Source organism: Bacillus sp. LJBS06 (assembly GCF_016924995.1).
In the GTDB taxonomy this organism is placed as follows: Bacteria; Bacillota; Bacilli; order Bacillales; family Bacillaceae; genus Bacillus; species Bacillus stercoris.
The window spans coordinates 2389069-2445451 of sequence record NZ_CP070483.1 but is presented as its reverse complement, the minus strand read 5'-3'; the positions used below and the strand labels follow the sequence as shown (position 1 = coordinate 2445451).

Annotated in this window: 63 protein-coding genes (2 of these 63 running past the window's edge); 45 read left to right on the top strand and 18 right to left on the bottom strand. The window is 44.8% G+C overall.

The annotated features are described in order from the left end of the window. The 6 genes in view from bcd to bfmBB are tightly spaced (at most 22 nt apart) and all read left to right on the top strand, a layout consistent with a single transcriptional unit that may run on beyond the window. A protein-coding gene (bcd, locus tag JQX68_RS12335; protein ID WP_003230309.1) for a branched-chain amino acid dehydrogenase crosses the window boundary here: on the top strand, positions 1–1030 show its 3' portion. 65 nt of this gene lie to the left of the window's left edge; the window shows 1030 of its 1095 coding nt (coding positions 66–1095); its start codon lies beyond the left edge, outside the window; its stop codon occupies positions 1028–1030. 18 nt (positions 1031–1048) lie between these two features. Next, a complete protein-coding gene (gene buk, locus JQX68_RS12330) occupies positions 1049–2140 on the top strand; it encodes a butyrate kinase (RefSeq protein ID WP_003230311.1) in 1092 nt (363 codons plus the stop codon). A 20-nt stretch (positions 2141–2160) separates the two neighbouring features. Beyond that, positions 2161–3585, top strand: coding sequence for a dihydrolipoyl dehydrogenase (gene lpdA, locus JQX68_RS12325; RefSeq protein ID WP_147772216.1), 1425 nt, complete (start codon positions 2161–2163; stop codon positions 3583–3585). A gap of 21 nt (positions 3586–3606) precedes the next feature. Continuing rightward, a complete protein-coding gene (gene bfmBAA, locus JQX68_RS12320) occupies positions 3607–4599 on the top strand; it encodes a 3-methyl-2-oxobutanoate dehydrogenase subunit alpha (RefSeq protein ID WP_004398565.1) in 993 nt (330 codons plus the stop codon). A gap of 13 nt (positions 4600–4612) precedes the next feature. After that, on the top strand, positions 4613–5596 hold the full coding sequence (bfmBAB, locus tag JQX68_RS12315; protein WP_004398638.1) for a 3-methyl-2-oxobutanoate dehydrogenase subunit beta: 984 nt from the start codon (positions 4613–4615) through the stop codon (positions 5594–5596). 22 nt (positions 5597–5618) lie between these two features. Next, positions 5619–6893, top strand: a complete 1275-nt coding sequence (bfmBB, locus tag JQX68_RS12310) for a branched-chain alpha-keto dehydrogenase complex dihydrolipoyllysine-residue (2-methylpropanoyl)transferase (RefSeq protein WP_014480211.1) — start codon at positions 5619–5621, stop codon at positions 6891–6893. Positions 6894–6954: 61 nt separating this feature from the next. Here the strand turns inward: bfmBB and bmrR are convergent, their stop codons facing one another. From bmrR to JQX68_RS12295, 3 genes are all read right to left on the bottom strand, one after another. Further along, positions 6955–7791 (bottom strand): multidrug efflux transcriptional regulator BmrR, encoded by an 837-nt coding sequence (gene bmrR / locus JQX68_RS12305; RefSeq protein ID WP_003230325.1) that lies wholly within the window; start codon positions 7789–7791, stop codon positions 6955–6957. Between the two features lie 72 nt (positions 7792–7863). Then, on the bottom strand, positions 7864–9033 hold the full coding sequence (gene bmr, locus JQX68_RS12300) for a multidrug efflux MFS transporter Bmr (protein ID WP_088326437.1): 1170 nt from the start codon (positions 9031–9033) through the stop codon (positions 7864–7866). Between the two features lie 99 nt (positions 9034–9132). Next, positions 9133–10026: a diacylglycerol kinase family lipid kinase gene (locus JQX68_RS12295; protein ID WP_205440313.1), complete on the bottom strand. Its 894-nt coding sequence runs from the start codon at positions 10024–10026 to the stop codon at positions 9133–9135. 159 nt (positions 10027–10185) lie between these two features. Between JQX68_RS12295 and brxB the strand changes: the two genes are divergently transcribed. From brxB to JQX68_RS12265, 6 genes are all read left to right on the top strand, one after another. Further along, positions 10186–10623 carry a bacilliredoxin BrxB gene (brxB, locus tag JQX68_RS12290; protein WP_014664530.1) on the top strand — a complete coding sequence of 146 codons (438 nt, stop codon included), beginning with the start codon at positions 10186–10188 and terminating at the stop codon, positions 10621–10623. A 268-nt stretch (positions 10624–10891) separates the two neighbouring features. Further along, a complete protein-coding gene (artP, locus tag JQX68_RS12285) occupies positions 10892–11659 on the top strand; it encodes an arginine ABC transporter substrate-binding protein ArtP (protein WP_147772214.1) in 768 nt (255 codons plus the stop codon). A gap of 80 nt (positions 11660–11739) precedes the next feature. Beyond that, positions 11740–12399 carry an arginine ABC transporter permease ArtQ gene (gene artQ, locus JQX68_RS12280; RefSeq protein ID WP_003230340.1) on the top strand — a complete coding sequence of 220 codons (660 nt, stop codon included), beginning with the start codon at positions 11740–11742 and terminating at the stop codon, positions 12397–12399. Beyond that, the gene (gene artM / locus JQX68_RS12275) at positions 12392–13114 is read left to right on the top strand and encodes an arginine ABC transporter ATP-binding protein ArtM (protein WP_147772213.1); all 723 of its coding nucleotides are present in this window, start codon (positions 12392–12394) and stop codon (positions 13112–13114) included. Before artQ ends, artM begins: the two co-directional genes overlap by 8 nt. Positions 13115–13184: 70 nt before the next feature. Then, positions 13185–14153, top strand: coding sequence for an aromatic acid exporter family protein (locus JQX68_RS12270; RefSeq protein WP_147772212.1), 969 nt, complete (start codon positions 13185–13187; stop codon positions 14151–14153). A gap of 51 nt (positions 14154–14204) precedes the next feature. Next, a complete protein-coding gene (locus JQX68_RS12265) occupies positions 14205–14735 on the top strand; it encodes a L,D-transpeptidase (protein WP_014664525.1) in 531 nt (176 codons plus the stop codon). Between the two features lie 21 nt (positions 14736–14756). On the opposite strand, the gene prli42 is transcribed toward JQX68_RS12265, so the two are convergent. Next, entirely contained in the window at positions 14757–14849 is a 93-nt protein-coding gene (prli42, locus tag JQX68_RS12260) for a stressosome-associated protein Prli42 (RefSeq protein ID WP_041521370.1), read from the bottom strand. 89 nt (positions 14850–14938) lie between these two features. On the opposite strand from prli42, the gene mce reads away from it, so the two are divergent. Genes mce through JQX68_RS12245 form a run of 3 tightly spaced genes read left to right on the top strand, consistent with a single transcriptional unit; the run spans position 14939 to position 18010 of the window. Next, the gene (mce, locus tag JQX68_RS12255) at positions 14939–15361 is read left to right on the top strand and encodes a methylmalonyl-CoA epimerase (RefSeq protein WP_040082691.1); all 423 of its coding nucleotides are present in this window, start codon (positions 14939–14941) and stop codon (positions 15359–15361) included. Then, positions 15354–16877: an acyl-CoA carboxylase subunit beta gene (locus JQX68_RS12250; protein ID WP_080478338.1), complete on the top strand. Its 1524-nt coding sequence runs from the start codon at positions 15354–15356 to the stop codon at positions 16875–16877. The genes mce and JQX68_RS12250 overlap by 8 nt, the downstream gene beginning before the upstream one ends. Positions 16878–16894: 17 nt before the next feature. Beyond that, on the top strand, positions 16895–18010 hold the full coding sequence (locus JQX68_RS12245; protein ID WP_003230352.1) for a tripeptidase T: 1116 nt from the start codon (positions 16895–16897) through the stop codon (positions 18008–18010). Between the two features lie 40 nt (positions 18011–18050). Here the strand turns inward: JQX68_RS12245 and JQX68_RS12240 are convergent, their stop codons facing one another. The 3 genes from JQX68_RS12240 to mifM form a co-directional block, all read right to left on the bottom strand. Continuing rightward, complete coding sequence (locus JQX68_RS12240; protein ID WP_069149831.1) at positions 18051–18779, bottom strand: YqjF family protein; 729 nt, start codon at positions 18777–18779, stop codon at positions 18051–18053. A gap of 184 nt (positions 18780–18963) precedes the next feature. Next, positions 18964–19791 carry a membrane protein insertase YidC gene (locus JQX68_RS12235; protein WP_147772211.1) on the bottom strand — a complete coding sequence of 276 codons (828 nt, stop codon included), beginning with the start codon at positions 19789–19791 and terminating at the stop codon, positions 18964–18966. 30 nt (positions 19792–19821) lie between these two features. After that, a complete protein-coding gene (mifM, locus tag JQX68_RS12230) occupies positions 19822–20109 on the bottom strand; it encodes a membrane protein insertion/folding monitor MifM (protein WP_080478337.1) in 288 nt (95 codons plus the stop codon). 72 nt (positions 20110–20181) lie between these two features. Between mifM and JQX68_RS12225 the strand changes: the two genes are divergently transcribed. Next, positions 20182–21426: a DNA polymerase IV gene (locus JQX68_RS12225; protein WP_147772210.1), complete on the top strand. Its 1245-nt coding sequence runs from the start codon at positions 20182–20184 to the stop codon at positions 21424–21426. 109 nt (positions 21427–21535) lie between these two features. After that, positions 21536–22945 (top strand): NADP-dependent phosphogluconate dehydrogenase, encoded by a 1410-nt coding sequence (gene gndA / locus JQX68_RS12220; protein WP_014664518.1) that lies wholly within the window; start codon positions 21536–21538, stop codon positions 22943–22945. A 125-nt stretch (positions 22946–23070) separates the two neighbouring features. Here the strand turns inward: gndA and zwf are convergent, their stop codons facing one another. Then, complete coding sequence (gene zwf, locus JQX68_RS12215) at positions 23071–24540, bottom strand: glucose-6-phosphate dehydrogenase (protein ID WP_014664517.1); 1470 nt, start codon at positions 24538–24540, stop codon at positions 23071–23073. A gap of 226 nt (positions 24541–24766) precedes the next feature. Between zwf and rnz the strand changes: the two genes are divergently transcribed. Together rnz and rpmG are read left to right on the top strand one after the other, a co-directional pair. Further along, positions 24767–25690 (top strand): ribonuclease Z, encoded by a 924-nt coding sequence (gene rnz / locus JQX68_RS12210; RefSeq protein ID WP_147772209.1) that lies wholly within the window; start codon positions 24767–24769, stop codon positions 25688–25690. 78 nt (positions 25691–25768) lie between these two features. Next, entirely contained in the window at positions 25769–25918 is a 150-nt protein-coding gene (gene rpmG, locus JQX68_RS12205; RefSeq protein ID WP_003226511.1) for a 50S ribosomal protein L33, read from the top strand. Positions 25919–25961: 43 nt separating this feature from the next. On the opposite strand, the gene JQX68_RS12200 is transcribed toward rpmG, so the two are convergent. After that, complete coding sequence (locus JQX68_RS12200) at positions 25962–26723, bottom strand: alpha/beta fold hydrolase (protein WP_147772208.1); 762 nt, start codon at positions 26721–26723, stop codon at positions 25962–25964. Between the two features lie 109 nt (positions 26724–26832). Continuing rightward, positions 26833–27849, bottom strand: coding sequence for an NADPH dehydrogenase NamA (gene namA / locus JQX68_RS12195; RefSeq protein WP_040082699.1), 1017 nt, complete (start codon positions 27847–27849; stop codon positions 26833–26835). A gap of 172 nt (positions 27850–28021) precedes the next feature. On the opposite strand from namA, the gene JQX68_RS12190 reads away from it, so the two are divergent. Then, the gene (locus JQX68_RS12190) at positions 28022–29656 is read left to right on the top strand and encodes a M20/M25/M40 family metallo-hydrolase (RefSeq protein WP_147772207.1); all 1635 of its coding nucleotides are present in this window, start codon (positions 28022–28024) and stop codon (positions 29654–29656) included. Between the two features lie 32 nt (positions 29657–29688). Here JQX68_RS12190 and proC read toward each other — a convergent pair whose 3' ends face one another. Further along, positions 29689–30522 carry a pyrroline-5-carboxylate reductase gene (proC, locus tag JQX68_RS12185; RefSeq protein ID WP_147772206.1) on the bottom strand — a complete coding sequence of 278 codons (834 nt, stop codon included), beginning with the start codon at positions 30520–30522 and terminating at the stop codon, positions 29689–29691. Between the two features lie 402 nt (positions 30523–30924). Here proC and JQX68_RS12180 point away from each other — a divergent pair, with 402 nt between their 5' ends. From JQX68_RS12180 to JQX68_RS12160, 5 genes are all read left to right on the top strand, one after another. Next, a complete protein-coding gene (locus tag JQX68_RS12180; RefSeq protein ID WP_069149826.1) occupies positions 30925–31884 on the top strand; it encodes an MBL fold metallo-hydrolase in 960 nt (319 codons plus the stop codon). Between the two features lie 5 nt (positions 31885–31889). After that, the gene (locus tag JQX68_RS12175; protein WP_040082706.1) at positions 31890–32669 is read left to right on the top strand and encodes an SDR family NAD(P)-dependent oxidoreductase; all 780 of its coding nucleotides are present in this window, start codon (positions 31890–31892) and stop codon (positions 32667–32669) included. Positions 32670–32743: 74 nt separating this feature from the next. Beyond that, positions 32744–34093, top strand: coding sequence for a D-serine ammonia-lyase (dsdA, locus tag JQX68_RS12170; protein WP_095431482.1), 1350 nt, complete (start codon positions 32744–32746; stop codon positions 34091–34093). A 71-nt stretch (positions 34094–34164) separates the two neighbouring features. Beyond that, positions 34165–35124 carry a type I pantothenate kinase gene (gene coaA / locus JQX68_RS12165; protein ID WP_147772205.1) on the top strand — a complete coding sequence of 320 codons (960 nt, stop codon included), beginning with the start codon at positions 34165–34167 and terminating at the stop codon, positions 35122–35124. Positions 35125–35128: 4 nt separating this feature from the next. Next, positions 35129–35515 carry a VOC family protein gene (locus JQX68_RS12160; protein ID WP_147772204.1) on the top strand — a complete coding sequence of 129 codons (387 nt, stop codon included), beginning with the start codon at positions 35129–35131 and terminating at the stop codon, positions 35513–35515. On the opposite strand, the gene JQX68_RS12155 is transcribed toward JQX68_RS12160, so the two are convergent. The 3 genes from JQX68_RS12155 to JQX68_RS12145 all read right to left on the bottom strand — a co-directional run bounded on the left by JQX68_RS12155 (position 35512) and on the right by JQX68_RS12145 (position 37678). Continuing rightward, complete coding sequence (locus tag JQX68_RS12155; RefSeq protein ID WP_041521369.1) at positions 35512–35670, bottom strand: hypothetical protein; 159 nt, start codon at positions 35668–35670, stop codon at positions 35512–35514. The genes JQX68_RS12160 and JQX68_RS12155 overlap by 4 nt on opposite strands. A gap of 50 nt (positions 35671–35720) precedes the next feature. Then, positions 35721–36953, bottom strand: a complete 1233-nt coding sequence (locus JQX68_RS12150; RefSeq protein WP_147772203.1) for an MDR family MFS transporter — start codon at positions 36951–36953, stop codon at positions 35721–35723. Between the two features lie 518 nt (positions 36954–37471). Beyond that, entirely contained in the window at positions 37472–37678 is a 207-nt protein-coding gene (locus tag JQX68_RS12145) for a YqzH family protein (protein ID WP_003226541.1), read from the bottom strand. 166 nt (positions 37679–37844) lie between these two features. Between JQX68_RS12145 and JQX68_RS12140 the strand changes: the two genes are divergently transcribed. The 7 genes from JQX68_RS12140 to JQX68_RS12110 all read left to right on the top strand — a co-directional run bounded on the left by JQX68_RS12140 (position 37845) and on the right by JQX68_RS12110 (position 42022). Then, positions 37845–39083 carry a DNA polymerase IV gene (locus JQX68_RS12140; protein WP_147772202.1) on the top strand — a complete coding sequence of 413 codons (1239 nt, stop codon included), beginning with the start codon at positions 37845–37847 and terminating at the stop codon, positions 39081–39083. Then, positions 39080–39418, top strand: a complete 339-nt coding sequence (locus JQX68_RS12135) for a YolD-like family protein (protein ID WP_014664503.1) — start codon at positions 39080–39082, stop codon at positions 39416–39418. Before JQX68_RS12140 ends, JQX68_RS12135 begins: the two co-directional genes overlap by 4 nt. Before the next feature lie 183 nt (positions 39419–39601). Beyond that, complete coding sequence (locus tag JQX68_RS12130; protein ID WP_014664502.1) at positions 39602–40072, top strand: GNAT family N-acetyltransferase; 471 nt, start codon at positions 39602–39604, stop codon at positions 40070–40072. Positions 40073–40081: 9 nt separating this feature from the next. Beyond that, positions 40082–40426, top strand: a complete 345-nt coding sequence (locus JQX68_RS12125) for an antibiotic biosynthesis monooxygenase family protein (protein WP_014664501.1) — start codon at positions 40082–40084, stop codon at positions 40424–40426. After that, complete coding sequence (locus tag JQX68_RS12120; protein WP_014664500.1) at positions 40419–41450, top strand: bifunctional GNAT family N-acetyltransferase/GrpB family protein; 1032 nt, start codon at positions 40419–40421, stop codon at positions 41448–41450. Before JQX68_RS12125 ends, JQX68_RS12120 begins: the two co-directional genes overlap by 8 nt. Next, entirely contained in the window at positions 41447–41770 is a 324-nt protein-coding gene (locus JQX68_RS12115) for an iron-sulfur cluster biosynthesis family protein (protein ID WP_014664499.1), read from the top strand. Before JQX68_RS12120 ends, JQX68_RS12115 begins: the two co-directional genes overlap by 4 nt. Positions 41771–41782: 12 nt before the next feature. Then, positions 41783–42022 (top strand): YqkC family protein, encoded by a 240-nt coding sequence (locus JQX68_RS12110; protein WP_014664498.1) that lies wholly within the window; start codon positions 41783–41785, stop codon positions 42020–42022. Between the two features lie 42 nt (positions 42023–42064). Here JQX68_RS12110 and JQX68_RS12105 read toward each other — a convergent pair whose 3' ends face one another. Continuing rightward, positions 42065–42979 (bottom strand): alpha/beta hydrolase, encoded by a 915-nt coding sequence (locus JQX68_RS12105; protein ID WP_014664497.1) that lies wholly within the window; start codon positions 42977–42979, stop codon positions 42065–42067. 161 nt (positions 42980–43140) lie between these two features. Here JQX68_RS12105 and JQX68_RS12100 point away from each other — a divergent pair, with 161 nt between their 5' ends. Beyond that, positions 43141–43365: a YqkE family protein gene (locus JQX68_RS12100; protein WP_014664496.1), complete on the top strand. Its 225-nt coding sequence runs from the start codon at positions 43141–43143 to the stop codon at positions 43363–43365. Between the two features lie 166 nt (positions 43366–43531). Here the strand turns inward: JQX68_RS12100 and JQX68_RS12095 are convergent, their stop codons facing one another. Both JQX68_RS12095 and mciZ read right to left on the bottom strand, forming a co-directional pair. Beyond that, positions 43532–44452, bottom strand: a complete 921-nt coding sequence (locus JQX68_RS12095; RefSeq protein ID WP_014664495.1) for an aldo/keto reductase — start codon at positions 44450–44452, stop codon at positions 43532–43534. Between the two features lie 63 nt (positions 44453–44515). Beyond that, positions 44516–44638, bottom strand: a complete 123-nt coding sequence (gene mciZ / locus JQX68_RS12090) for a Z-ring formation inhibitor MciZ (RefSeq protein WP_147772201.1) — start codon at positions 44636–44638, stop codon at positions 44516–44518. 73 nt (positions 44639–44711) lie between these two features. Between mciZ and nudF the strand changes: the two genes are divergently transcribed. Next, positions 44712–45269, top strand: a complete 558-nt coding sequence (gene nudF, locus JQX68_RS12085) for an ADP-ribose pyrophosphatase (protein ID WP_014664493.1) — start codon at positions 44712–44714, stop codon at positions 45267–45269. Beyond that, entirely contained in the window at positions 45266–46429 is a 1164-nt protein-coding gene (locus JQX68_RS12080; protein WP_014664492.1) for a TIGR00375 family protein, read from the top strand. The genes nudF and JQX68_RS12080 overlap by 4 nt, the downstream gene beginning before the upstream one ends. 8 nt (positions 46430–46437) lie before the next feature. On the opposite strand, the gene ansR is transcribed toward JQX68_RS12080, so the two are convergent. Beyond that, complete coding sequence (gene ansR, locus JQX68_RS12075) at positions 46438–46788, bottom strand: HTH-type transcriptional regulator AnsR (RefSeq protein WP_014664491.1); 351 nt, start codon at positions 46786–46788, stop codon at positions 46438–46440. Positions 46789–46969: 181 nt separating this feature from the next. Here ansR and ansA point away from each other — a divergent pair, with 181 nt between their 5' ends. From ansA to deoB, 10 genes are all read left to right on the top strand, one after another. After that, a complete protein-coding gene (gene ansA / locus JQX68_RS12070; protein ID WP_014664490.1) occupies positions 46970–47959 on the top strand; it encodes an asparaginase in 990 nt (329 codons plus the stop codon). 44 nt (positions 47960–48003) lie between these two features. Further along, complete coding sequence (gene aspA / locus JQX68_RS12065; protein ID WP_014664489.1) at positions 48004–49431, top strand: aspartate ammonia-lyase; 1428 nt, start codon at positions 48004–48006, stop codon at positions 49429–49431. 141 nt (positions 49432–49572) lie between these two features. After that, complete coding sequence (gene mleN, locus JQX68_RS12060) at positions 49573–50979, top strand: malate-H+/Na+-lactate antiporter MleN (RefSeq protein ID WP_014664488.1); 1407 nt, start codon at positions 49573–49575, stop codon at positions 50977–50979. A gap of 16 nt (positions 50980–50995) precedes the next feature. Further along, a complete protein-coding gene (locus JQX68_RS12055; RefSeq protein ID WP_040082725.1) occupies positions 50996–52315 on the top strand; it encodes a malic enzyme-like NAD(P)-binding protein in 1320 nt (439 codons plus the stop codon). 87 nt (positions 52316–52402) lie between these two features. Then, positions 52403–52618 carry a hypothetical protein gene (locus JQX68_RS12050; RefSeq protein WP_147772200.1) on the top strand — a complete coding sequence of 72 codons (216 nt, stop codon included), beginning with the start codon at positions 52403–52405 and terminating at the stop codon, positions 52616–52618. Positions 52619–52718: 100 nt separating this feature from the next. Further along, positions 52719–53363 carry a stage II sporulation protein M gene (gene spoIIM / locus JQX68_RS12045; RefSeq protein WP_014664485.1) on the top strand — a complete coding sequence of 215 codons (645 nt, stop codon included), beginning with the start codon at positions 52719–52721 and terminating at the stop codon, positions 53361–53363. 112 nt (positions 53364–53475) lie between these two features. After that, positions 53476–53925, top strand: a complete 450-nt coding sequence (fur, locus tag JQX68_RS12040) for a ferric iron uptake transcriptional regulator (protein WP_003223972.1) — start codon at positions 53476–53478, stop codon at positions 53923–53925. Between the two features lie 124 nt (positions 53926–54049). After that, on the top strand, positions 54050–54277 hold the full coding sequence (locus tag JQX68_RS12035) for a YqzK family protein (protein ID WP_014664484.1): 228 nt from the start codon (positions 54050–54052) through the stop codon (positions 54275–54277). Positions 54278–54284: 7 nt separating this feature from the next. After that, positions 54285–55175, top strand: a complete 891-nt coding sequence (xerD, locus tag JQX68_RS12030) for a site-specific tyrosine recombinase XerD (RefSeq protein ID WP_014664483.1) — start codon at positions 54285–54287, stop codon at positions 55173–55175. A 159-nt stretch (positions 55176–55334) separates the two neighbouring features. Then, positions 55335–56383 carry the 5' portion of a phosphopentomutase gene (deoB, locus tag JQX68_RS12025; protein ID WP_014664482.1) on the top strand. It continues 136 nt past the right edge of the window, so only the first 1049 of its 1185 coding nucleotides appear in the window; the start codon lies at positions 55335–55337; its stop codon lies off the right edge, out of view.

Sequence of the window (56383 nt, the reverse complement as noted above, 5' to 3'; positions counted from 1 at the left end):
ATCTGGATTAAAAGCGATTATCGCGATTCATGATACAACGCTTGGTCCGGCGCTTGGCGGAACGAGAATGTGGACATATGAAAATGAAGAAGCGGCAATTGAAGATGCGCTCAGATTGGCTAGAGGCATGACCTATAAGAACGCGGCGGCAGGCTTAAACCTTGGCGGCGGAAAAACAGTCATTATCGGCGATCCGCGCAAAGACAAAAATGAAGAAATGTTCCGCGCGTTTGGCCGCTATATTCAAGGGCTGAACGGCAGATACATCACGGCTGAAGATGTGGGCACAACGGTCGAGGATATGGATATCATTCATGATGAAACAGACTACGTTACAGGGATTTCTCCTGCTTTCGGCTCTTCTGGAAATCCGTCCCCAGTCACAGCGTACGGGGTGTACAGAGGAATGAAGGCAGCAGCTAAAGCTGCTTTCGGAACCGACTCTCTTGAAGGAAAAACCATTGCTGTACAGGGTGTTGGGAACGTAGCCTATAACCTTTGTCGCCACCTGCATGAAGAAGGAGCAAACTTAATCGTTACGGATATCAACAAACAATCTGTACAGCGTGCAGTTGAAGATTTTGGCGCCCGTGCGGTAGATCCTGATGACATTTATTCACAAGACTGCGATATTTATGCGCCGTGTGCCCTTGGTGCGACTATTAACGACGACACCATTAAACAGCTGAAGGCGAAAGTGATCGCAGGTGCGGCTAACAACCAATTAAAAGAGACACGCCATGGTGATCAAATTCACGAAATGGGCATTGTTTATGCACCGGATTACGTGATTAACGCGGGCGGTGTTATCAACGTGGCAGATGAGCTTTACGGCTATAATGCAGAACGTGCATTGAAAAAAGTCGAAGGCATTTACGGCAATATCGAGCGTGTACTAGAGATTTCTCAGCGTGACGGCATTCCTGCATATTTAGCGGCTGACCGCTTGGCAGAGGAACGGATTGAACGCATGCGCCGCTCAAGAAGCCAGTTTTTGCAAAACGGCCACAGTGTATTAAGCAGACGTTAAGAAATTGATCTGGAGGTTATGAAAGTGCTACATGACGAAAAACGCATTCTCACAATTAATCCAGGCTCAACTTCAACGAAAATCGGTGTTTTTCATAACGAAAGAAGCATTTTTGAAAAAACATTGAGACACAACATAGAAGAGCTGCAGCGATTTGACCGAATTATTGATCAGTATGAATTTCGTAAAAACCATATTCTCGAAACGCTTCATGAACAGGGAATCAATATCTCAAAGTTTGATGCAGTCTGCGCAAGAGGCGGCCTTCTCCGGCCAATTGAAGGCGGGACCTACGTAGTGAATGATGAAATGATTGAGGATTTGAAAAGCGGTTACGCCGGTCAGCATGCTTCTAATCTCGGGGGCATTATCGCGCGGGAAATCGCTGATGGCCTGAATATCCCTTCGTATATCGTCGACCCTGTTGTCGTAGACGAAATGTCAGTGCTTGCGAAAGTTTCAGGCATGCCTGAAATTGAACGGAAAAGCATTTTCCATGCGTTAAACCAAAAAGCTGTCGCTCGTAAAGCGGCAGCCTCCCTTGGCAAACGATATGAGAACATGAAAATGATTATTACCCATATGGGCGGAGGTATTACAATTGGCGTTCATGACCGCGGGCGAGTGGTAGATGTCAATAACGGCCTGCACGGCGAGGGACCATTCAGTCCTGAACGAGCAGGAACAGTGCCTGCGGGAGATCTTGTTGATCTATGTTTTTCAGGGGAATATACAAAAGAAGAAATCATGAAAAAGCTTGTTGGCACCGGCGGACTTTTAGGCTATCTCGGTACAAATGATGCAGTAAAAGTGGAACAGATGATTCAGGGGGGCGATGAAAAAGCCCGCTTCATTTATGATGCCATGGCATATCAGGTAGCAAAGGAAATCGGGGCAGCCAGCGCGGCGTTAAAAGGCGAAGTTGAAGCGATTGTGCTGACGGGAGGCCTTGCGTACGGCAAAAGCTTTGTTTCTGCTATCAGATCATACATAGATTGGATTTCAGACGTTTTAGTCTATCCGGGTGAAAATGAACTGCAGTCTCTTGCCCAAGGGGCGCTCAGAGTATTGCAGGGCGAAGAGCAATCCAAACAATATCGTATTGAATAGACAGACAGGAGTGAGTCACCATGGCAACTGAGTATGACGTAGTCATTCTGGGCGGCGGTACCGGCGGTTATGTTGCGGCCATTAGAGCCGCTCAGCTCGGCTTAAAAACAGCCGTTGTGGAAAAGGAAAAACTCGGAGGAACATGTCTGCATAAAGGCTGTATCCCGAGTAAAGCGCTGCTTAGAAGCGCAGAGGTATACCGGACAGCTCGTGAAGCCGATCAATTCGGGGTGGAAACGGCTGGCGTGTCACTCAACTTTGAAAAAGTGCAGCAGCGTAAGCAATCCGTTGTTGATAAGCTTGCAGCGGGTGTAAATCATTTAATGAAAAAAGGAAAAATTGACGTGTACACCGGATATGGACGTATCCTTGGACCGTCAATCTTCTCTCCGCTGCCGGGAACAATTTCTGTTGAGCGGGGAAATGGTGAAGAAAATGACATGCTGATACCGAAACAAGTGATCATTGCAACAGGATCAAGACCGAGAATGCTTCCGGGCCTTGAAGCGGACGGTAAGTCTGTACTGACTTCAGATGAGGCGCTCCAAATGGAGGAGCTGCCACAATCAATCATCATCGTCGGCGGAGGGGTTATCGGTATCGAATGGGCGTCTATGCTCCATGATTTTGGCGTGAAGGTAACAGTTATTGAATACGCGGATCGCATATTGCCGACTGAAGATCCAGAGATTTCAAAAGAAATGGAAAGTCTTCTTAAGAAAAAAGGCATCCAGTTCATAACAGGGGCAAAAGTGCTGCCTGACACAATGACAAAAACATCAGATGATATCAGCATACAAGCGGAAAAAGACGGAGAAACCGTTACCTACTCTGCTGAGAAAATGCTTGTTTCCATCGGCAGACAGGCAAATATCGAAGGCATCGGCCTAGAGAACACCGATATTGTTACTGAAAATGGCATGATTTCAGTCAATGAAAGCTGCCAAACGAAGGAATCTCATATTTATGCAATCGGAGACGTAATCGGTGGCCTGCAGTTAGCTCACGTTGCTTCACATGAGGGAATTATTGCTGTTGAGCATTTTGCAGGTCTCGATCCGCATCCGCTTGATCCGACGCTTGTGCCGAAGTGCATTTACTCAAGCCCTGAAGCTGCCAGTGTCGGCTTAACCGAAGACGAAGCAAAGGCGAACGGGCATAATGTCAAAATCGGCAAGTTCCCATTTATGGCGATTGGAAAAGCGCTTGTATACGGTGAAAGCGACGGTTTTGTCAAAATCGTGGCGGACCGAGATACAGATGATATTCTCGGCGTTCATATGATCGGCCCGCATGTCACCGACATGATTTCTGAAGCGGGTCTTGCCAAAGTGCTGGACGCAACGCCGTGGGAGGTCGGGCAAACGATTCACCCGCATCCAACGCTTTCTGAAGCAATTGGAGAAGCAGCGCTTGCCGCAGATGGCAAAGCCATTCATTTTTAAAAGCATAAAGGAGGGGCTTGAATGAGTACAAACCGACATCAAGCACTAGGGCTGACTGATCAGGAAGCCGTTGATATGTATAGAACCATGCTGTTAGCAAGAAAAATCGATGAAAGAATGTGGCTGTTAAACCGTTCTGGCAAAATTCCATTTGTAATCTCTTGTCAAGGACAGGAAGCAGCACAGGTAGGAGCGGCTTTCGCACTTGACCGTGAAATGGATTATGTATTGCCGTACTACAGAGACATGGGTGTCGTGCTCGCGTTTGGCATGACAGCAAAGGACTTAATGATGTCCGGGTTTGCAAAAGCAGCAGATCCGAACTCAGGAGGCCGCCAGATGCCGGGACATTTCGGACAAAAGAAAAACCGCATTGTGACGGGATCATCTCCGGTTACAACGCAAGTGCCGCACGCAGTCGGTATTGCGCTTGCGGGACGTATGGAGAAAAAGGATATCGCAGCCTTTGTTACATTTGGGGAAGGGTCTTCAAACCAAGGCGATTTCCATGAAGGGGCGAACTTTGCCGCTGTCCATAAGCTGCCGGTTATTTTCATGTGTGAAAACAACAAATACGCAATCTCAGTGCCTTACGATAAGCAAGTCGCATGTGAGAACATTTCCGACCGTGCCATAGGCTATGGGATGCCTGGCGTAACTGTGAATGGAAATGACCCGCTGGAAGTTTATCAAGCGGTTAAAGAAGCACGCGAAAGGGCACGCAGAGGAGAAGGCCCGACATTAATTGAAACGATTTCTTACCGCCTTACACCACATTCCAGTGATGACGATGACAGCAGCTACAGAGGGCGTGAAGAAGTAGAGGAAGCGAAAAAAAGTGATCCCCTGCTTACTTATCAAGCTTACTTAAAGGAAACAGGCCTGCTGTCCGATGAGATAGAACAAACCATGCTGGATGAAATTATGGCAATCGTAAATGAAGCGACGGATGAAGCGGAGAACGCCCCTTATGCAGCTCCTGAGTCAGCGCTTGATTATGTGTATGCGAAGTAGGGAGGAAGAACAAATGTCAGTAATGTCATATATTGATGCAATCAATTTGGCGATGAAAGAAGAAATGGAACGAGATTCTCGCGTCTTCGTCCTTGGGGAAGATGTAGGAAGAAAAGGCGGTGTGTTTAAAGCGACAGCCGGACTCTATGAACAATTTGGGGAAGAGCGCGTTATGGATACGCCGCTTGCTGAATCTGCGATCGCAGGAGTCGGTATCGGAGCGGCAATGTACGGAATGAGACCGATTGCTGAAATGCAGTTTGCTGATTTCATTATGCCGGCAGTCAACCAAATTATTTCTGAAGCAGCTAAAATTCGCTACCGCAGCAACAATGACTGGAGTTGTCCGATTGTCGTCAGAGCGCCATACGGCGGAGGCGTGCACGGAGCCTTGTATCATTCTCAATCAGTCGAAGCAATTTTCGCCAACCAGCCCGGACTGAAAATTGTCATGCCATCAACACCATATGACGCGAAAGGGCTCTTAAAAGCCGCAGTTCGTGACGAAGACCCCGTGCTGTTTTTTGAGCACAAGCGGGCGTACCGTCTGATAAAGGGAGAGGTTCCGGCTGATGATTATGTCCTGCCAATCGGCAAGGCTGACGTAAAACGGGAAGGCGACGACATTACGGTGATCACATACGGTCTGTGTGTCCACTTCGCCTTACAAGCTGCAGAACGTCTCGAAAAAGATGGCATTTCAGCGCATGTGGTGGATTTAAGAACAGTTTACCCGCTTGATAAAGAAGCCATCATCGAAGCTGCGTCCAAAACTGGAAAGGTTCTTTTGGTCACAGAAGATACAAAAGAAGGCAGCATCATGAGCGAAGTAGCCGCAATTATATCCGAGCATTGTCTGTTCGACTTAGACGCGCCGATCAAACGGCTTGCAGGTCCTGATATTCCGGCTATGCCTTATGCGCCGACAATGGAAAAATACTTTATGGTCAACCCTGATAAAGTGGAAGCGGCGATGAGAGAATTAGCGGAGTTTTAAAGACGTAAGGGAGGATAAAATCATGGCAATTGAACAAATGACGATGCCGCAGCTTGGAGAAAGCGTAACAGAGGGGACGATCAGCAAATGGCTTGTCGCCCCCGGTGATAAAGTGAACAAATACGATCCAATCGCGGAAGTCATGACAGATAAGGTAAATGCAGAGGTTCCGTCTTCTTTTACTGGTACGATAACAGAGCTTGTGGGAGAAGAAGGCCAAACCCTGCAAGTCGGAGAAGTGATTTGCAAAATTGAAACAGAAGGCGCGAATCCGGCTGAACAAAAACAAGAACAGCCAGCTGCTTCAAAAGCCGCTGAGACGCCTGCTGCAAAAAGTGCCGAAGCAGCTGATCAGCCCAATAAAAAGCGCTACTCGCCAGCTGTACTCCGTTTGGCCGGAGAGCACGGCATTGACCTCGATCAAGTAACAGGAACAGGTGCCGGCGGGCGCATCACACGAAAAGATATTCAGCGCTTAATTGAAACAGGCGGCGTACAAGAACAGAAGGCTGAGGAGCCGAAAACAGCAGCTCCTGCACCGAAGTCTGCATCAAAACCTGAGCCAAAAGAAGAGACGTCATATCCTGCGTCTGCAGCCGGTGATAAAGAAATCCCTGTCACAGGTGTAAGAAAAGCAATTGCTTCCAATATGAAGCGAAGCAAAACAGAAATTCCGCATGCTTGGACGATGATGGAAGTCGACGTCACAAATATGGTTGCATATCGCAACAGTATAAAAGATTCCTTTAAGAAGACAGAAGGCTTTAATTTAACGTTCTTCGCCTTTTTTGTAAAAGCGGTCGCTCAGGCGTTAAAAGAATTCCCGCAAATGAATAGCATGTGGGCGGGGGACAAAATTATTCAGAAGAAGGATATCAATATTTCAATTGCAGTTGCCACAGAGGATTCTTTATTTGTTCCGGTGATTAAAAACGCTGATGAAAAAACAATTAAAGGCATTGCGAAAGACATTACCGGCCTAGCTAAAAAAGTAAGAGACGGAAAACTCACTGCAGATGACATGCAGGGAGGCACGTTTACCGTCAACAACACAGGTTCGTTCGGCTCTGTTCAGTCGATGGGCATTATCAACTACCCTCAGGCTGCGATTCTTCAAGTAGAATCCATCGTCAAACGCCCGGTTGTCATGGACAATGGCATGATTGCTGTCAGAGACATGGTTAATCTGTGCCTGTCCTTAGATCACAGAGTGCTTGACGGTCTCGTGTGCGGACGATTCCTGGGACGTGTGAAACAAATTTTAGAATCGATTGACGAGAAGACATCTGTTTACTAAATAAGCAAAAAGAGCATTTTTTGAAGTTTTGTTTCAAAAAATGCTCTTTTTCTATGCTGTATTATTCAGCGATCCGTATTTTCATTTCGACCCGATATTCTTCTTGTTTTTTCGGGGAGTAATGAATCGGTATGATTAACTCGTATACATCACTGACAACTGTTAATTGGCGGTCTGCGATATACTTGATAAGCTTCTGTAAGTTGAGAAAATAATGTTCAGGCGAAAAATTATACGCGATACACGCATACCTCCCTTTAGGGATTGTTGTGATTTCCATATCCGGCGTAATTGATGAAATCTGTTTATTCGTCAATACAGGCGTGAAAATATGACGGTAAGTCATTTCATCAATGCTGGTGTAGGGCTGAAAAGAGAAAGTAGCACCGTAGCTATTGTTCGTAAATCCATCTGCTGACTCGATAAATTTTTTTAATTTGCTGTAGGAGGCATTGAGCACGTTTTCAGGCCCGATACCTTCTGCCTCTGTCTGAATGATCCGTATTTCTTCTTCATCTAAAACAAACACCTCACCGAGCGCGGGATATTCCATCTGCCGTTTCATCCGCTTTTTCACCAATGAAATGGTTTGCTCCAGTGCTGATAAAAAGTCTAATTTCTCCCTGATTTGCCTCTCCTGCTCTGTATAAAAAGCAAACAGTTCTTCCATCTCTAAGTCCTGTGCTTTTTTCATCTCCTCTAAAGGTGTGCCGATATATTTCAATGATTTGATCAAATCCAGATGAATGAGCTGAGAATCTGTATAATAGCGGTAGCTGGTATCCGGGTCGACGTAGGCGGGTTTAAATAAATCAATTTTATCGTAATAACGGAGCGCTTTAATCGACACGTTTGCCAGTTTTGAAACTTCCCCAATTGAGTAATATGATTCCTTCATGCCATCACTCCTTCTGTCATCAGTATAAAGAAGAAGCGCATTCTTTGCAGTACACAAAGAATACGCTTTTGATCATGTGCTGGCTTTAAGGTGTGCAGGCGCTTTCCAAGCAATCGTCAGTGCAATGCCTATAGCTAAGGTAACCGTTGCAAAGTAGAAAGGATAGTTTACATCAATATCGAACAGCATTCCGCCGATAATTGGCCCGAATACATTGCCGATACTTGTAAACATTGAATTCATACCGCCGGCAAATCCTTGTTCATTTCCCGCAATCTTTGACAGGTAAGTCGTTACCGCAGGCCGCATGAGATCAAATCCGACAAATACGGTGACTGTCACCAACAGAATCGCAACATATGAATGTACTGTTGTCAGCAAGAATACCAGACTCGTAGAGATAATTAAGCTGTACCGAATTAAATGGATTTCGCCAAACCATCTTGTGAAGCGGTCGAATAAGACGACTTGCGTAATGGCGCCAACAATCGCTCCTCCTGTAATCATAATGGCAATGTCGCTGGCCGTAAAACCGAATTTATGATCCACGAATAATGCAAATAAAGATTCAAATGATGCTAAACCAAAAGACGAAATTAAGATAATGAGAAAAGCTATGAAATACATGGGGGCAAAAATCCGTTTAAAGCCTGTCTTCTGCCCTTTTATTTCCTGATTTTCAGGGTTTCGTTCCGGCTCGCGCAGCGTGAGGATTGATAAAATGGCTGCTAACAGTGCAAAAGCTGCCGCAAAGAAAAAAGGCAGCCGGGAATGGACTTCTGCTAAAAATCCCCCGATGCCGGGACCGATAATAAATCCTGTTGAAATAGCGGCTGACATATAACCGAGCGCTTTCGGCCGTGTTTTAATGGTCGTGATATCTGCGATAAAAGCCGTGACCCCAGGCATAATGAAGGCTGCGCTGATACCGCCCAGCATACGGGAGATAAATAACATCTCCACTGTTTTTCCAATGCCGAATAAAAACTCCGACACACTAAAGAACAACAGGCCGATCACAATCATGATCTTGCGCCCGAAGCGATCAACCCATCGTCCGGCTATTGGTGAGACAATGAGCTGTGTAATAGCGAAGCAGGCAACCATATAGCCGACCGCAGTCCCTGATAAATGCAATTCATTCATAATGGTCGGCGTTACTGGAATCACAAGCCCGATCCCCAAAAAAGCAATAAATAAATTGGTTAATAATATAGTTAAGGTAATATTTTTCTTCTCCATATGACTTCCCCTTTTCAAGTGTGTATCCCTTATACTGTAAGACCTCCTCCTAGGGGAGAGTCAACGGATTTGCAAAATCTTTCTAAAGCCTTATGACAGTTATTCATTTGCGGGAACAAGCATGTCGATATGCTGCGGCAGGACCTGAATGACTGCGGGTGTATGTGTATAAACTTCTCCATCCATATCCGCCTTTTTGGCAGTGTCTGTTTCAATCTCGATACGGGAGGCCTGGACATAGGACAGCTCTCCGGTAAAACGATCAATTGAGCCCTGTTCCATGCTCATCAGCTCCCGCAGCGCGGTGAGGTTGGTGTTGCGACATATGAGAACATCAAGTAAGCCGTCTTCAATACTGGCATCGGGCAGAGGAATTCGATTCGTTCCAATGTATTGGCCATTCATCACAAGCAGCATAACGGCTTCTTCTTTTATTTCTTCTCCATCAATTTTTAATCTCATCGGAAACGATGCAGCGGATGAGACGGTTCGCAACGCACTTGTAAAATAGCTGATTTTTCCCAATAATGCTTTTTCCGTTTCATTAATTTGATTCGACGTTTCTGCAATTAAGCCGATCCCCCAGAAATTTAAAAAATAACGGTCATTCATCTGACATACGTCTACGCTGGTTTTATTTCCTGCCATAAGTGCTTCCGCGGCCTTTGCAAGATTTTGAGGGATGCCAAGCACTCTTGAAAAGTCATTGCACGTGCCGCCGGGCAAAATTCCGACCGCGGGTTTTCTTTCTAGAGCGCTGATAGCATTTATGCATTGATGGATCGTGCCGTCGCCGCCGAGAATGAAGACGGTGTCGACAGAATCATCAATGGATTGGCAAAAATGATACGCATCATCCTTTTTCTTTGTCTGCTTAATAATCACCTCATCTAAATGGTGAGATAAAACCGGCACGACAGCACCAAGTGCTTTTTCTATATTTTTGTTGCCGGCATTTCCGTTATGAATCAGTAATGCTTTCCGTTGGCTCATATACAACTGCTCCTTTTTTTACTTCTGGTTATATAATCCCCTTTTTCTGTAAGCAGTAAACGAAAAGCAAAAAAAGTGCACGGCGAAGCAAAGTCATTTGCCGATTTGGACGTTTCCTTGCTATCATAAGAACAGATGATGAAAAAGGAGAGGTCTTCATTGAACATGGACTTTAATTTATTTATGAATGATATTGTACGCCAAGCGAGACAAGAAATAACAGCTGCCGGATACACCGAGCTGAAAACAGCCGAAGAGGTAGACGCGGCACTTACGAAAAAAGGCACGACGCTCGTCATGGTAAACTCTGTTTGCGGATGCGCCGGAGGAATTGCAAGACCGGCAGCATACCACTCCGTTCACTATGATAAAAGACCTGATCAGCTCGTGACCGTTTTTGCCGGACAGGACAAAGAAGCGACAGCGCGTGCCCGCGACTATTTTGAAGGATATCCGCCATCTTCTCCGTCCTTTGCGATTTTGAAAGACGGAAAGATCATGAAAATGGTAGAGCGCCATGAAATTGAAGGCCATGAGCCGATGGCCGTAGTGGCAAAGCTGCAGGGAGCCTTTGAAGAATATTGTGAAGAAGTATAAGACAAAAAACCCGGATACTCAAAGTAGCCCGGGTTTTTTTGTGCATAAATTTCCAAGGGTATATGAATAAATATTAAGGTATTATTCATTCAGATTGTATAGTGAATCTATTTTTATCTTGTAATATCAAAAAGAGATCACTGGAAAGATAAGCTTGAAGATAATTTTTAAAAATAGTATTGCATAAAAATAAGAAACTGTTTAAAATACAAATTAACGAATAAATATTCAAATACACCAAAAGTAATGAATACGGGGGAAATGGATCATGAAAAAAATACTCTTATTACTTGTAGCTGCCTGTATCACCTTTGCATTAACTGCATGCGGCTCAAGCAATTCAGGTTCAGAAAGCGGAAAGAAAAAAATAATTATGGGTACTTCGGCGGATTACAAACCGTTTGAATATAAAGAAGGCGATGATATTGTCGGCTTTGATGTGGAGTTGGCAAAAGCTCTGGCGAAGAAGGCTGGCTATGAAATTGAAGTGCAGGATATGGACTTCAACAGCTTAATTACAGCGCTTAAATCAAAACAGGTGGATCTCGTTCTGTCAGGAATGACACCAACGCCTGAGCGTAAAAAACAAGTTGATTTTTCCGATGTGTATTACACAGCGAACCATATGATTGTCAGCAAAAAAGACAGCGGCATTCAATCTTTGAAAGACCTGAAAGGAAAAACAGTTGGCGTTCAGCTTGGCTCTATTCAGGAAGAGAAGGGGAAAGAGCTTTCTCCGGAATATGGTTTTAAAACAGAAGACCGCAACAGAATTTCTGATTTGGTGCAGGAAATCAAATCTGACCGTTTCGATGCCGCGATTATTGAAGACATTGTTGCAGAAGGGTATTTCAAATCAAATGATGACCTGCAAGGCTTTGTGATTCCTGATGCGAAAGCGGAAGAAGCCGGTTCAGCAATTGCTTTCAGAAAGGACAGTGAACTGACAGACAAATTCAATAAAGCGCTCAAGGAAATGGAAGATAACGGAGAGCTTGAGAAATTGAAGAAAAAATGGTTCACTGGCGAGAAGTAAAAAAAAGCGGCTCAACTTTTTCGTTGAGCCTTTTTATTGAATAGGAAACTTTTTTCCTGTAAGAAAAGGAGACAAAGGCTATGAATTTGGATTTTTCAGCAACGATCCCCCAAATTCCTTTTATATTAGAAGGCTTGGCAATTACATTAAAAATTGTTGTTGTATCTGCTATTATCGGACTTATACTCGGTATTGTGCTAAGCTTATGCAAGATCAGCACATTCCGCCCGTTTATCTGGATCGCTGATTTTTATACATCAGTGTTCCGAGGCACGCCTTTAGTGCTGCAGCTTATGATTGTCTATTTTGGCCTTCCTCAGCTGCTCGGATTTCAAATTGACCAGTTTTGGGCTGCGGTTGTCGCATTGTCTTTGAATTCCGCCGCTTATGTATCGGAAATTATCAGAGCCGGAATCAATGCCATTGATAAAGGGCAAAAAGAAGCTGCTGTTGCACTCGGTGTCCCGTATGGAAAAATGATGAAGGATCTGCTGCTGCCGCAGGCCTTCAAAAATATATCACCTGCAATTGTGAATGAATTAATTACGTTAACAAAAGAATCGGCGATCGTTACCGTCATCGGGCTTGGTGATGTCATGAGACGCGCATATCAAGCTGGCGCCGCCACTTACAATTACCTTGAGCCGCTCATTATCGCGGGATTGATTTATTATGTGCTTGTCCTGATTTTAACGTTTATCGGCAAGGCTGTAGAAAGGAAGCTGAAATCCAATGATTAAGGTTGAAAAGCTGTCAAAATCATTTGGGAAACACGAAGTATTAAAAAACATTTCAACAACAATCGCTGAGGGTGAGGTTGTTGCCGTGATCGGTCCTTCAGGCTCAGGCAAATCAACGTTCTTACGCTGTTTAAACCTGTTGGAAAAGCCTAACGGCGGAACCATTACAATAAAAGACACAGAGATTACGAAGCCAAAAACCAACACATTAAAGGTCCGGGAAAACATCGGGATGGTTTTTCAGCATTTTCATCTCTTTCCGCACAAAACGGTTCTCGAAAACATCATGTACGCGCCTATCAATGTGAAAAAAGAAACAAAACAGGCTGCACAGGAGAAAGCTGAGGACCTGCTCCGCAAAGTCGGTTTGTTTGAAAAGCGAAATGACTATCCAAACCGTTTGTCTGGCGGACAAAAACAGCGTGTCGCGATTGCCAGGGCTCTTGCGATGAATCCAGACATCATGCTGTTTGACGAGCCGACCTCCGCCCTTGATCCAGAGATGGTTAAAGAAGTGCTACAGGTGATGAAAGAGCTGGTCGAAACCGGCATGACCATGGTGATTGTCACACATGAAATGGGCTTCGCAAAAGAAGTGGCAGACCGTGTGCTATTTATGGACCAAGGAATGATTGTCGAAGACGGCAATCCGAAGGAATTTTTTATGTCGCCAAAATCCAAAAGAGCGCAGGACTTTTTAGAGAAAATATTATAGAATATAAAAAAGAAGAAGGCTGGCCGCCTCTTCTTTTTTATTGAAGAAACAAATAGAAATGGAGTCCGACATGTTTAAAATTGGTTACCGCACAATAAAGACCGCGCTTGGAACAGCTTTGGCTATTTATATAAGCCAGTTATTGCATTTGCAAAACTTCGCATCAGCAGGAATCATCACCATTTTGTGCATACAAATCACACAAAAACGGTCGCTTCAGGCGTCATGGGCCCGCTTTGCGGCATGCTGTCTGGCAATTGTTTTTTCTTATCTCTTTTTCGAGCTCATTGGCTACCACCCGTTTGTGATCGGAGCGCTTCTTCTGATATTCATTCCGATAACGGTTCTGTTAAAAATTAACGAAGGTATCGTCACCAGTTCTGTTATTATCCTTCATTTATATATGTCCGGCGGCATTACGCCTGCTTTCATCTGGAATGAAGTTCAGCTGATTACAGTCGGCATCGGCGTCGCTCTATTGATGAACTTGTATATGCCAAGTCTTGACCGGAAGCTGATTGCTTACCGCAAAAAGATAGAGGATAACTTTGCTGTCATTTTCGCAGAAATCGAACGGTATTTGTTAACTGGTGAGCAAGATTGGTCAGGAAAAGAAATTCCGGAAACGCACCAGCTCATTACGGAGGCCAAAAACCTGGCATATCGAGATGTGCAAAACCACATTTTGCGATACGAAAATCTGCATTATCATTATTTTAAAATGAGAGAAAAGCAATTTGAAATTATTGAACGCCTTCTCCCTAAAGTGACATCGATCTCCATCACGGTAGATCAGGGAAAAATGATCGCTGAATTTATTCACGATTTGCGGGAGGCGATACACCCTGGGAACACGGCGTATAAATTTCTGAAAAGACTTGCTGACATGAGAAAAGAATTTGAGGCGATGCCGCTTCCAGCGACTAGAGAGGAATTTGAAGCGAGAGCCGCTCTCTTCCATCTTCTCGGCGAAATGGAACAATATTTAGTGATTAAAAGTTATTTTAAAGGAATAAAAGCGCAAAAATCACTCGGATGATTCGCATGAGCTCTTCCTTCATTGGTCAACCTAATGAAAAAGGAGGAGCTTATGCGTTTTTTCTTATGTTCGATTTTAATGATGATTTCACCGATTTGGCCGCTCGGCGAAAATCCGCTGCCGGGTGATCCGTATGTTATTGTCAACAAGCGAACAAATGAACTTGCTGTTATCCTCGACAACAAAGTAGAAGGCGTGTACAGTGTGGCCACTGGAAAAACAGATGATTTGACGCCTGAAGGAGAGTTTTCGGTAACGGTAAAAGCGGAAAATCCTTACTACAGAAAGAAAAATATTGAAGGAGGATCTCCTGACAACCCGCTTGGGGCAAGGTGGATCGGATTTGACGCGAAAGGAACGGACGGGCGGATTTATGGAATTCATGGGACAAACCGAGAGGAATCAGTAGGGAAATTTGTGTCAAACGGCTGTATACGTATGCATAACGATGAGGTCGTTCATTTGTTTCAAACGATACCAGTAGGAACGAGAGTGCTGATCACAGACGACAATCGCTCTTTTGAGGAGATTGCCATCGAGCATAAAGCTCTGATAAAAAAGCAGGATGTTCCCATTGAATAAGGCTGCCCTGCTTTTTTATCGTTATAAAAACATGATGATTCCTGAGAGTACAGTTGAAAGAATAAAAACTCCCAAAATCACGATCAAAACGCTTTTCATCAGTTTTTGAGACATGATTTTCACTCCTTACACAATCTGTCTATATTTTAGCGTGTTTTGAATGGACGGACAAGCGATATCTATTAGCGAAAGCAGGGATGCAAATGAACAGGCTTGACCATATCGGGATAGCCGTTTTTTCGATAAAAGATGCAAGACGCTTTTATGAAAATGTATTGGGGCTTGCATTTCTTCATCAAGAAACGGTTGAAGAGCAAAAGGTGAAAGTTGCTTTTTTTCAAGCGGGGAGCGTCAAACTTGAGCTGATAGAACCGTCGACAGCTGACAGCCCCATCCGTTTATTTTTGGAGAAGAAAGGGCAGGGGCTGCATCATATTGCATTTTTGTGCAACAGCCTATCTGAACAGCTCAAAGCATTGTCTGACCAGCAAGTTCAATTGATTGACGGGTATCCTAGACAGGGAGCGAACGGGAAAAAGATCGCGTTTATTTCCCCTCGAGAAACAAATGGTGTTCTTGTAGAGCTTTGTGAACCGAAAGGAGACCAACACAATGAACATGAATGAGCACATTGATCATTTATACACGAAACGCAGACAGGCAGAAGAGGGCGGTGGACTGGAAAAGCAGGCTCAGCAGCGGCAAAAGGGAAAGCTCACCGCCCGGGAAAGGATCATATTTCTACTTGACCAGAACAGCTTTATCGAATTACACCCCTTCATGGAAAGTCAAGTGTTAACAAGAGAACAGCGCATGTTAGGGGATGGGGTCGTGACAGGGTACGGCACAATTGACGGACGCTCAGTTTATGTATTTGCGCAAGACTTCACTGTGTTTGGCGGTGCGCTTGGCGAAACCCATGCCAGGAAAATTTGCGCTTTGATGGACCTGGCAGCAAAAAATAAGGCGCCGATTATCGGGCTGAATGACTCAGGTGGTGCGAGAATTCAAGAGGGTGTGGTATCATTAGATGGATACGGTCACATATTTTACCGAAACGTCTTATATTCCGGAGTCATTCCGCAAATATCGGTTATTTTAGGGCCGTGCGCTGGAGGCGCTGTATATTCTCCGGCACTCACAGATTTTATATTTATGGCTGAACAGACCGGCCGGATGTTTATTACCGGCCCGAAGGTGATTGAAAAAGTGACAGGGGAACAGGTCGATGCGGAGAGCTTAGGCGGAGCGGGGATACATAATGCCGTCAGCGGAAACGCCCACTTTTCCGGACATACGGAGAAGGAGGTTCTGACAGGGGTGAAAAAACTGCTGTCTTATTTGCCGCTGAATGGCCGGACAACAGGGCCGAAACCAGAGAAAGAGGCCTCCAGACCGTTATTAAACCGTCTCGTGCCTGCTGACACGACAAAGCCGTATGATGTTCGGACGGTGATTAAGGAGCTGGCCGATCCACAGTCTTTTTTTGAGATTCAGCCATTTTTTGCGAAGAACATTGTCATCGGATTTGCAAGGCTGGGTGAAAAAGCAATCGGCATTGTTGCGAGCCAGCCAAAGCATCTGGCGGGAAGCCTGACGATTGACGCTGCTGATAAAGCAGCAAGGTTCATCCGTTTTTGTGACGCATTTGATATCCCGCTGTTGACTGTTGAGGATGTCCCGGGATTTCTCCCCGGTATTCAGCAGGAGCACAACGGAATCATCAGACACGGAGCAAAATTATTGTTTGCTTATGCAGAAGCGACTGTCCCAAAAATCACGCTCATTATCAGAAAAGCATATGGCGGCGCCTATGTGGCCATGAACAGCAAAGCAATCGGAGCGGACCTTGTATTTGCATGGCCGAATGCTGAAATTGCGGTGATGGGTCCAGAAGGTGCGGCATCGATTTTGTATGAAAAGGAAATCAAAGCTTCAGCTGACCCGCAAAAGGCGAAACGCCAAAAAACAGCTGAATACAAAAAGCAAAACGCCGGCCCATACAAAGCGGCCGCTTGTGGAATGGTCGATGACATTATTTTGCCGGAAGAATCAAGGGGAAGACTGATTCAAGCTTTTCATATGCTTGCACATAAGACAGAAGAGAGACCGAAAAAAAAGCACGGTAACATACCGCTTTAATATGGAGGGACTTACAAATGGTGAATGAAAAACGCCTGCTGGAAGAGTTTTTAGAGCTTGTCCAAATTGATTCAGAAACAAAACACGAAGCAGAAATCTGCAAAGTGCTGAAACGAAAATTTTCTGATTTAGGTGTGGACGTTAAAGAAGACGATACAATGGATATCACTGGCCATGGAGCCGGTAACCTGATTTGCACATTAAAAGGGACAAAGCAAACAGATACGATCTACTTTACATCTCATATGGACACAGTTGTACCCGGTAACGGTGTAAAACCAGTTGTAGAGAACGGTTACGTCAAAACAGACGGCACGACGATTTTAGGTGCTGATGATAAAGCGGGACTGGCTGCAATGTTTGAAGCGATTAAGGTGCTGAAAGAAGAAAACATTGAGCACGGAACGATTGAATTCATCATCACAGTTGGTGAGGAATCTGGCCTGATCGGAGCGAAGGCGCTTGACCGTTCTATGATTACAGCATCCTACGGCTATGCTCTTGATTCAGATGGAAAAGTCGGAAATATCATTGTGGCCGCGCCGACACAGGCGAAGGTAAGAGCGGCAATATTCGGGAAAACCGCGCACGCCGGGGTTGAACCTGAAAAAGGCATTTCTGCGATTACAATCGCTAGCAAAGCCATTTCAAAAATGCCATTGGGCCGTATTGATGAAGAAACAACAGCAAATATCGGCCGGTTTGAAGGCGGCACGCAAACAAACATTGTGTGCGACGAAGTCCATATTCTTGCTGAAGCACGCTCTTTAGTTCCTGAGAAAATGGAAGCTCAGGTTCAAAAAATGAAAGCTGCTTTTGAAGAGGCTGCTGCTGATATGGGCGGACGCGCAGAAGTCGAAATTGAAGTCATGTATCCTGGCTTCAAATATCAAGATGGCGACCAAGTTGTTGAAATCGCGAAAAAAGCGGCTGCTAAAATCGGACGTCCAAGCGAGCTGCAAACAAGCGGCGGCGGAAGCGACGCGAACGTAATCGCAGGTCATGGCATCCCGACGGTCAACCTTGCTGTCGGTTATGAGCAAATTCATACAAAGAATGAAAAAATGCCGATCGAAGAACTCGTCAAAACGGCAGAAATGGTTGTTGCCATTATTGAAGAGGCGGCAAAATAAAAAAAGAAAACCCGAATGCGATTTCCCGCATCGGGTTTTTTTAGCTCCATTTCCTAAGCGGCCAAAATAACACGTCCTGTTTTTTAGCGTAATGAAGCAAGGGGTCTGCCTCTGGCAACGTAATGCCGTGAGCATCTGTCACCGTATTGACTGAAATTTTCGCTTCAGCGTTTTGCAGCAGCCATGGGTGATGGTGGATGTCTTCGTAATAGAGTTTGTTTCGGTAGGCAGTGTAGAGTCTATACCGTTCCGTCAGCCAATAATCGAGTGAATCCTTTTCCGCTGTAAAAGGAGCTGAAACGGGCCGGTATGCGACGCGGAATACTGCTTCTCTGCCGTCTCTCCGCTTGCTGACATAGTCAATGCCATCATCGTTTTTTTCAGCTTTCATATCAGCGTGAACATAAGGCAAATGAAAGAACGTGCGAGCGCCCAAAACCGCCAGCCGATGATCGGCATCTAAGCTGAAAAAATAAATGCCGGGCTTGCCTTTATATGTGACATAGGTGCGGAGGTTAAGCTCAGGAAATGCACGCGCACCGGGAATGGGGGGAAGGTAACGCGCCCTTAGGTTCGTGAGCATAAAGGGAAGCATACTGATCCAAGCTTGCCCGTTATATGTATCTAATTCTAAAACTGGCGGTACCAAATCGCGAAGGATAGAAACATCAACAGGCCAGTGGGCAAATAAGATGTCATTCCAGGTTTGTCTCATGATCCAAATTCCTTCAGGTACAGAAATGTTTTTTTGCTGAAAACGTTCCGCCAACGTATATGCTCCTTTCGTTTGGAGGTGAGTAAAGGTATTCCCGATTTCCTTCTTTTTAAACGAGACCGCTGTTTTTTTAGGATGGCCATCTCTGCTTCAGCCATAACAAAAGAGGCTGCCTGCGCGGTGAATACTTCGCAAGCAACAAAAAAACAACCCCGGCTTGTCGCGCGGGGTTGCTTCATTATTTCACCGGCTCAGTAAGAGCGGCAGTTTTTTTATTTTTATGGTGCGTCATCTGAAGGACGACGTTTTGGACTGTCAAGAATAGCCCGCTTGTGAACCAGTACAACGGCAGCGCTGCCGGGACATTAAGCGAGAAAATCGTCATCATCACTGGGAAGATGAACACCATCAATTTTGCGGATTGCTGCGCCGCAGGGTTTTGCGGGACAGCGGAATATTTCGCGCTCAGTTTTTGGGCGACATAGGCCTGGATAAAGTACATAGCTCCCGCACTAAGAGACACGAGAATATCTGATTGTCCTAAACTGAACCATAAAAACGAGTGTGACGCAATTTCAGGTGTGGAGCGAATCGCGTAATAAAATCCAATCACAATAGGAAACTGAATCAGCATTGGGAGGCATCCCATGGCAAGCGGATTGATGTTGTTCTCTTGATACAGCTTCATCATTTCCATTTGCAGCTCTTTTTGCTTTTCCGGGTCCTTCGTCTTTTTCAGTTTGGCCTGAATGCTGTCAACCTGAGGTTTAATAACCGCCATTTTTTCTTGAAACATACGCTGTTTTTTGAACTGATTGACAAACAAGGGCAGTACAACCAAACGCACAATAATGGTTACGAGAATAATAGAGAGTCCGTATTCTCCATGAAACAGCCCGGCAACCCCCTTAAGCAGCGCGGAAAACGGTTCGATTAAATAATCGTGGAAAAACCCTACGTTGCTGAGACCTCCCACATGATTCGTCGCCGCGAAGGCAGCATTGCCCGAGCATAATACGATCAAAAAGATACCCATAGCCATAAGTTTTTGATATGTTTTTAGCAATTTTGTTCTCCTCCTTTTTATAAATGCGGTTTATAAAAGAAGAGAACTGGCGTCTTCATCATCGTTCACAGGCGAATTCATGCGGAAGACTTTACGTATCCAAGTTGTAATGCGATGATATATAATAATAAGAAAGTCTGTTCGGTTAATGTGAAAGACTGTCTGATGTTCATCTGTTCGTTTGGATTTCCAATGCTCGCCGGCACGGCACTCTCGTAAGAGGAATGCAATCCCGATTGCCGTCAGAGCAGGAAGAATAATTGTGAAAAAATCGACTAAGAATAAAACGTCATTTATCGATTCCACAAACATTTTAATCACATCCATTCAGTACCTTCATTTTACTATATGTACAAGCCGTTGTCTAATGAACGAAAAGGAGATTTGTTTATGCCGGGAAAGAGCCGAATTATTTTCCATATTGATATGAATAGCTTTTATGCATCGGTTGAAATGGCATATGATCCGGCTCTCCGGGGAAAGCCGGTCGCAGTTGCCGGAAACGTAAAGGAGCGAAAGGGCATTGTGGTGACATGCAGCTACGAAGCAAGGGCGCGCGGCGTCAAAACAACAATGCCGGTTTGGCAAGCGAAGCGCCATTGTCCAGAGCTCATCGTTCTTCCGCCGAATTTTGACCGCTATAGAAACTCTTCCGGAGCCATGTTTACTATTCTCCGTGAATATACTGACCTGGTGGAGCCTGTCTCCATTGATGAGGGCTATATGGACATGACCGATACACCATACAGCAGCCGAGCGCTGGAGACGGCAAAAGAAATCCAAAGCAGATTGCAAAAAGAGCTGCTGCTTCCGTCAAGCATAGGAATCGCGCCGAATAAATTTCTCGCTAAGATGGCGTCTGATATGAAAAAGCCGCTTGGAATTACGATTTTAAGAAAGAGGCAAGTGCCCGACATCCTTTGGCCGCTTCCTGTTGGAGAGATGCACGGAGTTGGCAATAAGACAGCGGAAAAACTGAAAGGACTCGGCATTCATACAATCGGAGAGCTAGCTGCAGCTGATGAACACTCGCTGAAGCGCCTGCTTGGCATCAACGGTCCGCGCCTTAAAAATAAAGCAAACGGCATTCACCATGCGCCGGTTGACCCGGAGCGCATTTACGAATTTAAAAGCGTCGGCAACTCATCGACACTTTCACATGACTCCAGTGATGAAGAGGAGCTGTTAGGCGTTTTCAGAAAACTTGCCGCTTCCGTGAGTGACCGTTTACAGCGCAAGGAAGTCATGGCTTCAAAGCTATTTATTATGATTAGATATGCGGATTGGAAAACCATTACGAGAAGCATCACGCTGAGAAATCCGATTGATCAAAAAAATGAAATCTTGAAAGAAGCAGAGCACCTCTTTTTTAAGCACTGGAATAAAAATCCTGTCAGGCTGCTTGGCATTACCGGAACCGATTTGGTAGAAAAAGAGCAGGCCTATAAGCAGCTCGATTTGTTCAGCTTTAATGAGGATGCGAGGGATGAGCCCATTCAGCAGATAATGGAAAAGCTGAATGAAAAGTACGGATCTAAACTGATCAGAAAAGGTGCAAGGGTAAAAAAAGAGGAGAGCAAAACGAAGGGAACAAGCTTTAATAAAGATTTTTTTCAGGATGAAAAGAAAAGCTGAATCGCTTGAAAAAAAGGGTGAAAGTATGGTAATTTCTTTATTATAAATATCATTTTATTTTAATTTAAATTTTAAAATGATTAAACGTTTGCAGAAGGGACGTTAGAATATGTCAAAACAACAAATCGGCGTTATCGGACTTGCGGTCATGGGTAAAAATCTGGCTTTAAATATCGAAAGCCGGGGATTTTCTGTTTCTGTTTACAACAGATCTAGCAGTAAGACTGAGGAGTTTTTGCAAGAGGCAAAAGGAAAAAATGTTGTTGGCACATACAGCATTGAAGAATTTGTCCAATCCTTGGAAACACCGCGCAAAATCTTATTAATGGTTAAAGCGGGAACTGCAACAGATGCGACAATTCAATCTCTTCTTCCTCATCTAGAGAAGGATGATATTTTAATTGACGGCGGAAATACATATTATAAAGATACACAGCGCCGTAACAAAGAACTCGCTGAAAGCGGAATTCATTTTATCGGAACAGGCGTTTCCGGCGGAGAAGAAGGGGCGCTTAAAGGGCCTTCTATCATGCCTGGCGGACAAAAAGAAGCACATGAGCTTGTGAAACCGATTCTTGAAGCCATTTCTGCAAAAGTTGACGGAGAACCTTGTACGACATATATCGGTCCTGATGGTGCCGGCCATTATGTAAAAATGGTGCACAACGGTATTGAATATGGAGATATGCAGCTGATTTCTGAATCTTACTTCATTCTGAAACAGGTGCTGGGCCTTTCAGCTGATGAGCTTCATGAAGTTTTCGCTGAATGGAATAAAGGAGAGCTTGACAGCTACCTGATTGAGATTACAGCTGACATCTTCACGAAAAAAGACGAAGAGACAGGCAAACCGCTTGTTGATGTGATTCTCGATAAAGCAGGACAAAAAGGAACAGGAAAATGGACAAGCCAAAGCGCACTTGACTTAGGTGTTCCGCTTCCGATTATTACTGAATCTGTATTCGCGCGTTTTATCTCAGCTATGAAGGAAGAGCGTGTGAAAGCGAGCGGACTTCTTTCAGGACCGGAAGTGAAGCCTGTTACGGAAAATAAAGAAGAGCTGATTGAAGCGGTCAGAAAAGCGTTGTTCATGAGTAAAATCTGCTCATACGCGCAAGGATTTGCCCAAATGAAAGCTGCTTCTGAAGAATATAACTGGGATCTGAAATATGGTGAAATCGCTATGATCTTCCGTGGCGGCTGCATCATTCGTGCAGCGTTTCTTCAGAAGATCAAAGAAGCTTACGATCGCGAGCCTGAGCTTGACAACCTGCTTCTTGACAGCTACTTCAAGAATATTGCAGAAAGCTACCAAGGAGCGCTTCGCCAGGTGATTTCACTTGCAGTTGCCCAAGGTGTGCCGGTGCCATCATTCTCAAGCGCATTAGCTTATTATGACAGCTACCGTACAGCCGTACTGCCTGCAAACTTAATCCAAGCACAGCGTGACTACTTTGGCGCTCATACGTATGAGCGTACTGATAAAGAAGGTATTTTCCATACTGAATGGATGAAGTAATCAATAGAACCCCCCGAACCGCAAGAGCTTCGGGGGGTTTTGTTATTAAAGAGAGTAGTGCTATACCTCTGTGACAGCTGCAAAAAAGCCGAAAATGCTCACAAGCATTTTCGGCTTTTTTCTTATTATATATTCCACCAGTGCAAGCCGTCTTTCGCCAAAAGATCATCTGATTCTTTCGGTCCCATTGAGCCTGATTCGTAGTTAGGAGATAAGGTTTTGTTTGCTGCCCATGTTTCAGAAATGGAGTCGACAAAGCTCCAAGAAAGGGCAACTTCATCCCAGTGTGCAAAGTTTGTTGCATCGCCAAGAAGACAGTCGTGAATTAGTTTTTCATATGCTTCAGGGGTGTTCAACTCGTCATTGCAATTGCTGCAATAATCGAGTTTGATTGGCTGCGCGTGTGCTGCTCCGCCAAGCTTTTTAGCATTTAAGTAAAGTGTAATGCCTTCTTCAGGCTGAATATGAATGACAAGCAAGTTCGGATTCATGTTGTTTTCATTGCCGTAGTACAGGTTCATCGGAATGTCCTTAAATTGAACGACAATTTTTGTGGACTTTTCTTTCATTCGTTTTCCGGTACGGATATAGAATGGAACACCAGCCCATCTGAAGTTGTCGATCAAGAGCTTGCCGGCAACAAAGGTTTCTGTATTGGAGTCAGGAGCGACATTATCTTCTTCTGTATAAGAAGGAACAGGTACACCGTCAATTTCACCGGCTTGATATTGTCCGCGCACAAAGTATTCATCCACTTCATCTTTTGCAATAGGGCGTAGTGCTCTCAGCACCTTCACTTTTTCGCTGCGAATTTCTTCTGTGTTCAATTTGATCGGCGGCTCCATTGCAAGGAGGGCAACCATCTGCATAATATGGTTTTGCACCATGTCGCGCAGGGCGCCTGATGTTTCGTAATATCTTGCACGGTCTTCTACGCCAAGTGATTCGCTAGACGTAATTTGAATGTTTGAGATGTAGCGGTTTGTCCAGAGCGGTTCGAAAATCGCATTGGCAAATCGAATCACTTCAATGTTCTGAACCATTTGTTTGCCTAGATAATGGTCGATTCTGTAAATTTGATCTTCCGTAAACGCTTCACGGATTTCTTTGTTTAATGCCTGTGCGCTTGGCAGATCGTGGCCGAACGGCTTTTCGATGACAAGGCGGGACCAGCCTGTTGTAGCTGTTACACCCTCTGATTTTAATGTTTTTGCAATTGTTCCGAAGAATTCAGGAGCCATTGCCAGGTAGAACATTCTGTTGTTCGGAATTTGATATGTATCTTCCAGCTGGTTAAGCAATACGTTAAGCTCTTGATAAGATCCAGGATTTGTCACGTCAAACGGGTGATAGTAAAAATGAGACGTGAAATCATCTATATGCTTATCTGCAGACGAGGAAATGGATGTTTTAACGGTTTGGCGAAGATCCTCATTTGACCAAGGTCTTCTTCCAACTCCTACCACTGCAAACTCTTCTCCGATTTGTCCGTTTTGATATAAACGGTGAATAGACGGATACAATTTTCGTTTTGCTAAATCTCCAGTTGCACCGAATATGACAATTACTGCTTTTGGTTGTTGGTTTGTTTTCACTAAAAGTACCTCACTTTATTCGAAGCTTTATTTTAGTACACCCCGTATATTTCCTTCATTTTAAATCTAAAATTCAACGAAAGCAAACATTTAAGCCCTTTTTTAAGCAGAATGCTGAAAAAATGTTTCTAGCACGAAAGGATTGTTCTTTTGAGAGGCAAGATTCACATTTTGCGCTTGATCCTGTATTCTTGTAGGTATCTGGTTCTAGTAGGAGGAAGGAAACGTGGAATTACTTTTTTTAGGGACGGGAGCCGGCATTCCCGCCAAGACGAGAAACGTCACCTCTATCGCATTGAAATTGCTTGAAGAAAGGCGTTCGGTATGGCTTTTTGACTGCGGGGAAGCCACACAGCATCAAATTTTACATACAACGATTAAACCTCGTAAAATAGAGAAAATCTTTATTACACACATGCATGGTGACCATGTATACGGACTTCCGGGGCTTCTGGGGAGCCGTTCCTTTCAAGGCGGAGAGGACGAGCTGACAGTGTACGGACCTAAAGGGATCAAAGCGTTTATTGAAACAAGCCTTGCCGTCACGAAAACCCATTTGACATATCCGCTTGCGGTCCAGGAAATTGAAGAAGGAATCGTGTTTGAAGACGATCAGTTTATTGTCACAGCGGTTTCTGTTATTCATGGCGTAGAAGCCTTCGGGTACCGTGTGCAGGAAAAAGACATAACGGGTGCCCTGAAGGCGGATGTATTAAAAGAAATGAACATCCCGCCCGGACCCGTGTATCAGAAAATCAAAAAAGGCGAAACGGTAACGCTTGAAGACGGACGCATCATCAATGGGAGTGATTTTCTGGAGCCTCCCAAAAAGGGAAGATCTGTTGTGTTCTCCGGAGATACGAGAGTTAGCGACAAACTAAAAGAGCTTGCAAGAGATTGTGATGTGCTTGTTCATGAAGCAACCTTTGCTAAGGAAGATCATAAACTGGCTTATGATTATTATCACAGCACAACGGAACAAGCGGCTGTAACAGCGAAAGAAGCAGGAGCAAAGCAGCTCATTTTAACCCATATCAGCGCAAGATATCAGGGGGATGCCTCTTTGGAGCTTCAAAAAGAAGCGGTTGATGTTTTCCCCAATAGTGTGGCGGCATATGATTTCTTAGAGGTAACCATCCCGCGAGGCTGAAGGCATCTTATTTGACAATTTGCCATTACGTTGTATAATAAAGCGTAATCATTACGTTTTGAAAAGGAGATGTGAACGATGAGAGTCAATGTTACTTTAGCTTGCACTGAAACGGGAGACCGAAATTACATTACAACAAAAAATAAACGCACCAATCCAGATCGTTTGGAGCTGAAAAAATATTCACCGCGTTTGAAGAAATATACCCTTCACCGTGAAACAAAATAACAAAAAAGACCGGGCGTCTCTTACGGCCCGGTCTTTTTTTACGTTAATTGACTGCCTGGTAAAGAGGGGCGGCCTGCTGGCACGCTGCGCACCATACGTCATAAATAGCCAAATGAACGATATGAGGTTCATCATGATGGATGTTGTGGGAGCTGTTTTTAGCTTGAATCCAGCCGCTTTGGTTGGATAGAGACAATATGCTGCTGTGCAAGTTTTGCCATTCCTGTTCAGCAGCGAATTTCTCAGTCCGTTCTCCTGATGACAATACAAGGAGAGGCATGTTTCCTAAATGGATTTGCCGCTGTTTGAGCTCCTGCAGACTTTTTGAAAATTCTGCAGGTGTGCCCTCAAGCATCATCTTTCTCGTATATAATTTGTGCATCTCTTCGGGTATAAAGGTGAAGCTGGCGCAATCTCCTAAAGCTGGATCAAGAAGGACCATGCCGATAATATCATACTTGTTTTTGCAGGCCCATAAGCCGGTGATGACAGCTCCGTATGAGTGTGAAACAGCCAGGTAAGGAGGTTTTACATCTGCTGCTTTAAGCAAACTCTCCAATTCTTTCACTTGTTGTTCAGCTGTTCGTTTCGCTCTGCTTCGCCCGCTTTTCCCTATGCCCGCCCGATCATATGTGAAAATGCCAAATTCATCATCAATGTCCGCCATTAATGGTTTCCACGTCTCAGAAGAAGTACCGTAGCCGGCCTCAAAGACAATCGTTACACCGCTTGTTCCTTTCCGGTGCTGTGTATGAAACGCACATCCGTCAATTGTATATGTCTTTTCCATCCAAGCTGATTTCATTGGAGTCATCTCCTCTAATTGGTTCTACTAGGGAGACGGAGAACCTTAGCCGATCGTTTCTCTAAAAATAAAAAAAGAGATATCCTCTACAGGATATCTCTTATGGGCATTACCAGCCTCTTTCGTATTGAACAGGGGCCGGAATCTCTGTATTGAGCTGTTTCGCGGCGGTTCTTGCAAAGAATGGATCCCGCAAAAGCTCTCTGCCGATAAAGATGAGGTCGGCACGTCCGTTTTGCAGAATTTCTTCAGCCATTGAACCGTCTGTAATCATGCCGACGGCACCAGTCGCCATGTCCGCCTGTTCACGAATTTTCTCGGCGAAGCTGACCTGATAGCCGGGAAATACATTAATGTCTGCGTGAACAAGGGCGCCTGAACTGCAGTCGATTAAGTCAACACCCTGCTCCTTCATCCATTTTGCAAAACCGATGTGATCGGCGATGTCCAATCCTTTATCTGTATAGTCTGAGGCAGATACACGGACAAATAATGGCCCGTCCCATACTTGTTTGACTTCATCGATGATCTCTCTCAAGAAACGATAGCGGTTTTCAGGTGAGCCGCCGTATTCATCTGTGCGATGGTTGGAAAGCGGAGATAAAAATTCGTGAATTAAATATCCGTGCGCCGCATGAATTTCAATCACATCAAAGCCGGCTTCTTTTGCGCGGGCAGCCGCTTGCTTAAACTCCTGGATCGTTTCTTTTACTTTTTCTGCTGACATTTCTACAGGCGTTGCTGATTGTTCGTCAAACGCAATCGCCGATGGAGCGAAAATGTCTCCTTCAAGCTCAGCTTTACGTCCGGCATGGGCAAGCTGAATGCCGATTTTTGAACCTTGTTCTTTGACCTGCTCAGTCAGTTTGGCAAAGCCTTCAATATGCTCGTCGCTCCAAATGCCTAAGTCTTGGTCTGTAATTCGTCCCTGAGGGTTAACTGCTGACGCCTCTACAATAATCAGTCCGACTTGGCCGATTGCACGCGATATGTAATGCGCCATGTGGAACGGCGTTAATTTTCCGTCCTTTTCATGAGAAGAATACATGCACATTGGCGACATAACAATGCGATTTTTTAATGTCATATCTTTAATTGTAATAGGTGTGAATAATTTTCTGGCCATTTCTTTCGCCTCCCGTAAGGTTTTTAGAGATTGATTATATCAAGTCATTTCTTTCGCGTCATATAAACTGCTCAAAAGAACCGTTTTTGTCAAACATTTCTGTATAATAGACAGGAAATCATCTTATTTTTCAAGCTAGAAGCGTTTTTATACATAGGAGGGACGGAAATCGATGAATTGGCAGACGAAGGACGAATTGCGGGCACTTTTAACTTCTCTTGTGCAATACGAAAGCATCACCGGTTCGAAGGGCGAGGCAGCACTTGCAGAATATCTTTATTTTATTTTGAAGGACAAGCCTTATTTTCAAAAACATCCTGATGATGTAACTCTTCATACGATGGACGATGGCAGATCTTTTCTTACGGCTCTAGTCAAAAAGAAGAAGGTCAAAAAGACAGTGCTTCTGTTGAGTCATTTTGATGTCGTTGACATAGAGGATTACGGAGAATTTAAACATATGGCTTGCAAGCCTGCTGAGCTTTTGAGTTCCTTTTTAGAGAAAAAAGAGCTGCTTCCTGAACGTGTGAGAAGAGATGCTGAAAGCGGAGACTGGCTGTTTGGCAGAGGGACGATGGATATGAAAGCGGGGCTTTGTGTTCAGCTGTCGATGCTGGAGCGGGCAATGAACGGCCATTTTGAGGGCAATCTGCTGTTGATAACAGTTCCGGACGAGGAAGTGAATTCAAGAGGCATGATTGAGGCGGTTCCTGTATTGAAGGAAATGGAGAAAAAGCATGATATCACATTAACCGCCTGCCTGAATGCTGAACCGATGTTTGAAAAATTCCCCGGCGACCAGCAGCAATATTTTTATACAGGAAGCATTGGCAAGGTGCTTGCGGGATTTTTCTGCAAGGGAATTGAGACACATGTCGGAGAGCCGTTTTCAGGCCTAAACGCGAATTTAATGGTATCTGAGATTAACCGTTTGCTTGAACTGAATGCTGATTATTGTGAAAAGGTTGATGGTGAGGTCACTCCGCCGCCGGTAAACTTAATGCAAAAGGACTTGAAAGAGGCATATTCAGTTCAGACACCGCATACAGCTGTCACATTATTTAATGTGCTGTCAATGAGACGCTCGGCTAGTGAGCTGCACCAGATGCTGCTGAAAACCGCAAAACAGGCGGCGGAGGAAATCATGTCGAACGTTCGGAAGAAAACACAGAGTTTTCAGCAATTTGAGCCATTTCAGCCGATTGAACGGGCCGTCACTGTTTTGACATTTGATGAGCTGGTCGCGCGTGCAAAAAAACGTGCTGGAATTTCGGAAACAGACCGAGCTCTTAATTATGCCTTTGCTAACAGGGGGGAGCTTGGAGACAGGGATTTTTCTACCAAAATTGTTTCTGAGATTGCTTCGCTTTGTAAGGAGGATGCCCCGCTTATTGTTCTTTTTTATAGTCCGCCGTTTTATCCGGCCGTTTCGTCAAAGGACGATCAATTGATTAGACATACAGCTGATCAGCTTATGCAGTATGCGGCTAACAGATACGGCATTGCGTTGCGGGAGGTTCAGTACTTTCCCGGACTATCGGACTTGAGCTATCTTCAGCTGGAAAAGCAGGAGGTTGACGCATACACAAGCAATATGCCGCTCTTTAATAGAGGATATTCATTGCCAAGCGGCAAAGAACAGGCTTTGTATGTCCCCGTTTTAAATGTCGGTCCGGTTGGCAAAGACCCGCACAAATGGACGGAAAGATTGTATATGCCTTATTCCTTTGAAGTGCTTCCCGATTTGCTTTCATTTACGATCTCCGCGCTATTAAAGCAATCGGAAACAGCCGGCCAGCAGTTGTAGAAAAAGAAAGACAGAAGGCCCTATCCTTCTGTCTAATGCCTCTCTAAAGCCGCTCCGGCAAACTGTTCTTTGATTTCTGCGCTCCGTTTAGCGGTCTCTTCAATACAGTGAATAATCGCCTCTTCAAAGCGGGAGTCCTGTAAAGCACGAAGGCCTGCCTCTGTAGTGCCCCCAGGACTGGTGATTTCCTTGCGCAGCTGTGCAGGCTGTTTGCCGCTTTGAAGGAGCATATCAGTTGCCCCTGCCATTGTCTGCAAAATGAGTGCTTTTGCCGTTTCTTTATCTAATCCTACTTTTTGCGCCGCTTTTTCCATCGCCTCAATATAACGATACACGTAGGCCGGGCCGCTGCCTGCGATCGCAGTAACGGCGTCAAGATGACGCTCCTCAACCAGTGTGGCATCACCGATTGTTTCCAAAAGAGCCTTTGCAACAGTAATATCGTCCTGGCTTGCTTCCGCGCTTACGGAAAATCCGGTTGCTGATTTTCTGATTGCCGCTGATGTATTCGGCATGACGCGAATGACCGCGAGCTTTCTGCCGAAATAATGCTGAATGGTTTCGATGGTAAGGCCTGCAAGTACTGAAATCACCAACTGGTCCTTGAGATACGGCCGGATGCTGTCGATGCTTTCCGCCGCGTCTTTCGGTTTGAAAGCGAGGATGATGATATCGGTGTGAGTGAAAAACTCATTTTTATCTCTGCATGGACGCACGCCGTACGTTTCCTTTAATTCAATCAGACGCTCGTCATTTGAGCGGTTTGTAATATAGATATGTTCTGATTTTGTGATGCCGCTTTGCAAAATACCGTTGATCATTGCTTCAGCCATTGACCCGGCGCCGACAAATCCTATTTTTTTCATTGATATCCTCCTTCTATCAGAACAACAAAAAACCTTTTCATCACGTAAAGGACGAAAAGGTTCGCGGTACCACCCTCATTAGCACAAATTGTGCTCAGCTCAAATCCCGTAACGCGGGAAACGTTTAGGTTTTCCTAACCGCGACTTGAGGGCAGGTTCTACAAACAAGCGGGCCGCAATACCTTTCAGCCAGGGGTATCGCTCTCTTAGGCCATTGCCTTGTATACTATTCCTCGTCATAGCGTTCCAATGTTCTCGTTTTAGTTTGTTGTTCATTATGCAATGGCGGACAAGCTAATGTCAATAGCTTTTTCAAAAAGGTCTGTTCTCATTCAGCAATAATGACATAAGACCGAGAAAAAGCTAAAATATGAATAATGAATGAAGACAAGGAGCGAAAGGATGACAACTGAAGATGTAATTGCGATCCGCCTCCCGACGCCGTTTGCTGTCGGCGATGTTATCGTTTACCTCGTAAAAGGTGATGCGCTGACACTTATCGATGCCGGGCCGAATACAAAAGAGGCTGCCAGCGCCTTACAAGAGCAGCTTGCTGCTGTAAATGTGAAAATGTCAGATATCGAGCAGGTTGTACTGACTCACCATCATGCTGACCATGCAGGCTTGCTTGATGTCTTTTCAGATGAAATCGAAGTGATTGGGCATGCCTTCAACGAACCTTATATCAGCCGAAATCAAGCCTTTATGGATTGGCAAAAACGTTTTTTTCAAAAGCTGCTGCCTGAATTAGGCGTTCCATTTGATACGGGGAAGGCGGAAAAGCTGATTCGGTCAGCGTATGCATTTTCCTGTACGAGATCTCTGACAAAAACAATCAGTGAAGGTATGGGCATTGACGGGCTTGAGGGCTGGTCTGTGTTGGAGATGCCTGGACATGCTGAATCGCATATCGTTCTTTTCCATGAAAAAAGCGGAAGGATGCTTGGCGGAGATCTACTGCTGGCCAACAGCTCGTCTAATCCGATTATAGAAGCGCCGAAAGCGGGAGACGTCAGGTCAAAGCCTTTAGTGGATTATCAGCGGTCTTTGCGCAGGCTGTCTCAACTTGAGCCAACAATCGTATTTCCTGGTCACGGCGAGCCAATCACCAGTGTCCAAGCGCTGATTGAGAAGCGTTTTGACAAGCAGAGGAATCGAACGGAGGATGTGCGTCGCATGTTGGCTGAAAAGCCGATGACCGCTTTTCAGGTCTGTCAGCAGCTTTTTCCTGCTGTATATGAAAAGGAATTGTTTTTAACAATGTCAGAAACGGCAGGGCATCTTGATGTCTTGGAGGCTGAAGAAGCCATCACGTCATATTGGGAAGGAAACATCGCATACTTTAGAACAATGAAGAGGTGAAATGGGTGAAACATATAGCGGGAAAAAGGATTTGGATAACCGGTGCTTCAGGAGGGCTTGGAGAAAGAATCGCATACTTATGCGCGGCTGAAGGAGCCCATGTCCTGCTGTCGGCTAGACGTGAGGATCGTTTAATAGAAATCAAAAGGAAAATAACCGAGGAATGGAGCGGACAGTGTGAGATCTTTCCTCTGGATGTCGGCCGCCTAGAGGATATCGCCCGGGTCCGTGATCAGATCGGCTCGGTTGATGTTCTGATCAACAATGCGGGCTTCGGTATATTTGAAACGGTTTTAGACTCGACATTGGAAGACATGAAAGCAATGTTTGATGTAAATGTGTTCGGCCTGGTCGCCTGTACAAAAGCGGTGCTCCCGCAAATGCTTGAGCAAAAAAAGGGCCATATCATCAATATCGCCTCTCAAGCGGGGAAAATCGCAACACCGAAGTCTAGCCTGTATTCCGCGACAAAACATGCCGTGCTAGGATACTCAAATGCTTTGCGGATGGAGCTGTCGGGAACCGGCATTTATGTGACAACAGTCAATCCAGGACCGATTCAGACGGACTTTTTTTCCATTGCTGATAAAGGCGGGGACTACGTCAAAAATGTCGGCCGCTGGATGCTTGATCCTGATGACGTGGCAGCTCAAATTACAGCTGCAATTTTTACGAACAAACGGGAGATCAATCTTCCGCGTTTAATGAATGCCGGCACTAAGCTGTATCAGCTGTTTCCAGCTCTCGTTGAAAAGCTGGCAGGACGCGTGCTCATGAAAAAATAATGATGGAACTGCCTGTGGTGGAATGATTGTTTCTCACGAGGCAGTTTTTGATAGTGGAAGGGAGAGATTGTTGAATGTCAATTCATTCAGATGTCCTTCATGTTCTGCTCAAAGATCCGTTTATTCAGAAACTGATTGATGCAGAGCCTGTATTCTGGGCAAATTCAGGCAAGGAAGAGAAGCGGCCATTACCCCATGCAGATGAGTGGGCAACCGAGATCGCGGAAGCGGAAGAAAGACTGCGGCGCTTTGCTCCTTATATTGCCGAGGTGTTTCCTGAGACGAAAGGAGCTAAAGGGATCATCGAGTCTCCGCTTTTTGAGATGCAGGATATGAAGGAAAAGCTGGAAGCGGCATATCAGCAGCCATTCCCGGGAAGATGGCTTTTAAAGTGCGACCACGAACTTCCGATTTCAGGGTCGATTAAAGCCCGGGGCGGGATTTATGAAGTATTAAAGCATGCTGAAGATCTGGCGCTTCAAGAAGGCATACTTCAGGAAACCGATGATTACTGCATCTTACGGGAAGACCGGTTTGCCGCGTTTTTCTCCCGCTATTCGATTGCTGTCGGTTCAACAGGAAACCTGGGTTTAAGCATCGGCATCATTGGCGCGGCACTTGGGTTTCGCGTGACAGTGCATATGTCGGCCGATGCTAAGCAGTGGAAAAAGGATCTCCTCCGCCAAAAGGGTGTCACTGTTATGGAGTACGAAACAGATTACAGTGAAGCGGTGAACGAAGGGAGACGGCAGGCGGAACAAGATCCATTCTGTTATTTTATTGATGATGAACATTCTCGTCAGCTGTTCTTAGGATATGCTGTTGCTGCAAGCCGATTAAAAACACAGCTTGACAATATGAATATACAGCCAAGTCTCGAAACGCCCTTGTTTGTGTATCTGCCGTGCGGAGTCGGCGGAGGACCGGGCGGTGTAGCCTTTGGGCTGAAGCTTTTATACGGAGATCATGTTCACGTGTTTTTCGCAGAACCAACTCATTCACCGTGTATGCTGTTAGGGCTTTATTCAGGACTTCACGAGCAGATCTCCGTCCAGGATATCGGTCTGGATAATCGGACGGCTGCTGACGGACTTGCCGTAGGGAGGCCGTCAGGGTTTGTCGGCAAGCTGGTTGAACCGCTTCTGAGCGGCTGTTATACGGTAGAGGACAATATGCTTTATACTTTGCTTCATATGCTGGCTGTATCCGAAAATCAATATTTAGAGCCATCTGCTCTTGCCGGCATGTTCGGGCCGGTTCAGCTTTATTCGACAGAAGAGGGAAGGCGCTATAGTCAGAAATATAATATGGAACATGCCGTACATATCGTCTGGGGAACGGGAGGAAGCATGGTTCCAAAAGAGGAAATGGCTGCGTATAACCGAATCGGTGCTGATTTGCTAAAAAACGAAATGAAAAAATAAGCAGACAGTGAAAAGGTTTTCCGTTACAATCTTTGTAAGGGTTTTAACCTACAGAGAGTCAGGTGTAAACAGTGAAAAATAAAGAGCTTAACTTACATACTTTATATACACAGCACAATCGAGAGTCTTGGTCTGGTTTTGGGGGACATTTGTCGATTGCTGTATCTGAAGAAGAGGCAAAAGCGGTGGAAGGGCTCAATGATTATCTATCTGTTGAAGAAGTGGAAACGATCTATATTCCGCTTGTTCGGCTGCTCCATTTGCATGTCAAGTCTGCTGCTGAACGCAATAAGCATGTCAATGTTTTTTTGAAGCACCCGCATTCAGCCAAAATCCCGTTTATTATCGGCATCGCCGGCAGTGTCGCAGTTGGAAAAAGCACGACGGCGCGGATCTTGCAGAAGCTGCTTTCGCGTTTGCCTGACCGTCCCAAAGTGAGCCTTATCACAACAGATGGTTTTTTATTTCCTACTGCCGAGCTTAAAAAGAAAAATATGATGTCAAGAAAAGGGTTTCCTGAAAGCTATGATGTAAAGGCGCTGCTCGAATTTTTGAATGACTTAAAATCAGGAAAGGACAGCGTAAAGGCCCCGGTGTATTCCCATCTAACCTATGACCGCGAGGAAGGTGTGTTCGAGGTTGTAGAGCAGGCGGATATTGTGATTATTGAGGGCATTAATGTGCTTCAGTCCCCCACCTTGGAGGATGACCGGGAAAACCCGCGTATTTTTGTTTCCGATTTCTTCGATTTTTCGATTTATGTGGATGCGGAGGAAAACCGGATTTTCACTTGGTATTTGGAGCGTTTTCGTCTGCTTCGGGAAACTGCTTTTCAAAATCCTGATTCATATTTTCATAAATTTAAAGACTTGTCCGATCAGGAGGCTGATGAGATGGCAGCCTCGATTTGGGAGAGTGTTAACCGGCCGAATTTATATGAAAATATCCTGCCGACTAAATTCAGATCAGATCTCATTTTGCGTAAGGGAGACGGGCATAAGGTCGAGGAAGTGCTGGTAAGGAGGGTATGAAACTGTGCATCATCTGGAACTGTATGTCTCTGATTTGGAGACGTCAAGGCGGTTTTGGGGCTGGTTCTTAAAAGAACTTGGCTATAAAGAGTACCAAAAATGGAGCTCAGGCATCAGCTGGAAGAAAGATGGTTTTTACTTAGTAATTGTGCAGGCGAAAGAGCCTTTTCTAGAGCCGGAATACCATAGATGCCGAGTCGGTCTGAACCATCTCGCATTTCATGCTGAATCCAAGCATCAAGTCGATCAGATGACCAAAAAACTGACGGCAAAAGGCTATCGTGTGTTGTACCGAGACAGGCATCCTTTTGCCGGAGGAGACGGGCATTATGCAGTTTATTGTGAGGATCCGGACCGGATTAAGGTAGAGCTCGTTGCCCCAAGCTGTTAATCGTGATCTTTGGACAGGCTGTTTAGCTTTTTCTCAATGCGATCCAGCTGCGCTTTTCGGTTTTTCGCATACTTGAAGCCTGTAACAGCCGCAAAGATGACTGCGGCAAATAGGATAAATACAAACAGCTGAAACATCACATCGCCTATATTCATGTTCTTCACCTCATGTTTGCGGGAGAGATTCATTTTCTCCCGTTTTTTATTTAAAGCTGTTTTTCCAGACGGGAACCGTGTTTTGTGGTTGCCGTTTTCATCTGCCGATAGGCGACCGCTAAAAATGGCAGTCCGAGCAGGGTAATGCCGCTCAGGACAGAAAAAATAAAAATTGGCCGGCCAGCGCCAAACAGGTCTATACATATCCCTCCGACCCAGGGGCCGATGACGTTTCCGAGCTGGGAAAAACCGATGGCCCCGAAATAAGTGCCTTTTAATCCTCGTTTTGCAATCTGGTCTACAAACAAATCCATCATAGAGAACAAAAGCACTTCGCCGATTGTAAAAGTGATGACAATCATCACAAGTGATGAAACACCGTGTGATACGGTGAAAATGGCCATGCTGATACTAACCATCACATTACCGAGCATCAGAGAGCAAAGCGGCGAAAAACGTTTTGCAAAATGGACAATGGGGAATTGCGTCGCCAACACAACGATTGCGTTTAATGTCAGCATCAGTCCGTACAGCTTCGTTCCATTGCCGATCAAGGGGTTCTGCGCCATATACTGAGGGAATGTGGAACTAAATTGTGAGTAGCCGAAGGTGCATAGCGTAATGCCAACCAAAGCAATTGTAAAAAGATAATCCTTTTGTGTGACCATAAACGCTTCCCTTACGCTCATATGTCGGGACTGGTCTGATGCTGATAAAGAAGGATGTTTTTTAAATTGGCTGGCAAGCACAAGTCCGTATAGTCCGTAAATGACTGCAGGCACCAAAAAGGGCGTGGTCGATTGCGATGAGCCGAAATACAGGCCTAGCACGGGTCCGAAGACAACGCCGATATTAATAGCTGCATAGCGTAAATTAAAAACAAGCAGTCTTGTTTTTTCTTCTGTCATATCAGACAGCAAAGCCTTTGAAGCGGGCTCAAACAGTGATTTGCAAAGGCCGTTTAATGCGTTGACTACAAAAAACACCCAGAGATGAGATGCTGCTGCAAACCCCATAAATACCAGCATCCATCCAAAAATGGACACAAGCATCATGTTTTTTCTGCCGAATTTATCGGAGATATATCCGCCGTAAAAGCTTGCGAGGATGCCGACTGAGGAGCTTGCGGCAATGACCAGCCCTGCATAGGAAGCTGATGCACCTTGGACGGCTGTCAAATAAATCGCTAAAAAAGGAATGCTCATCGATGTTGCCATTCTGCCAAAAATGGTTCCGATTATAATTGTCCAGCTGATCGGGTGGATATCTTTCCATTGCTTCATGAATTATATTCTCTCCTGTATGTAAGATCTTTCTCTATCATATATGAAAAAATTCCCTTATCCAATAGATGATTCAAAATATTTCGTTATTGACACGTCGTATGTCTGTGGATTGTATGGATGGCAATACATTATGTGTTGACGGCGTACATGGCTACGTATTGAAATTGAGGGTGATGAGAAGGAAGATCACGATATATCCGATGAAAAGCAAAGCGATTGGTCAGGAGGGTGTCTGTTTGAAACAGTAAAGGAGTTTAAGCCGCCGGGATGCCGGAGCATATCGGCAGCAAAGCCGGATATGAGATCAAGAAGTACGCGGAAAACCGTCATGCCGCATGACAGAAGAGAGAGCGAATCTCTTCGGTTGAATCAAGGATGGCAATCGTGGACAGCTTATTCCGTTTTGAGCGAGCATTGAAGGGCTGTCGTATGGCTTTGAGACTGTTTCTTTGTTATCAGGCGGTGTTTTCAAAGGGAAGCCGCATCAGCGGCTGAAAGCACTGGCAGTCATACGTTTAAGAGAACAGGCCTTGGTTTGTGACATAGTCATAAATGATATCTTCTATATGCGCATGCAAATCCTCATCTGGTTCTTCATTCCGTCTCTCTTCTAGAGCTGCTTTCAGGCTTTGTTTTTCATACGGGCTTAACGGATCTATAGCAACGTTTCTGCCGTATTGACGCAGTGCCTGTCCCATCATTTTTTCAACAAATTTCTCCATTATGACTCTCCTATCCTTATGCTTCGCTTTTATTCTACTAAATGTTTTTCTTCTCTCAAACCCTTGGATCATATTTTCTGTCAGACAAGAATCATTTACCAGTATAAAACGAACATACTTTCGCATATAATAGAAAAACGAACATAAGTTCTTTTTAGAGGTGTGTATGATGAAAGAAAAAGTGATTTTTCTCGTTGACATGCAATCGTTTTATGCATCTGTAGAGAAAGCGGAAAATCCACATTTGAAAAATAAGCCCGTCATTGTTTCGGGGGATCCTGAAAAAAGGGGCGGAGTTGTACTGGCTGCCTGCCCGCTGGCGAAACAAAAGGGTGTGGTGAATGCTTCACGGCTGTGGGAGGCACAGGAAAAGTGTCCTGAGGCTGTTGTGCTCCGGCCGCGTATGCAGCGGTATATTGATGTATCACTGCAAATTACGGCTATTCTAGAGGAGTATACAGACCTTGTGGAGCCTTATTCCATCGATGAACAGTTCATGGACATTACAGGCAGCCAGAAGCTGTTTGGGACGCCGATGGAGATCGCGAAAAGCATTCAGGGCAGAATCATGCGGGAGATCGGCGTTTATGCGCGGGTTGGAATCGGCCCTAACAAAGCGCTGTCCAAAATTGCGTGTGACAATTTTGCCAAAAAGAATAAGAACGGTATTTTTACCTTAACGAAAGAAAATATAAAAACCGAAATGTGGCCGCTCCCGGTGGGCAGCATGTTTGGCGTCGGGAGCCGCATGAAGCATCATTTAAATCGAATGGGCATCAGCACGATCGGCGGGCTCGCGGCTTTTCCGCTCGATCTTTTAAAAAAGAAATGGGGCATTAACGGCCACGTGCTGTGGATGACGGCAAACGGAATTGACTATTCCCCTGTATCAACTTCATCTCTAGACGGGCAAAAGGCGATCGGCCATGGAATGACTCTTCCGAGAGACTACGAACACTTTGACAAAGAAATCAAGGTCGTATTGCTGGAGCTGAGTGAAGAAGTGTGCAGGCGAAGCCGAAACGCCGGGGTAATGGGGCAGACGGTGTCAGTGAGCTGCCGGGGTGCTGATTTTGATTGGCCGACGGGCTTCAATCGGCAAGTGAAGCTGGCGGAACCGACGAATTCTACGCAAGATGTATATGAGGCTGTATGCCGGCTGTTTCTTACATTTTGGGACGGGAAACCTGTCCGCCGCCTCGGTGTCAATATGTCTCAGCTCTCATCTGATGACATATGGCAGCTCAATTTATTTCAGGATTATGCAAAGAAAATGAGCCTAGGCTATGTGATGGACGGCATTAAAAATCGATTCGGCGATACAGCAATCATCAGGGCGGCGTCATTGACAGCGGCAGGCCAGGCATTTGAACGTGCGGCTAAAATAGGGGGGCACTATAAATGAACGATCATTTAAAAAGGGGCAACCTGCTGTGGGAAGGAAGCAGGATGTTTCTGCCGGAACATAAGCAAAGCCTGCTGGAGAGAAAGCGGCATAAACAGAAGCTGCAAAAGCCGACCCTTGATCCCGATAAGCTGGAAGAGATGAATCAAACGCTTTGCACCGCGATGGAGTTTGCTCAGGATATCACTGTCAGCTGCTTTCAGGACGGTGAAATTGTCCGCTGCACCGGGAAAATCTGCCGGTATGAAGAGTTTGAAAAAGCAGTATGGATAAAAGGAGATGAGGACCAGCTTTATAAGCTGAAACTTGATCAAGTGCTTGATATTGTGCTGTAAAGTCTCTCCTCCTGCTTGGGGGAGAAATGTGTAAAATGATCAAATATTGTTCCCTCGGCAGTCTGGAAACGTATGATACAGGAAAGAAGGCATTTACAATTCCAGCCAGGCAAAATATAATTTTTATATTGTGAGAAAAAGAGCTGACATTCGTTTTGCCAGACGGAGGGAGATCAAATCGTAATGGATATTCGAACAATCACGTCTTCAGATTATGAAATGGTAACGTCTGTAATGAATGAATGGTGGGGCGGCAGACAGCTGAAAGAAAAATTGCCGAGACTATTTTTTGAGCATTTTCAGGACACAAGCTTTCTTGCATCTGAACATAACAGCATGACCGGATTTTTAATCGGATTTCAATCGCAATCGGATCCTAAAACGGCGTACATTCATTTTTCCGGTGTGCATCCGGATTTCAGAAAAATGCAAATTGGAAAACAATTATACGATGTATTTATTGAAACAGTAAAACAAAGAGGATGCACCCGGGTGAAGTGCGTCACTTCACCAGTGAATAAAGTATCAATCGCATATCACACAAAATTGGGGTTTGATATTGAAAAGGGCACCAAGACGGTAAATGGCATCTCAGTGTTTGCAAACTATGATGGCCCTGGCCAAGACAGGGTACTGTTTGTCAAAAACATATGAGGGGGAAATATGATGGATTTTTTATCAAAAACACCTGAGCCTCCTTACTATGCCGTCATTTTTTCTTCTGTCAAAAGCGAAACTGACACAGGATATGGAGAAACGGCAGAGCGGATGGTATCGCTTGCGGCGGATCAGCCTGGATTTTTAGGCGTGGAAAGCGTTCGTGAAGCGGATGGAAGGGGCATCACAGTTTCCTATTGGGACAGTATGGACGCAATTACCCTTTGGAAGCATCACACTGAACACCAAGCGGCAAAAGAAAAAGGAAAAAGTGTTTGGTACGAGTCGTATGCAGTCCGCGTCGCAAAAGTCGAAAGACAGCGGCTGTTTCAGGAGAACACGAATGATTGAATTTCTTCAGCATAAGGAAGACACAATAGCCCGTGAGATTATAGCCGTACAGATCCCCTCTTACATAAAGGAAACAGAGATTATCGGTTTTGACGGCATTCCCGCTTTACAAGAGAAGGTGAAGGATATTCAAGCATCTCATGAACGGTTTGCGGGATACCGGAAAAACGGCAAGCTGATCGGTGTCATTTCATATGAAAAAAACATGCATCATCTCACCATTTGCAGGCTTGTTGTGCATCCTGACGGTTTTAGAAAAGGAATTGGACGAGCACTTCTGCAATTTGTCATTGATCAGAACGAAGACGCTGAGAAAATCGAAGTAGTCACAGCCGAGAAAAATATCCCGGCCGTGTCTCTCTATACACAGGCGGGATTCCAAAAAGCAGAAACCGTCAAAGCAGCGCAGGGTCTATTGCTGTCGGTCTTTCATTTGTATCCGAAAAGAAAAGTTGAGGTCGTTCCCTACAACGAAAAATGGACGAAAGGTTTCGATGAAGAAAAAGAACGGCTGAAGCGGGTGTTCGGGCCGGAGATGATCGCCGTTCATCATATCGGAAGCACATCGATACCGAACATGGCAGCGAAGCCAATCATTGATATGTTAATTGAAGTCAGGAGCATTGAAGCCGTGAGCCAATTTGATGAACAAATGAAGGCTATCGGCTATATGCCAAAAGGTGAGAACGGCATAGCGGGCAGGCGTTATTTCCAAAAGGGCGGAAATAAACGAACCCATCATGTCCATCTGTACGAACAGGGAAACCCTGCTATTGAAAGGCATCTGTTATTCAGAGATTATCTCAGAGCTCATCCGAGCATAGCAAAAGAATACGCCGTTCTCAAAAAACGGCTGGCGGCCCAGCATCCCGACAGCATCAAACAGTACATGCAAGGGAAAGATGAATGGATCAAGACTGCAGAAGAAAATGCGAAGCGGTGGAAAAAAGGCAGAAACCATGCGAATGGCAGTGTTGTATGCTACAATAGCGAAAATGATGAAAACGGGGGTTTCACCTTATGAACATACATGTGACAGATGCAGCGAAACAGGCACTGCAGCAGGCGTTCGACGCCAACCCGGGAAAAAAAGCCCAGCTTCGTTACGATGCAGAAGGATGCGGCTGCGCGGTAAGCGGTGTACCGACAATCTGGCTGACAGAAGAATTAACGGGACAGTGCGAGCAGTTGGAAACGAACGGCATTCCGCTGTATATCCAATCGTCGCAAAAAGTGTTTTTTGACGATCAAATGACGATCGATTACAATGAAAAAGCCAAAACATTGGCGCTGAAAAGCCCGGCTGAAATGCTCAGCCCCAGAATGAGCATATTAGTAAAGTAGGAGACGCGAAACGTGGAACAAAAGCTGAAAGCAATGAAGAACACAGCACAAAATAAAACGTGGGTATCCTTCCTGAATCAAAACCATCCCTATACCTTGCTTCACTGGTCAATTGGAGGAGCAGAATCCGTCAAGAAAGATGTTTGGCTATTGCAGGATGAAATGACCTTCGAGACGCAGGAGTTTACAACGATAGACCTTGCGATTGAATGGATCAGAGAACATATGGATGATATTACCGACGTTTTGTGAAATAAAAAAGCGAAAGAGCCGACGAGGCCTTTCGCTTTTTTATTATGTTGAGACCTTCATTTTGTCTAAAAACTCCTGCACCGTTTTCCGGTACGTGTCCCGGTTTTTGGTGTATGACATGGCATGTTCACCGTTCTCGGCGATATACAGCGCTTTCGGTCCGGTTTTCTTTTCGTAAAGCCGCTCGGTTGAAGAAACAGGAATGTAATCATCATCCTGACTGTGAATAAAGAGGACCGGCTTTTCGATTTGATCAATGACAGCAAGCGGAGATACTTCGCGTGCGCGATAGCCGCCCCTCAGCTTCAAAAAGAAGTCGGCGATAGGGAGCAGGGGCCAAGACGGGAGCCTGTATTCCGTTTTCAGCAGATAGGCAAGCTGTTCATCAAAACATGCGAACGGACAATCGGCAATATAAAAATCAGCGCCATCATCACAGTGCGCGCCAGCGTAAAGCAGAGCGGTCACAGCTCCCATCGATTCACCGTGAATTCCGATCAATCCGCGATGATTTGTTTTGTTTTTGAGCCAGCTGACAACCTCATTGAGATCATCTTTTTCATAAAACCCGTAGCTGGTCGTCTTTCCGCCGCTTTGGCCATGCCGGCGGTGATCATAAATAAGTACATTCCAGCCGAGATCAAGAAATAAATGCATATACTTAAGAGAATTCAGCACATTCATCGTTACTCCGTGGCAGATGATGATGGTGTTTTGAGTGTCATGCGGTGCAACATGGTATCCCTTTATGTTATACCCGTAAGCGGATGGAATCTCAAAAGCAGTTTTCTCCATTTGTTCAAATGATTCGAACACATCATGTCCGTCGTCTTTCTCTCTTTTGATAATGTCTTCGTCCGTTTTTTTCTTGATGAATAGAATCATGTTCGAAAAAACAATTCCGATTGCGATGACAGCAGTTAAGAGAGCGCCAATGGCCAAAAGGATTTTCTTCAAAAGTCACAGCACCTTTCAACGAAATATATAGGTCATTCGTGTGTAAGATCATTATACCTAAACACTGCTCCGCTGAGAAAGTTATCAGAAGAGAGTTTGCTTGTTCAGCTTATATGCTCCGTGATAAACTGGCTTCAAAACAATACATGGGGGAAGTCTGCATGAAAAAACAAAAATCCGCTGATAAACACCAGCTAAAAGACGGCCTTCAATCCGATATCAAAGCAAAGCTTATGGAGATGAAGAGCCAATTGAAGGAAGAGGATGAAAAGAGGCAGGAAAGAGAAAAAGCAGAACAGATCAGAAAGAAAAAAGAGATCGAAAAAAATAAAAGTTTTGAACAACTCCTAAATGAAAGCCAAATGGATTGGCATCGATATAAATAAATCGGCCACCCATACAGAGGCTGGTTTCAGGCGTGTCGACAAACACTTGTGTACCTTGTCAAGCCTGTGAGTCGGCAGCTTCCATGCATGTCTTTTCTAACCTGCATGTTTTTCAATCGCGGTTAACAAAATGAAATCAGCACCCTTAAGGGTGCTGATTTTTCTATTAAGAGCGGTGGGCTTCATAAACGTCTTGTTTCGTATGAGATTGAAGCGCTTTGATTTCCTCTTCTGTTAAACGCCGCGCCTTTGCTGCCTGAATGTTTTCCCGTAACTGCTCAACCTTACTGGCGCCTGTAATCACTGAAGCGACAGCCGGTTGTGCTAACAGATACTGCAGCGACTTTTCTGTCATCGAAAGGTCGGGAGCCACTTCCTCCATTGCCTTGCGGGCATTTGTCAGTTCCTCAAATGAATAGGACAAGTACCCGTTTTGTTTCATGCTGTCTGCCGCTTGATCAAGGGGTCTTTCGGTTAAGAGCCCTTTGGCAACAGGGCCTCTGGCGACTACGCTGATTTGATGTTCCTCTAAAAGCGGGAGCCATTCCTCAGGGCGTCTGTCAAACAAGCTGAATTGCATCATGATGCTGACGATGTTTGATTTCTTTACATATTCTTTTATCACATTCGGGCGGATGGAAGAAATGCCATAGTAGCGGATGACACCTTCTTGTTTTAATTCCTCAAACGCCTCGATCGTTTCATCAATGTTATCCTCTATCGTGCCGCCGTGAAGCTGATAAAGGTCGATATAATCAGTTTTCAGCCGTGTAAGGCTCTTTTTTACCGCTTCTTTTATGTAAGCTTTTGAAGGGTCCCAATACCAGCCCTCGCTCCCGTCATCCCAACGGTTTCCCGCTTTTGTTGCCAGAATAATATCTTGGCGTCTGTTTTGGATCGCATCACCGACGATTTCTTCGTTGCGTCCCCGGTCATACAAATCCGCTGTGTCCAAATAGTTGATGCCGAGCTCGATCGCTTCATCCAAAATGGACAATGCTTTGTTTTTTTCAGTTCCAAGAGACATACAGCCGAGTCCGACTTCGCTTATTTCTAAATCAGATGTACCCAGTTTGCGCTTTCTCATGTGCACACTCCTTTTTTTAGGCTTTGTATTGACCGTAATATAAAGGAGCTAAAGTTTCAACTTTTACGGCTCTGACACCCATTCTTTTACATATTGAAATGTGCATCCATACTCTTTTAACTTTGCCCGAATTTCCCATGCTTTTCCGACTAAGACAACACCTTTTGGCATGCGGTACACTTTCACGAAAAGGCCTCCTTTTCTCTAGTATGATAAAATGTATGGGGCATCATATAGAGACAGAACGGGAGATGAAGAAATGAAATCATTAGAAGAAAAAACAATTGCCAAAGAACAGATCTTTTCAGGTAAAGTTATTGATCTATTTGTCGAGGATGTAGAGCTGCCAAACGGCAAAACGAGTAAACGTGAAATTGTGAAACACCCTGGAGCAGTAGCGGTATTAGCCGTCACAGATGAAGGGAACATTATCTTGGTCAAACAATTCCGTAAGCCGCTTGAGCGGACAATCGTTGAAATTCCAGCCGGAAAGCTTGAAAAAGGTGAGGAGCCGGAGTATACGGCACTTCGGGAACTTGAGGAGGAAACCGGCTATACAGCAAAAAAACTGACAAAAATAACTGCGTTTTATACCTCTCCCGGCTTCGCTGATGAAATCGTTCACGTATTTCTTGCTGAGGAGCTTTCTGTACTCGAAGAAAAACGGGAGCTTGATGAGGACGAGTTTGTTGAAGTGATGGAGGTGACGCTTGAAGATGCGCTAAAGCTGGTTGAATCGCGTGAAGTATATGATGCTAAAACTGCCTATGCGATTCAATATCTTCAACTGAAAGAAGCGCTCCAAGCACAAAAATGAAAAAGATTTACGCGGATTTGCACATTCATATAGGCCGGACCTTTACAGGAAGGGCTGTCAAAATAACAGGCGCCAAAACATTAACGCTGGACCGGATTTTGGTTGAAGCCAGTGAACATAAAGGAATTGAACTCCTCGGTATTATCGACTGTCATTCTCCGGAAGTCATTCTAGAGCTTGAGGAAGGCATTTCATCTGGAAAATATCGCGAGCTTGATGGGGGAGGAATCCGTTATCGCAGTACGACTCTTTTATTGGGGAGCGAGCTGGAGATTTATGATGAAGACTGCAGCGGGCCGATCCATGTGCTTGTATTTATGCCGAAGCTGGCTGATATGAAGCAGTTTTCAAACTGGCTGTCAGCCAGGCTGAAAAATATTCATTTAAGCTCACAGCGGATATATGAAACGGGCTTAAACCTGCAACAAAAAGTCAAGGAAATGGGCGGTCTTTTTATCCCCGCCCATATCTTTACACCGCATAAAAGCTTATATGGAAAAGGGGTTAAATCAAGCTTAACTGAGGTTTTTGATCCGTCAATGATAGATGCGGTGGAGCTTGGATTAAGCTGTGATACAGACATGGCTTCACACATATCTGAATTGAATCCGTATCCTTTTTTAACAAATTCTGATGCGCATTCGTTGGGGAAAATCGGCAGAGAATATAATGAACTATATGTGCAATCAGCTGATTTTACTGAGTTTGCTCTTGCATTAAAAGGGCAAGATGAAAGGAAAATGATCGCAAATTACGGCTTGGACCCGTTATTGGGGAAATATTATCAGACGGCTTGCGAAGCGTGCGGAGAACCTGCCGTGAGCGGGGAAAAATCGTGCGCGAATTGCGGCAATGTTAGATTTACCAAGGGAGTCAGCGAAAGATTGCGTGAATTGAGTGATCAGCCTCAAGTTCGCGTCCCGCGTCCGCGATATGTACATCAGATCCCCCTGCAATTTGTTCCGGGTGTAGGCCCGAAAACGCTGGACAAGCTAAAAAAAGCCTTCGGAACAGAAATGGCTGTTCTTCATGAGGCTGCAGAAGAAGATTTGGCTCACGTTGTCCCGCCAAAAACCGCGGCGCTTATCGTAAAAGCGAGATCCGGAAAACTGGAATTGAAAGCCGGAGGAGGAGGAACCTACGGTAAAATTAAACCGTGAGTTAAAGATTAACTCAGTTCCTCCTGTACTTTTCTTTTTGTCCGTATAAAGGTAATCAGCTGGATGATTTCATCTTCACTCAGCGGCTTGCCATCAACAGAAATGGTAAAGTCAAGGCTGCTCCACGTGGCCAATTCAATGGTCTGGGGAGCAGTCTGCTTTTGTTTCTCACGGCCTAAAAGTTCATCGCAGGTTGTGTCAAAGAGGTCAGCAAGCATGGCAAGTGCCTCAAGAGAAGGCCGTCGGTAGCCTGACTCGTAGCCGGCATATGTGCTTTTTGCGATGCCCAGAAGGTCAGCTGTATATTGAAGTGACCAATTTTTCTTTTTTCTCAATTCAGTTAAACGATCTAGATTCATGAACTTCCGCTCCTTTTTCACCTTGAGCTGATTATATCATATAGGTATTAGGAAGTGTACGCGAATTGAATAATAATGTCTTGCGTATTTTATTTTCCGTGTCTATAATTGCATTAAAAGTATGCGAAAAGCGAATACCTTCTCGCAACCCATCTTTAGATACAGTGAAGAGGTGCATGGTATGAAAAAATTATTGATGTTGACAACTGGGGGAACGATTGCTTCAGTTGAAGGGGAAAATGGGCTGGCTCCCGCGGTCAAGGCTGATGAATTACTAAGTTACGTATCAAAACTTGATAACGATTACACGATGGAAACTCAGTCGCTTATGAATATAGACAGCACCAATATGCAGCCTGAATACTGGGTGAAAATAGCCGAAGCCGTTAAGGAAAATTATGATGCCTATGACGGGTTTGTTATTACTCACGGTACAGATACAATGGCCTATACATCTGCCGCACTATCATATATGCTGCAGCATGCCAAAAAGCCAATCGTCATCACCGGCTCGCAGATTCCGATCACGTTCCAAAAAACCGATGCCAAAAAAAATATTACAGATGCCATTCGCTTTGCCTGTGAAGGCGTGGGCGGCGTTTACGTTGTATTTGACGGCAGAGTCATTCAAGGAACGCGTGCGATCAAATTAAGAACGAAAAGCTACGACGCATTTGAAAGCATCAATTACCCATATATCGCTTTTATCAATGAAGACGGGATCGAATACAACAAACAAGTAACGGAACCTGAGAACGAAACCCTTGCAGTTGATACTTCACTTTGCACAGATGTATGTCTGCTGAAGCTGCATCCAGGCTTAAAGCCCGAAATGCTTGATGCCCTGAAAAGCATGTACAAAGGAATTGTCATTGAGAGTTATGGCAGCGGAGGGGTGCCGTTTGAAGGCAGAGACATTTTGTCAAAAGTGAATGAGCTGATTGAAAGCGGCATTGTCGTCGTCATTACAACTCAATGTTTGGAAGAAGGCGAAGACATGAGCATTTACGAGGTAGGCCGCAGAGTCAACCAAGACTTAATTATCCGATCAAGAAATATGAACACAGAAGCCATTGTGCCAAAATTGATGTGGGCACTAGGTCAGTCTTCGGATCTTCCTGTCGTCAAGAGAATTATGGAAACGCCGATAGCTGATGACGTTGTCCTGTAAAATGTAAAAACGATAACCAGCAAAGAGAAAGAAGGTTAAAGATTATGTTAAACGGCCAAAAAGAATATCGCGTGGAAAAAGACTTCCTTGGGGAAAAACAAATTGAGGCAGATGTTTATTACGGAATTCAGACGCTCCGTGCTTCTGAAAATTTCCCGATTACGGGATACAAAATCCATGAAGAAATGATTAACGCACTGGCGATAGTAAAAAAAGCCGCGGCTCTTGCCAACATGGACGTGAAACGGCTGTATGAAGGAATTGGCCAAGCTATCGTACAAGCCGCTGATGAGATTCTGGAAGGCAAGTGGCACGATCAGTTTATCGTCGATCCGATTCAGGGCGGTGCCGGAACTTCTATGAACATGAATGCGAATGAGGTTATCGGAAACCGGGCTCTTGAAATCATGGGACATAAAAAGGGAGATTATATCCATTTAAGCCCAAACACACATGTGAATATGTCACAGTCTACAAACGATGTGTTCCCGACTGCGATTCATATTTCCACATTGAATCTCTTGGAAAAACTGCTGAAAACAATGGAAGACATGCATAGTGTGTTTAAGCAAAAAGCACAGGAGTTTGATTCTGTTATTAAAATGGGCCGGACACACCTTCAAGATGCGGTTCCAATTCGTCTTGGCCAGGAATTCGAAGCGTACAGCCGTGTTCTGGAGCGTGATATTAAACGAATCAAACAATCGCGCCAGCACCTGTATGAAGTCAACATGGGCGCAACTGCTGTTGGTACAGGGCTAAACGCTGATCCTGAATATATTAAACAGGTAGTAAAGCACCTTGCTGATATCAGCGGTCTTCCTCTTGTCGGCGCTGATCATCTTGTTGATGCAACACAAAATACAGATGCGTATACAGAGGTATCAGCTTCATTAAAAGTCTGCATGATGAACATGTCGAAGATCGCAAACGACCTGCGCTTAATGGCGTCAGGACCGCGCGCGGGCCTTGCGGAAATTTCTCTGCCTGCACGTCAGCCGGGGTCATCCATTATGCCGGGAAAAGTCAATCCGGTTATGGCGGAGCTGATCAACCAAATTGCGTTCCAGGTTATTGGAAACGACAATACAATCTGCCTTGCTTCAGAAGCAGGACAGCTTGAATTAAACGTCATGGAGCCCGTGCTTGTCTTTAATTTGCTTCAATCTATCAGCATCATGAATAACGGCTTCCGCTCGTTCACTGATAATTGCTTAAAAGGCATCGAAGCCAACGAAAAGCGCTTGAAGCAATACGTAGAAAAAAGTGCAGGAGTCATCACTGCAGTCAATCCGCATCTTGGGTATGAAGCGGCAGCTAGAATTGCCCGGGAAGCAATTATGACAGGGCAATCTGTCCGCGATCTTTGCCTGCAGCATGATGTGCTGACAGAAGAAGAATTGGATATCATTTTAAACCCTTATGAAATGACAAAACCAGGTATCGCTGGGAAAGAACTATTAGAAAAATAAAATTTGAACAAAAAACAGCTTATTCATCTCGGGATATTCCGATGAATAAGCTGTTTACAACATAGGGATGAGGAAGTATAGTATACGTGTTGCACTATTTATTGAAAGCGTTTTAGCTTTTTACATGAAGGGGGACTTCTTTTGAAGGATGTAAGACTGCCAACACTATTTGAAATTATTATTGTACTAGGATCATTTTTAGCACTTGTCATGTCGTTTACCGTCTTTTTAGACTTGCCGATACAGCTCGCGCTTTTCATTTCCTGGTTTATCGCAATGATTCTCGGAATCAGACTCGGTTATACTTATAAAGATATGCAAAATGCGATCCTGCATGGAATATCAAATGGGCTTGAAGCCGTTCTCATTCTTGTTTCAGTAGGAGCGCTTATTGGAACATGGATCGCTGGTGGAATTGTGCCCACACTGATTTACTATGGTTTAGAATTTATTCACCCTAGCATCTTTTTACTTGCAACGCTTATTATTTGTTCAATTATGTCTGTAGCAACAGGTACGTCATGGGGAACAGTCGGAACTGCCGGCATTGCCATGATCGCAATTGGAGAGGGGTTAGGCATTCCGCTTCCTCTTGTAGCGGGAGCTATCCTTTCAGGCGCATATTTTGGGGACAAGCTGTCTCCTCTGTCTGACAGTACGGTTCTTGCTTCTTCGCTATCTAAAGTAGATGTGTTAGACCACGTCAGAGCAATGCTCTTTTTATCTGTGCCAGCATATGTGATTACAGCTATTCTCTTTACAATTACTGGTTTTATGTACGGCGGGAAAAATATTGACCTTGATAAAGTTGACTTCTTGAAATCATCTTTGCAAAATACGTTTGACATTCATATTTGGATGCTGATCCCGGCTGTTGTTGTTATTGTCTTATTGGCGATGAAAAAACCATCAATGCCGGTTATCGTGATTGGTGCGTTACTTGGTGCAATCTGGGCTGTTGCTTTCCAAGGCATGAATCCTGCGGACGCTATCGCTACCGCATACAACGGATTCTCCATTAAAACAGATGTTGAATTTTTGAATGGCCTGTTAAACCGCGGCGGAATTGTCGGAATGCTCAGTTCCCTTGTCGTGATTATCTTTGGACTTGGTTTTGGCGGACTGCTAGAAAAGCTTGGCGTCTTAAAAGTGATCGTTTCTATGTTTGAAAAGAAGCTGACATCACCGGGCAATGTGACTTTATCTACGCTGATCGTAGCGTTTTTAGCAAACATCTTCGGCTGTGCGATGTATGTATCTCTTATTTTGACTCCGAAAATTATGGAAGACAGCTATGATCGTTTGAATCTCGATAGAAGGGTGCTATCCCGTAACTCAGAGGTCGGGGGTACATTAACTTCAGGTATGGTTCCTTGGTCTGATAACGGGATTTACATGGCGGGAATACTAGGAGTTTCTACCTTCTCATATCTGCCGTTTATGTGGCTCAGTTTTGTAGCAATAGGTCTTGCTATTATCTATGGTTATACAGGAAAATTTATATGGTATACGAAAAACAATACAGTTAAAGCTGAAAAACTAGGCTAATAGGGGAGGATACTGAATGATAGCGAAACACATGATTCGGACACTGATGATCGAAACGCCTTCGGTTCCCGGAAATCTTGGAAGGGTGGCTACGGCAATCGGCCTTCTGGGCGGGGATATTGGTGAAGTGGAGACTGTAAAAGTCGGCCCCAATTACACAATGCGGAATATTACCGTTCAAGTGGAGAATGAAGAACAGCTTCAGGAAGTGATCGCGGCTGTCCAGGCCCTCGGAGAAGGGATCAGACTTCACACCGTATCTGATGAAGTTCTGTCCGCACATGAAGGCGGAAAAATCCAAATGAAAAGCAAAATGCCGATCCGTTCACTTGCAGAGCTGGGGCGTGTCTATACACCAGGTGTTGCAGATGTGTGCCGATTGATCGAAAAAGAACCTGAAAAGGCTTCTATATATACAACGATCAGCAATTCTGTCGCGATTGTAACCGATGGAACCGCTATTTTAGGTCTTGGAAATATCGGCTCTGTCGCAGGCATGCCTGTCATGGAAGGAAAGGCTGCTTTATTTGATCAGCTGGCGGGCATTAGCGGCATTCCGATATTGCTTGATACGAGTGATCCGGAAGAAATCATCAAAACGGTAAAACATATTTCTCCTGGTTTTAGCGGTATCCTTTTAGAGGATATCGGTTCGCCGCATTGCTTTGAAATCGAAGACCGCCTAAAAGAGGAGCTGAACATCCCTGTTATGCACGATGACCAGCATGGTACAGCTGTAGTGACGCTGGCTGCTGCCATCTCGGCATGCAGGAGTGCGGGAGTTGACCTCAAGGAAGCGAAAGTGGGGCAAATCGGCCTGGGCGCGGCAGGCGTCGCCATCTGCCGGATGTTCATGGCCTACGGCGTGAAAGCCGTGTACGGAACAGACAAATCAGAGGCGGCAATGAACCGTCTTGAACAATACGGCGGACATGCAGTTTCCAGTATTGAGGAGCTCATGGAAACATGTGATATTGTCATTGCTACAACTGGAGTTCCGGGGTTAATCAAACCGGCATTTGTACGTTCCGGCCAAGTGATCTTGGCATTATCAAATCCGAAGCCGGAAATTGAGCCGGAGGCCGCACTGCAGGCTGGCGCTGCATATGCAGCTGACGGGCGTTCTGTTAATAATGTACTCGGTTTTCCTGGAATTTTTAGAGGAGCGCTTAACGCAAAGAGCAAGGAAATTAATCATGATATGCTTGTCGCAGCAGCAGAGGCCATCGCAGCCTGCACAAAACAAGGCGATGTGGTCCCTCAGCCGCTTGATTCAAAAGTCCATCATGAGGTAGCAGCAGCTGTCGAGCATGCAGCTCTTACAGCAGTAAAATAAAAGTAGCTAAACAGCACCTTAGCAGGGTGCTGTTTTTTCTTATCAGTGTTCAATTTTGTTATCATTACTAAATAAGGGAGTGATCACATGGCAAAAAGCCAGGCAAAAAAGAAGCGGGAGCATCGGCTGAGAAACGGCGGACGAGACGTCTCATCATCAAGAGGCAGTACACCATCTTTCAGCACACATGAAAGAATGACAAAAAGTAAAAAAGAGATTTTGAATAAAAGCAAGCATAAGAATCCTTATGATCATACGGCAGTTGATGATAAGGATTTTTTTTCGTCCAAAAAAACCGCCTAGCATTCTTCTCTATCGTTTCTTTTTGAAAAGGGGCATCTTTTTGTGTTTCTTTCATACAATCTATTAAATCAAATCAATAGAGCGGGCGGGAGGAAACGGTATGCGAAAAATCTCTTATAAGGACATGTTTCTCAGGCACGTCAAAGATCATCTCTCTCTTTATATATTTGTTTCAGTGCTGTTTTTCATGGGTGTCATCTTTGGCGCGATCATTGTCAACAGCATGACCATCAGCCAGAAAGAAGATTTATATTACTATTTAAGCCAATTTTTCGGACAGCTTTCGGATGGAAAACAAGCAAGTGCATCTGATATGTTTGGACAAAGTATCTTTCATAATGCAAAATATTTAGGGCTGATGTGGATATTGGGGATTTCCGTCATTGGCATGCCGATTATTTTTATTATGATCTTTCTAAAAGGCATCGTCGTCGGCTTTACTGTCGGGTTTCTTGTCAATCAGATGGGAGTAAGCGGGTTTTTTCTATCATTTGTTTCCGTTTTGCCGCAAAATGTGCTGCTGATTCCGGCTTATCTCATTATGGGTACGTGTGCGATTGCGTTTTCTTTAAAGTTAATCAGGCAGCTGTTCGTGAAACGAAGCCTGCATGACGCGCCGATTCAATGGTTCGGACGGTATGCCTTTGTGCTGCTGGTTATTCTGCTTTTAGCGCTGATTTCGTCTCTCTTTGAAGCATACTTATCTCCTGTATTAATGGAAAAGCTTACATCGAAACTTTTTTAAAATAATTATTAAAAGAAAATCGTTTTATTTATCAGTTTATAATAATTATAGTTGGAACTCTGCGCTTATTTTGTTATAATGAGTCATGGAATGCGGCGTAGGAGGGAAAGACATGGAAAACCGTATTGATCGAATTAAGAAACAACTGCACTCATCCAGCTATAAACTTACGCCCCAGCGTGAAGCGACAGTAAGAGTGCTGCTTGAAAACGAAGAAGACCATTTAAGCGCAGAAGATGTATACCTCCTCGTAAAAGAGAAATCTCCTGAGATCGGTCTCGCTACAGTATACCGTACGCTTGAATTATTAACTGAATTAAAAGTCGTTGATAAAATTAACTTTGGAGACGGCGTATCCCGTTACGACCTTCGGAAAGAGGGCGCAGCCCACTTTCATCACCACTTGGTGTGCATGGAGTGCGGGGCCGTTGATGAAATTGAAGAAGATTTGCTTGAAGACGTGGAAGAAATCATTGAACGTGATTGGAAATTTAAGATTAAAGATCATAGATTAACGTTTCACGGCATTTGCCACCGCTGTAACGGAAAAGAAACTGAATAGACGGTGCCGAGCGCGAACCTTTTCTCCTGGGGAAAGGGTTTTTTGCTGTTTCTATGTATAAAACCTTTCTGATTTGGCATATGGTTTATATAACTGGAACCATAGGGAAAGGATCGATTAGGACATGGGAAGATTCCTGAAAACAACTGTCGATGCATTGAAAGTTTTCATCCTGTTTACCGGTTTTACCGCTTTGTTCTATTATGCTATGATATGGGTGAATCAAGAGTATGAAAACTATCATCGGTACGATAAACCGGAAGGCTCCGCTGTAAAAGTTGTGGAAATGGATCAGGATGAAAAAGGCGGATGGTTCGACCGGTTGATCTTTTTTTACCAAAACGGGGAGTAGATCAAGAGTGAAAGATCAAATAAAGGATTTCATCCACTACGTCATGGTAGAGAGAGGGCTCTCTCAAAATACGATCGTATCCTATGAACGTGACTTGAAAAGCTATTCTCTCTACTTAACAGAAACCCTTCATGTTACGGATTGGAATCACGTGACCCGCATACATATTATCCAATACTTAAAGCACTTGAAGGACTCGGGGAAATCCGGGAAGACATCGGCGCGGCATTTGGCATCCATTCGCTCTTTTCATCAATTTCTGCTCAGGGAAAAAGTGACGGACAAGGACCCTTCCGTTCATATCGAAACACAAAAGACCGAACGGGCGCTTCCGAAAGTGCTCGCACTCAATGAGGTCGAGCGATTATTGGACACGCCTAAGCTAACGAGCCCTTTCGGTTATCGGGATAAAGCAATGCTGGAACTGCTTTATGCGACAGGCATACGAGTCAGTGAAATGATTGAATTGAAAACGTCTGATGTTCATTTATCTATGGGGTTTGTCCGATGCTTCGGCAAAGGAAGAAAAGAGAGGATCGTGCCAATTGGTGAAGCAGCCGCTTCCGCCATTGAGGAATATATGACAAAAGCCAGGGGAAAATTGTTAAAGAACAATGTGTCTGACGCCCTCTTTTTAAATCATCACGGCAAACAGATCAGCCGCCAGGGATTTTGGAAGAACCTGAAGAAAATCGCGTTGGAAGCCGGGATTAAGAAAGAGCTGACTCCGCATACACTCAGGCATTCCTTTGCGACGCATCTGCTTGAGAACGGGGCAGATTTAAGAGCGGTTCAGGAAATGCTCGGTCATGCGGATATATCCACGACGCAAATTTATACGCATGTGACGAAAACAAGGCTGAAGGATGTGTACAAGCAGTTTCATCCGCGTGCATAGCCGCAGATGGCTGCGGCTTTTTTTTTAGAGCGACAGAAAATATTGAAGTTTCTCATTATTTCCAAATGCATTGTCAACGTGAATGAAAACGGTTTATACTTGAGTTGTCAGACCTCTTAGCGATACAATAGACGTATAGAAAAAAAGGAGGCTTTCAAGATGCCTGCATACAAATATAATCGTGTGTTTTTAATTGTGATGGACTCAGTCGGAATTGGCGAAGCGCCGGATGCCGCTGACTTTAATGACGAAGGCGCTCATACGCTCGGGCATATTGCCGAGCATATGAACGGATTACATATGCCGAATATGGCAAAACTCGGCCTTGGTCTTATCGAAGATATCAAAGGTGTAGAAAAAACAGAACATCCGCTTGCGTATTATGGAAAAATGCAAGAAGCGTCAAACGGCAAAGATACAATGACCGGCCATTGGGAGATTATGGGCTTATACATTGATAAACCGTTTAAAGTGTTCCCGGAAGGCTTTCCTGATGAATTGCTTCAAGAGCTGGAAAAGAGATCTGGACGCAAAATAATCGGAAACAAGCCGGCTTCAGGCACGGCGATTTTGGATGAACTTGGCCAGGAGCACATGGAAACAGGAGCTTTAATTGTTTACACGTCTGCTGACTCTGTTCTGCAAATTGCCGCTCACGAAGAGGTTGTGCCGCTTGAAGAGCTGTACCGCATTTGTGAAACGGCGAGAGAACTGACGCTTGATCCGAAGTATATGGTTGGCCGCATTATTGCACGGCCGTTCGTCGGAGAGCCGGGGCAATTCAAACGGACGCCAAACCGCCATGACTATGCGCTTAAGCCGTTTGACCGCACTGTCATGAATGAATTGAAGGACAGCGGCTTAGATGTGATTTCAATCGGTAAAATCTCTGATATTTACGACGGAGAAGGCATTACTTCTTCACGGAGAACGGTTTCTAATATGGACGGAATGGACAAGGTGATCGATACGCTGGGAGAAGACTTTACGGGTCTCAGCTTTGCGAACCTTGTTGATTTTGACGCCTTATTCGGACACCGCCGTGACCCTGAAGGCTACGGACGCGCGCTTGAAGAATTTGATGCGCGGCTTCCGGAAGTGTTTGAAAAAATGAAAGAAGACGATCTGTTGATTATTACAGCAGACCACGGCAATGATCCGATTCATCATGGGACTGACCATACACGCGAGTATGTGCCGATTCTCGC

Excerpts from the sequence above, each read along its gene's own strand:
- bmr (WP_088326437.1), bottom strand. The coding sequence starts at position 9,033 with ATGGAGAAGAAAAATATTACCTTAACTATATTATTAACCAATTTATTT.
- JQX68_RS12125 (WP_014664501.1), top strand. The coding sequence starts at position 40,082 with ATGATGGATTTTTTATCAAAAACACCTGAGCCTCCTTACTATGCCGTC.
- buk (WP_003230311.1), top strand. The coding sequence starts at position 1,049 with ATGAAAGTGCTACATGACGAAAAACGCATTCTCACAATTAATCCAGGC.
- dsdA (WP_095431482.1), top strand. The coding sequence starts at position 32,744 with ATGTCAATTCATTCAGATGTCCTTCATGTTCTGCTCAAAGATCCGTTT.
- spoIIM (WP_014664485.1), top strand. The coding sequence starts at position 52,719 with ATGCGAAAAATCTCTTATAAGGACATGTTTCTCAGGCACGTCAAAGAT.
- JQX68_RS12055 (WP_040082725.1), top strand. The coding sequence starts at position 50,996 with ATGATAGCGAAACACATGATTCGGACACTGATGATCGAAACGCCTTCG.
- JQX68_RS12140 (WP_147772202.1), top strand. The coding sequence starts at position 37,845 with ATGATGAAAGAAAAAGTGATTTTTCTCGTTGACATGCAATCGTTTTAT.
- fur (WP_003223972.1), top strand. The coding sequence starts at position 53,476 with ATGGAAAACCGTATTGATCGAATTAAGAAACAACTGCACTCATCCAGC.
- JQX68_RS12115 (WP_014664499.1), top strand. The coding sequence starts at position 41,447 with ATGAACATACATGTGACAGATGCAGCGAAACAGGCACTGCAGCAGGCG.
- JQX68_RS12130 (WP_014664502.1), top strand. The coding sequence starts at position 39,602 with ATGGATATTCGAACAATCACGTCTTCAGATTATGAAATGGTAACGTCT.
- JQX68_RS12150 (WP_147772203.1), bottom strand. The coding sequence starts at position 36,953 with ATGAAGCAATGGAAAGATATCCACCCGATCAGCTGGACAATTATAATC.
- artM (WP_147772213.1), top strand. The coding sequence starts at position 12,392 with ATGATTAAGGTTGAAAAGCTGTCAAAATCATTTGGGAAACACGAAGTA.
- JQX68_RS12250 (WP_080478338.1), top strand. The coding sequence starts at position 15,354 with ATGAATGAGCACATTGATCATTTATACACGAAACGCAGACAGGCAGAA.
- proC (WP_147772206.1), bottom strand. The coding sequence starts at position 30,522 with ATGAAAAAAATAGGATTTGTCGGCGCCGGGTCAATGGCTGAAGCAATG.
- gndA (WP_014664518.1), top strand. The coding sequence starts at position 21,536 with ATGTCAAAACAACAAATCGGCGTTATCGGACTTGCGGTCATGGGTAAA.
- JQX68_RS12135 (WP_014664503.1), top strand. The coding sequence starts at position 39,080 with ATGAACGATCATTTAAAAAGGGGCAACCTGCTGTGGGAAGGAAGCAGG.
- JQX68_RS12180 (WP_069149826.1), top strand. The coding sequence starts at position 30,925 with ATGACAACTGAAGATGTAATTGCGATCCGCCTCCCGACGCCGTTTGCT.
- bmrR (WP_003230325.1), bottom strand. The coding sequence starts at position 7,791 with ATGAAGGAATCATATTACTCAATTGGGGAAGTTTCAAAACTGGCAAAC.
- bfmBAB (WP_004398638.1), top strand. The coding sequence starts at position 4,613 with ATGTCAGTAATGTCATATATTGATGCAATCAATTTGGCGATGAAAGAA.
- JQX68_RS12245 (WP_003230352.1), top strand. The coding sequence starts at position 16,895 with ATGGTGAATGAAAAACGCCTGCTGGAAGAGTTTTTAGAGCTTGTCCAA.
- artQ (WP_003230340.1), top strand. The coding sequence starts at position 11,740 with ATGAATTTGGATTTTTCAGCAACGATCCCCCAAATTCCTTTTATATTA.
- rpmG (WP_003226511.1), top strand. The coding sequence starts at position 25,769 with ATGAGAGTCAATGTTACTTTAGCTTGCACTGAAACGGGAGACCGAAAT.
- JQX68_RS12225 (WP_147772210.1), top strand. The coding sequence starts at position 20,182 with ATGCCGGGAAAGAGCCGAATTATTTTCCATATTGATATGAATAGCTTT.
- bfmBAA (WP_004398565.1), top strand. The coding sequence starts at position 3,607 with ATGAGTACAAACCGACATCAAGCACTAGGGCTGACTGATCAGGAAGCC.
- ansR (WP_014664491.1), bottom strand. The coding sequence starts at position 46,788 with ATGAATCTAGATCGTTTAACTGAATTGAGAAAAAAGAAAAATTGGTCA.
- JQX68_RS12050 (WP_147772200.1), top strand. The coding sequence starts at position 52,403 with ATGGCAAAAAGCCAGGCAAAAAAGAAGCGGGAGCATCGGCTGAGAAAC.
- JQX68_RS12145 (WP_003226541.1), bottom strand. The coding sequence starts at position 37,678 with ATGGAGAAATTTGTTGAAAAAATGATGGGACAGGCACTGCGTCAATAC.
- ansA (WP_014664490.1), top strand. The coding sequence starts at position 46,970 with ATGAAAAAATTATTGATGTTGACAACTGGGGGAACGATTGCTTCAGTT.
- JQX68_RS12270 (WP_147772212.1), top strand. The coding sequence starts at position 13,185 with ATGTTTAAAATTGGTTACCGCACAATAAAGACCGCGCTTGGAACAGCT.
- bfmBB (WP_014480211.1), top strand. The coding sequence starts at position 5,619 with ATGGCAATTGAACAAATGACGATGCCGCAGCTTGGAGAAAGCGTAACA.
- aspA (WP_014664489.1), top strand. The coding sequence starts at position 48,004 with ATGTTAAACGGCCAAAAAGAATATCGCGTGGAAAAAGACTTCCTTGGG.
- prli42 (WP_041521370.1), bottom strand. The coding sequence starts at position 14,849 with ATGTCTCAAAAACTGATGAAAAGCGTTTTGATCGTGATTTTGGGAGTT.
- JQX68_RS12265 (WP_014664525.1), top strand. The coding sequence starts at position 14,205 with ATGCGTTTTTTCTTATGTTCGATTTTAATGATGATTTCACCGATTTGG.
- JQX68_RS12200 (WP_147772208.1), bottom strand. The coding sequence starts at position 26,723 with ATGAAATCAGCTTGGATGGAAAAGACATATACAATTGACGGATGTGCG.
- mce (WP_040082691.1), top strand. The coding sequence starts at position 14,939 with ATGAACAGGCTTGACCATATCGGGATAGCCGTTTTTTCGATAAAAGAT.
- JQX68_RS12095 (WP_014664495.1), bottom strand. The coding sequence starts at position 44,452 with ATGAGAAAGCGCAAACTGGGTACATCTGATTTAGAAATAAGCGAAGTC.
- nudF (WP_014664493.1), top strand. The coding sequence starts at position 44,712 with ATGAAATCATTAGAAGAAAAAACAATTGCCAAAGAACAGATCTTTTCA.
- JQX68_RS12295 (WP_205440313.1), bottom strand. The coding sequence starts at position 10,026 with ATGAGCCAACGGAAAGCATTACTGATTCATAACGGAAATGCCGGCAAC.
- JQX68_RS12035 (WP_014664484.1), top strand. The coding sequence starts at position 54,050 with ATGGGAAGATTCCTGAAAACAACTGTCGATGCATTGAAAGTTTTCATC.
- JQX68_RS12120 (WP_014664500.1), top strand. The coding sequence starts at position 40,419 with ATGATTGAATTTCTTCAGCATAAGGAAGACACAATAGCCCGTGAGATT.
- JQX68_RS12100 (WP_014664496.1), top strand. The coding sequence starts at position 43,141 with ATGAAAAAACAAAAATCCGCTGATAAACACCAGCTAAAAGACGGCCTT.
- namA (WP_040082699.1), bottom strand. The coding sequence starts at position 27,849 with ATGGCCAGAAAATTATTCACACCTATTACAATTAAAGATATGACATTA.
- artP (WP_147772214.1), top strand. The coding sequence starts at position 10,892 with ATGAAAAAAATACTCTTATTACTTGTAGCTGCCTGTATCACCTTTGCA.
- JQX68_RS12155 (WP_041521369.1), bottom strand. The coding sequence starts at position 35,670 with ATGAATATAGGCGATGTGATGTTTCAGCTGTTTGTATTTATCCTATTT.
- JQX68_RS12080 (WP_014664492.1), top strand. The coding sequence starts at position 45,266 with ATGAAAAAGATTTACGCGGATTTGCACATTCATATAGGCCGGACCTTT.
- JQX68_RS12190 (WP_147772207.1), top strand. The coding sequence starts at position 28,022 with ATGAATTGGCAGACGAAGGACGAATTGCGGGCACTTTTAACTTCTCTT.
- lpdA (WP_147772216.1), top strand. The coding sequence starts at position 2,161 with ATGGCAACTGAGTATGACGTAGTCATTCTGGGCGGCGGTACCGGCGGT.